This window comes from Phytoactinopolyspora alkaliphila, assembly GCF_010550695.1.
Taxonomy (GTDB): Bacteria; Actinomycetota; Actinomycetes; order Jiangellales; family Jiangellaceae; genus Phytoactinopolyspora; species Phytoactinopolyspora alkaliphila.
In genome coordinates this window covers 1-57,671 of record NZ_JAAGOB010000017.1, presented here as the reverse complement: position 1 = coordinate 57,671, position 57,671 = coordinate 1, and the positions used below count along the sequence as shown (strand labels likewise).

Genomic DNA, 57,671 nt, shown 5'->3' with positions numbered 1-57,671 from the left:
GCGCGCGGAGTGGGGCGCTGGACACTGAGCGCAGCCGGGATGCCCGGGCACGCGAGCCCGGCGACTCCCATTCTGCGCGGCCTCTCACACCCGCCGGGATGCGCCAGCGAGCTGAAACGAGATCGCCCGATGCGCTAACCTGTTGACTGTGCGAGGTCTGTTGCTCCTTATCAGGCCGCGCTGACGAAAGAAACGGACGCTGTCGAGGCGTCCGTGTCGGCGCGGCTAGCCCCTCCCTGCGGTGAGGGGCTTTGCTATGTCCACCGCGGGCAGTCAGGCATGGGGCCGATGGGGCCGGGCGACGACGGAAGACGAGGAAACGACCGATGAGTGAGACAGATCCGAGCACAATGACGCCTGCCGCCGACGGCGATGTGCCGTATCGGTACACCAGTGCCGTCGCGGGCGAGATCGAACGCCGCTGGCAGGACCACTGGGAGTTCAAGGGCACCTTCGCCACGCCGAACCCCACGGGCACGCTGGCCGAGCCGGGCGCCGACGTCGCCGGGCGCAACAAGTTCTTCCTGATGGACATGTTCCCGTATCCGTCGGGTGCGGGGCTGCACGTCGGGCATCCGCTGGGCTATATCGCCACCGACGTCACCGGCAGGTACCGCCGGATGTGCGGCGACAATGTGCTGCACGCCCTGGCCTACGATGCGTTCGGTCTGCCGGCCGAGCAGTATGCGGTGCAGACCGGCCAGCATCCGCGCAAGACCACCGAAGAGAACATCACCAATATGCGGCGCCAGCTGCGCCGCCTGGGGCTGGCGCATGATCCGCGGCGGTCCTTCGCCACCATCGACCCCGGCTACGTGCGGTGGACCCAGTGGATCTTCCTGCGGATCTTCAACTCCTGGTATGACACCGAGGCCGATGGCGGCCGCGGCCGTGCCCGGCCCATCGACGAGCTGGTCGCCGCCTACGAGGCGGGGGAGCGGCAGACACCGGACGGACGCGCGTGGGCGGAGCTGTCCGATGTGGAGCGGCGCCGGATCATCGACGAGCAGCGGCTGGCCTTCGTCTCGGAGTCCCCGGTGAACTGGTGTCCCGGCCTGGGCACCGTGCTGGCGAACGAGGAGGTCACCGCTGACGGACGCAGCGAGCGGGGTAACTACCCCGTCTTCAAGCGGAACCTGCGGCAGTGGATGATGCGCATCACCGCGTACGCGGATCGCCTGGTGGATGACCTGGATCGCATCGACTGGCCGGAGAAGGTCAAGACGATGCAGCGGAACTGGATCGGCCGATCGGCGGGCGCCTCCGTGCGGTTCAGCACCAGTGCCGGAGATGTGGAGGTGTTCACCACCAGGCCGGACACGCTGTTCGGCGCCACGTTCATGGTGGTCGCCCCGGAGCATCCGCTGGTCGAGGCGCTGACGCCGTCCGCGTGGCCGGAAAGCGCCAAGGATGCCTGGACGGGCGGATACGCAACGCCTGGCGAGGCCATCGCCGGCTATCGTGCGCAAGCCGCCGCGAAGACCGAATTGGAGCGGCAGGCCGACGAGCGGGAGAAGACCGGCGTCTTCACCGGTTCGTTCGCAACGAACCCGGTCAACGGCGAGCGTATCCCGGTCTTCGTCGCCGACTATGTGCTGATGGGCTACGGCACCGGCGCCATCATGGCGGTGCCCGGTCAGGACCAGCGCGACTGGGAGTTCGCCGAGCGTTTCGACCTGCCGATCATCAGAACCGTGCAGCCGCCCGACGGGTTCGACGGCAAGGCTTTCACCGCCGATGGTCCGGCCATCAACTCCGCCAACGACGAGATCTCCCTGGACGGGATGGCCGTCGACGATGCCAAGACGGCGATCATCGGCTGGCTGGAGTCGAAGGGCACAGGCGAGGGCACGGTGACCTACCGGCTGCGTGACTGGCTGTTCAGCCGGCAGCGGTACTGGGGCGAGCCGTTCCCCATCGTCTACGACGAGAACGATCTGCCGGTCGCCATCCCGGACGAGATGCTGCCGGTCGACCTGCCGGACGTCCCGGACTACTCGCCGAAGACGTACGAGCCCGACGCCGCGGACACCACACCGGAACCTCCCCTGGCGCGCGTGCCGGAGTGGGTCTACGTCGAACTGGACCTGGGCGACGGCCCGAAACGGTACCGGCGGGACACCAACACCATGCCGAACTGGGCCGGCTCCTGCTGGTATCACCTGCGATACCTGGATCCGGACAACGACGAGCAGGTGGTCGACCCGGAGATCGAGCGGTACTGGATGGGGCCGCAGCCGCAGCGCGGGGAGAACGACCCCGGCGGCGTCGACCTGTACGTCGGGGGCGTCGAGCATGCCGTGCTGCACCTGCTGTACGCCCGGTTCTGGCACAAGGTCCTGTTCGACCTGGGATACGTGTCCAGCGAGGAGCCCTATCACCGGCTGTTCAACCAGGGCTACATCCAGGCGTTCGCCTACACCGACGCCCGCGGGCAGTACGTCCCGGCCGAGGCGGTCGTCGAGAAGGTCGACGACGCCGAGACGACGTACGTGTACGACGGCCAGCCGGTCCATCGCGAGTACGGCAAGATGGGCAAGAGCCTGAAGAATGTCGTCACGCCCGACGAGATGTACGAGGCCTACGGCGCCGATACGTTCCGCGTGTACGAGATGTCGATGGGCCCGCTGGACGTCTCCCGGCCGTGGGACACTCGCGCCGTGGTGGGCTCGCTGCGGTTCCTGCAGCGGCTGTGGCGCAACGTGATCTCGGAGAGTACCGGTGAGGTCATCGTGGCCGACGAGCCCGCCGGCGACGAGACGCGGCGCGTCGTGCACCGCACCATCGACGCGGTGCGCGCCGACATGGACGCCCTGCGGTTCAACACGGCCATCTCCCGGCTGATCGAGCTGAACAACCACCTGACCAAGCTGGACACCGTGCCCCGGGAGGCCGCGGAGGTGCTGGTGCTGATGACCGCTCCGGTGGCGCCGCACATCGCCGAGGAGCTGTGGTCCAGGCTGGGTCACTCCGGTTCCCTGGCGCACGAGGCGTTCCCCGTGGCGGATCCGGCGCTGCTGGCCGCGGAGACGGTCACCTGCGTGGTCCAGGTGGCCGGCAAGGTGCGGGACCGGCTGGAGGTGCCGCCGTCGGTGGACGAGGACACGCTGCGAGAGCTGGCCCTGGCCTCCGAGGCGGTCACCAGGGCTCTGGACGGACGAGCCGTGCGCAAGGTCATCGTGCGGGCGCCGAAGCTGGTCAACGTCGTTCCCGGCTGATCGGGCACGCGGGATGGCACACCGGATCCGCGTCGTCACCGACTCCACGGCGTACCTGTCCGAGGAGATGCTCGCCGAGCACGGTATCGACGTGGTTCCGCTGCATGTGGTCATCGGCGGCCAGGCGTTGGTCGAGGGGACGCAGATCGGCCCACGGGCGGTGGCCGAGGCGCTGCGCCGGCACGATCAGGTCAGCACGTCGCGGCCGAGCCCGCAGGCGTTCCTGGAGGTGTACGAGGCCGCCGCCGATCGTGGCGACACCCACGTCGTCTCGGTACATTTGTCCGCGAGCCTCTCCGGTACGGTCGACGCGGCTCGGCTGGCGGCGCGGAACGCGCCGATCCCGGTCGAGGTGGTGGATTCCCGGTCCCTCGGCATGGGCCTCGGCTTCGCCGTCCTGGCGGCAGCGGAGACGGCGTCGGCGGGCAAGCCGGCCGAGCGGGTCGCGGCCGTCGCGTCCAGGCGGGCCGCACGGACGTCTGCCTTCTTCTATGTGGACACCCTCGACTACTTGCGTCGCGGTGGCCGGATCGGGGCCGCGTCGGCGATGCTGGGCACCGCGCTGGCGATCAAGCCGCTGCTGCATCTCGACGACGGCGTCATCAAGCCCTTGGAAAAGGTCCGCACGGCGGCGCGCGCGGTCGCCAGGCTGGAGGATCTCACCGTGGGCCGGGCGGGGCCCGTACCGGTGGATGTCGCCGTGCACCACCTGGACGACTCCAAGCGCGCCGCGGAGCTGGCGGGCCGGCTGCCGGCGCGGCTGCCGGGCCTGAATCAGCTCGTCGTCGCGGAGGTCGGTGCCGTGATCGGTGCACACGTGGGGCCGGGAATGCTGGCCGTCGTCGTCGCGCCCCGCTGAGTGGAGTTATCCACAGGCCCCGATGACACTCTTTTGCCTGTACTGACTCCGGGTTAGCGTCATATGCATGCGTTTACCCTTTAATGGCCGTGGCGACGCCGAAACGGCTCAGCTCGTCCGGCTTCGGATGGCCAGCGTGGCTGCGCAGGACAGTCCGCGAGCGCGGGTAACGGCGAAGGCCGGCGGAGAGCGGGACGCAGGGAAGGCCGAGGGAGAACGGGACGCGGCGAAGATCGGGGGGTGGGTGCCGCGAGTCCCGTCCGGAGTCCTCCGCGTCGTGCCGTCCGCCGAGAATGAGCTCAAGCTCGACGGGGACACCACCTCGGCAGTGGTGGAGTACGCGGGCGATGCTGACACACCGGCGACGCGCGCCGAGCATGCCGGAGGGCGGCACGCACGCCGGCCTCCGGGCCTTCTGGATGAGGCGTCCGCGGTGACGGCTTCCAGGGTGGTGGGGGATCGAGGGACGCCCCCTGGGGCGACGGCCTCTCCCGCGATGGCGGACCGGTTGCCGCTTGTGGTGCGCGGTGCCTGGGCCAGGTGCGCGCCGCTGCTCGCCCGATGCCGGCTGGAGCTTGGCCGTAGCCACGTGATCGTGGTGGTGATCGTCCTGGTGATGGGTCTCACGGCGGCTGCCGTCGTCTACGGCGTCGGCCGGCCGCGAGTGGTTCCCGTGGGAGCGGAGATGGATGACGCCGGCCCCGCGGAGGACCACGGCTCCGACCAAGGAGGCACGGGAGACCACACAAGCGCTGAGCGGCCGGATGCGGGGACCGGCGAGTCCGGCTCCGGCCCCGATGCCGGCGGTGAACCTGGAGGAGACGGATCGGGGCCTGGCGGCGCGTCCGGTGGCGCGATGCTCATGGTGCATGTCGCAGGGAAAGTGGCGAACCCGGGCGTCATCAGCCTGCCGTCCGGCTCCCGAGTGGTCGACGCCATCGAAGCAGCCGGCGGCGCGGAGGCCGGTGTCGACCTGACACCGCTCAATCTGGCCCGGGTGGTGTCCGACGGCGAGCAGGTGCTGGTCGGCGTGGACCCGCCGCCGGGCCATGCCGATGCCGGTCAGCCCGATCACCCGCCAGGTCCCGAGGCCGGCGGGAGGGTGAGCCTCAACACCGCTACCGTCCAGCAGCTGGAGACTCTGCCCGGCATCGGCCCCGCCCTGGCTCAGCGCATCGTCGAGTGGCGCGAGAACAACGGCCGGTTCACTAGCATCGAAGAGCTGCACGAGGTGTCGGGCATCGGGCCGAGCAAGTACGCGGACATCGCACCGCTGGTGGTGTTGTGACGCGACCGGGGCCGAGGGGCGCTCAGCCGCGCGACGGCGTTCACGACGACGGATCCCGCGACGACGGATCCCGCGACGACGGATCCCGCGACAGCTGCCAGCAGATCGATCTCCGCCTCGTGCCGGTCGCCGTGGCGCTCTGGGCAGGCGCACTGCTCGGACTGGGAATGAGCCTGCGCGCGGCGCTGATGATCTGCGCGGCCACAGCGCTGGGCCTGGTTCCGCTGTGCCGCGGACGGCGCCGCCGGGTGAGAGCGGTGGCCGGACTGGCCGTGTTGTGCCTGACCGCGGGGGTGGTCGTGGGTGCGTCGCGGGCGGCGTCGGTCCGTGACGGGCCGGTGGCGATGCTTGCCGAACAGCACGCCCACGTGCAAGTGGACGCCGTCGTCGTCGACGATCCGCGGTTGCGTGGGAGCACGTCGGGAGGGGACGAGGCCGGCCCGGACCGGCCGTACGTTCTCACCCGGTTGCGTATCGACGAGATGTCCGGGCGCGGGTCCACATACCGGCTGCGCACCCCTGTCTTCGCGGTCTCATCCGATCTGTCCTGGGTCGATCTGCGGCCAGGCCAGCGATTGCGGGTCTCGGGAGGACTCTCTCCAGCGGACGGCGGCGACGTCGCGGCGTTCTTCCGGGTCCGTGGCGACCCGGAGCTGGTCGGGCGGCCCGGTCTGGTCGCCAGGATGACCGAACCGGTGCGCGAGGGCCTGCGGGGGGCGGTCGCCGTGGTGCCGGGGGCGCACCGGGCGCTCATTCCCGGAATGGTCGTCGGCGATGAGTCGATGATGGACTCCGAGTTGCGGGAGGCGATGCGAGTCACCGGTCTCACCCACCTCACGGCGGTGTCGGGAACGCACGTGGGCATCGTCCTTCTGGCTGTGCTCGGCGTGGCCCGTCTCGTGGGCCTGCGCGGCTACGTCCTTCCCGTCGTGGCGCTGGTGAGCCTGATCGGGTTCGTGCTTCTCGTACGCCCGGCACCGAGCGTGCTGCGAGCGGCGGTCATGGGATCGGTCGCGGTGGCGGGTGTGCTCCTGGCCGGACGCCGCCGGGCGGTGCCGGCGCTGGCCGCGGCGGTGAGCGTGCTCGTGCTGGTCGACCCCTGGCTGGCGCGCTCGCTGGGATTCGCCCTGTCCGTGTCGGCGACGGCCGGCATCGTGATCCTGGTACCGGTGTGGGAACGGTCCATGGCGTGGCTGCCGCGCCCGCTGGCGCTGGCCGTGACGGTACCGGTCGCCGCCCAGCTTGCTTGCACACCCGTCCTGCTCGCGGCCTTCGGGCAGTTCAGCGTCGCATCGGTGCCGGCCAACCTGCTCGTGGCTCCCGCGGTGGCGCCGGCTATGGTCCTGGGCCTGGCAGCCGCCGTCGTCAGCCCCCTCTGGGCTATGGCGGCCAGCGTGCTGGCCTGGCTCGCTGGTATCCCGGCGTGGTGGATCGCGCGGGTGGCCACCTGGCTCGCCAGTCAGCCCGGAGCGGAGTTCAGCTGGCCGGAGGGCGCGTCCGGTGCCCTCATCGGCGTGGCGATGGCGCTTGCGGGGATGGCGGTCATGCCACTCGTGCTGCGGCGGCCGAAGCTGTCCGTCGCCACGGCGGTGGTGCTCGTCGTGGTGCTTCTCCGCGCGTTCCCCACGCCCGGGTGGCCGCCGCCGGGCTGGATCATCGCGGTGTGTGACGTGGGCCAGGGGGATGCGATCGTCTTGCGGGCCGGCGAACGTTCCGCGGTGGTCGTGGACGCCGGCCCGGACGCCCTGGCGATGCGGCGATGCCTGGATTCCCTGCGGATCGTGGATGTGCCGGTCTTGGTCCTGACACACTTCCATGCCGATCATGTGAACGGGGTCCCGGGTGTGCTCGCTGGGCGGGCCGTCGGCACGGCGATGGTGTCCGCGCTCGGCGAGCCGGCAGCGAACGCCCGCCAGGTGTCGCGATGGCTGGCCGAGGCCGAGGTTCCGGTTCACACCCCGGGTGTAGGTGAGCGCTGGCGGGTCGGTGAGTCCATCCGTTTCGAGGTCCTGTGGCCGCGCCGCGTGATCGTCTCCGCGGAGTCCGACGCCAACAACGCCAGCGTGGTGATCGCGGCTCAGGTGTCGGGCGTCGAGATCCTGCTCACCGGGGACGTCGAGCCGCTGGCGCAACAAGCCATCCTCGCCGCGGAGCCGGACCTGAGCACGCGGATCATCAAGGTGGCCCATCACGGCTCGCGTCATCAGGACGAGCGGTTCCTCGCCGGCCTGGGGGCCGAGCTCGCCCTCATCGGCGTAGGCGACAACACCCACGGGCATCCGTCGGACGATGTCCTCGACGCCTTCCGTGCCGCGGGCATCGAGGTGCGCCGGACCGACCTGCACGGAACGTTCGCGGTGGTTCTGACGCCCGATCACACTCTCGCCACCGTCACCGAGCGCCGGTAGCTTGTCGTCCCCGCATGGCATGCTGTCCTCATCATGTCTCGCAGAACCGTTGACCCATTGGTCCCCGTCACTCTCGTGGTCGGTCCCGAAGCCCTGTTGTCCGAGCGTGCCATGGGTGCGGTGGTGAAGGCCGCGCGCGCGGCCGACCCCGCCGCCGACGTCTCGGACGTCCCGGGAGCCGATCTGACGCCGGGAGGGCTGGCCGAGCACGCCAGCCCGTCACTGTTCGCCACCACGCGGGTGGTGCTGATCCGGGACGTGCAAGACGTCAGCGACGGCGTGGCCGATGCCTTGGTGGCCCACGCGCAGGCCCCGGTCGAGGGAATTCACCTGGTGCTCGTGCACCCCGGGGGAGTCAAGGGCAAAAAGCTGCTGGAGCGGCTGCGCAAGGCGGGCGCCCACGAGGTGAAGGCCGAGCGCGTAACCAAGCCAGACGATCTGGTGGCGTTCGTGCGGGCCGAGGTCCGGCACGCGGGCGGGCGAATCGACGAGGCCGGGGCGCGTCAGCTCGTCGACGCGGTCGGCGGGGATCTGCGTGGCCTGGCGTCGTCCGCCTCGCAGCTGGCGTCCGACGCGGTGGACGGGACCGTGGATTCCCAGCTGGTGTCCACGTATTTCGAGGGGCGGGCCGAGGTCAAGGGCTGGGTCGTCGCCGACCGCGCGGTGGAGGGACGTACCGCCGACGCCGTAGAGCAGCTGCGCTGGGCCCTGCAGACCGGAACCGACCCGGTGCTGGTCATCGGCTCCCTCGCCACGGCACTGCGTGCCCTCGCCCGGCTGGCCGGAGCGCCGCGCGGGGTGCGCGACGCCGACCTCGCACGCGACATCGGCGTGCCGCCGTGGAAGGTACGAGTCCTGCGCGGCCAACTGCGCGGCTGGACGCCTGCCGGACTGTCCACGGCCATCCGTGCGGTGGCCGCCGCCGATCTCGCGGTCAAAGGTGGCGCCAATGACTCCACGCTCGCCTTGACCACCGCGTTGGTGCAGATCGGCCAGGCTCGTTCCACCTAGCTTCGCTTGTGCCCTGCGTGGGTGCCTGAGCCGGAACCGGGGGAGGACCCTGAGGCGTGGCCCACGCCGGCGCAGACGTTTGGCCCGGTAGCGATGCTCCGTGCCGGTCCACGTGGACGTTTGGCTGTCGTGGCTGCACCAGGAGAGCCGCTCGTAGGTGATCCGGGCACGATATGGAGAATTCCGGCCGGACAGCGCAGCATAAGAGGAGATCGCCCGAGCGGCGATGTCACGGCTTCGCTGGTGCCGAAGAGTCGGAAGGTGAGCGCGGATGATCAAGAGTTCGGGTGACCTGGAGACCATGCGGCAGCCGATCCATCTGCTGCCCTCGCCGTCACCGGTCCGGTTCGTGGATCCGGAGGGACGGCCCGCTCCACTCGAGGAACACGGCGACTACGAGGCTCCGCCGCTTGCCCTGGCCAAGCAAGCGTACCGGCAGATGGTGCTCGGCCGGCGATTCGACGAGGAAGCGACAGCTCTCACCCGCCAGGGCCGCCTCGCCGTGTATCCGTCCTCGCGTGGCCAGGAGGCCTGCCAGGTGGGCGGCGTGCTGGCCCTGCGGCCCGAAGACTGGTTGTTTCCCACGTACCGGGACACCATGGCCGTGATCACCAGGGGCGTCGACGCCGTTCAGGCGCTTGGGCTGTTGCGCGGCGACTGGCACTGCGGCTACGACCCGATGACGACGCGGGTGGCGCCGCAATGCACTCCGCTGGCCACCCATGCTCCGCACGCCGCGGGTCTGGCCTACGGCGCCCGGCGCCGCGGCAAGGACACCGTGGCCATGGTCTTCATTGGCGACGGCGGCACCAGTGAGGGCGACTTTCACGAAGCATTGAACTTCGCCGCGGTCTTCGCCGCACCGGTCGTGTTCGTGGTCCAGAACAACCGGTACGCCATTTCGGTGCCGCTGGCCCGGCAGAGCGCGGCGCCGGCCTTGGCCTACAAGGGGGTCGGCTACGGGGTGCGCAGTGAGCAGGTGGACGGCAACGACGCCATCGCGGTGCTCGCCGTCCTGGCCGACGCTGTCGCACATGCCCGGTCGGGTCACGGCCCGGTGCTGGTAGAGGCGCATACCTACCGGATCGAGGCACATACCAATGCCGACGATGCGGGCCGATACCGGGACGCGAGCGAGGTCGACGCGTGGCTGCGGCGCGACCCGGTGGCCCGCCTGGAGGCCTACCTTCGCGGTGCGGATTCGCTGACCGACGCCGAGATCGACGATGCCCGCCGGGAGGCGGAGGACTTCGCCGTCCGCACCCGGGAACGCATGGCTGCCGAGCCGGTGTGCGAGCCGAGTGAGTTGTTCGAGCACGTCTTCGCAAGCCCCACCCGGCAGCTGCACACGGAGCGAGACCGGCTTCTCGGGGAGAGAGGCTGATCGGGGTGGCCGTGTCGATGGTCCAGGCCCTCAACGCAGCGATGCGAGACGCCATGGCGGCCGACGAGTCCGTGCTGGTGTTCGGCGAGGACGTCGGTGCCCTCGGCGGCGTCTTCCGGGTCACCGACGGCCTGACGAGAGACTTCGGGGAGGACCGCTGCTTCGACACGCCGCTGGCGGAGAGCGGCATCGTGGGCTTCGCCCTCGGGATGGCCATGGAGGGCTTCCGTCCGGTGGTGGAGATGCAGTTCGACGCCTTCGCCTATCCGGCGTTCGAGCAGATCGCGTCACACGTGGCCAAGATGCGTAACCGTACCCGCGGCTCGGTGACCGTGCCGATGGTGATCAGGATTCCCTACGGCGGCGGCATCGGTGGGGTGGAGCACCACAGCGACTCGTCGGAATCGCACTACACGCACATTCCGGGGCTCAAGGTGGTCACGCCGGCCACCGTGGCCGACGCCTACTCGTTGCTGCGGGAAGCCATCGATGATCCGGACCCCGTTGTGTTCATGGAGCCGAAGAAGCTCTACTGGTCCAAGGCAGAGGTGACCTTGCCCGTCCGTACCGAACGGTTCGGGCAGGCGGCGCTGCGCCGGCAGGGTACGGACCTGACGCTGCTCGCGTACGGCCCGACCGTCCCGGTTGCTCTGGAGGCGGCCGAGGCGGCCGGTGAGGCCGGCCTGGACGTCGAAGTCCTGGATCTACGCAGCCTCGTCCCCCTGGATGACGAGACGATCGCGGCGTCGGTACGGCGGACCGGACGGTGCGTCGTGGTCGCTGAGGCCACGAGCTACGCCGGCGCCGCGGCGGAGATCGCGGCGAGGGTGCAGCAAGAGTGCTTCTACTCTCTCGATGCGCCTGTTCTGCGGGTCACCGGAGCGGGTATTCCCTACCCGCCGCCGATCCTTGAGGATCACTACCTGCCAGGCGTCGACCGGATCCTGGATGCCATCGCTCAACTCGAGTGGGACGAGCCCGTTCGGCTTTAGTGCGCTCAGCCTGTGGACGATGGCACGAGGGCGGTGCGAATCCACTGCTCCACCCCGGCGATGTGCACGGTGGCCGCGGCCGCAGCCACGTCGGGCTGCCGGCCGCGGACCGCGTCGTAGATGGCGTGATGCTCGGCGAGAGTGCGGCGGGTGGCGTCGCCCTGGGTCAGGCCGCGCCACATCCGGGCGCGTTGCGTGGGCACGGCGAGACTCTCCATAAGGGAGCAGAGCACGGCGTTGCCCGAGCCTTCCGCGATCAGCCGGTGGAACTCGATGTCATTGCTGACGAGTTCGTCGACGCTGGGCTCCTCGCCGATCCGCTCCAGATGCCGGCCGAGCGCGCTCACGGCGTCGTCGGACATCCGCAGGGCTGCCATCGCCGTCGCAGCGGGCTCGATGACGCGTCGGACCTCGAGGTACTCCAGCACGGAGTCGTCACGGTGCAGGTCGACGAGGAAGGTCATCGTCTCGAGCAGCAACCTGGGGGAGAGGCTGGTGACATAGGTTCCGTCTCCCTGGCGCACGTCGAGGACGTGAATGAGGGAGAGCGCCCGCACCGCCTCGCGCAAGGAGTTTCTCGACAGCCCGAGACGTACCGCGAGCTCGGCTTCCTTCGGCAGCCGATCGCCCGGCTGGATCTCGCCGGAGACGATCATCTGCTTGATGCCCTCGATCGCCGTGTCTGTGACGGCCAACTGGTCTCCCGAATCCCGGTGTGGCTCGCGGGCTAGTCCTGCCCGACGATCACGCCCCAGCTGGCCATCTTCTCTCGCAGCTCGGTGGGGGACCAGCCGTACACCGACGACACCATCCACACGTCGTTCCCGCGGATGGTGAGCACGCTGCCGCCGAAGTCCCCGCGCTTCTCCTGCACTCCCGCGACGAACTTGACCAGGTGCTTGGCTTCGTCCGGAGCCGCGCGCAAAGCGTCGAGGTCGAGGACCACCTTGCCGTCGTCGTTCGCGTCCGAGGACGGCACGTGGTCCCTGCTTGAGACCAGAGAGTCGACGGGCACACCGTAGAAATCCGCGATCTCGGCGAGCTTGCGCACGGTAGCCGCCCGGTCGCCACGCTCGTAGGAGCCGATCACCGCAGCCCGAAGCGCGCCGCCGGACTTCTCCTCGACGGCCTGCAACGACAGGCGCTTTCGTTTGCGCACCTTGCGCAGCCGTTCGCCCACGATCTTCTGGAAATCGTTGTCGTTCGAATCAGTCTTTTCGTCGTTCATCCCAGAGCTCCCGAGGCCGCCCAACCTGATCGCTCCCCCGCAGGCGTGGTTCCAGCATATCGCCGCGCCCCGGGCCACGTTGACCGGAGGATCGGCAGACGGACAAACCCAGAGTACCGGCTCCGCCGTGAAAAGGCGGTCTCAACGCGGCACCTGGGTTTATGCATCGTTCACTTGCTACCCAAGTAGTCACCTGGATTGTCCAGCCAGGTGGCGATGTCTGCGGCCGAGAGTGGCTCGGACATGAGGAATCCCTGGGCCCGGTGGCAACCCAGGCCGAGCAGGGCCGCCACGGCGGACGGATCCTCGACGCCCTCGGCGACGGTGGTGAGGTTGAAAGCCTCCGCGAGCCGCACTATGGCCGAGACGATCGCCCGGTCGCCGCTGTCGTCGGCCAGCGTGGAGACGAAGCTGCGGTCGATCTTGAGGATGTCGACCGGCAGCTGCTTCAGATGCGAGAGAGAGCTGTATCCGGTGCCGAAGTCGTCGATGGCGATGGTGACGCCGAGGCGTCGCAACCCCATCAAGGTGGCCAGCACATCGTCGACGTCGCGCATCACCGTGCTCTCGGTGATCTCGATGCCCAGCTCCGCCGGGGCGTGCCCGTACCGGCTGAGCAACGTCCCCACGAAGCCCACGAAGTCGGCGCTGATCAGTTCACCGGCCGAGATGTTCACCCGGACGGACGGCGGCGTCGCCGCCGACGCGGTGCGCTTCCATTCCGCCAGCTGACGGCAGGCTTCCTCGAGCACCCACCGGCCGAGTTCGGCGGACAGGTTGATCTCCTCGATCACTGAGACGAACGCACTGGCGGAGAGCAGGCCGCGTTCGGGATGCTGCCACCGCACCAGGGCCTCGACGGCGGTCATCTGGCCGCTGCGGAGGTCGAACTCCGGCTGATAGTGCAGCCGCATCTCACCGTCACCGATCGCGGAGCGTAACCGGAACTCGAGGTCGGCGCGATCCAGCAGCTGCCAGCGCAGCTCGTCGTTGAAGGAAACCACGGTATTGCCGCCGCGCTTCTTGGCCTCGAGGAGTGCGACGTCGGCGTTTCCCAGCAGGTCGTCGACGCCGTTGGAGGCTGGGCCATTGATGGAGATGCCCACACACGCGCTCCGGCTGACGACGTGGCCGCCGACGTCGAGCGGTTCGGTCAGCTGGTTCAGTAACCGGCGTGCCACTCGCTCGGCGCGTTCGGAGCTGGAGATGCCACGCAGCGCAATGACGAACTCGTCGCCGGCCAGCCGGGCGATGATGTCGTCCGGACGGACAGACTCGCGCAGCCGCTTGGCGACGGCCTTGATGAACATGTCACCGATGGCGTGGCCCAGGACGTCGTTCACCGTCTTCAGCCGGTCCATGTCCGCGAACATCAAGGCCAGCGGAACTTCCGGTTCCTTGTCCAGGATGGCCGAGAGCTCCTCGACGAAGGCGCGCCGGTTCGGCAGTCCGGTCAGCTCGTCGTGATACGCCTGGTAGTGCAGGCGCTCTTCGGCGGAGACCCGTCCGTAGAGCTGAGTGAGCAGGGAGGCGATGGCGTTGAGCGCATGGACCTCCTGGCGGGACCACATGCGGTCGCCGAAGTGCACGAAGCCCAGCACGCCGAAGGTCACATCACCGCGGAGCAGCGGGACGGTGGCGGCGGAGACGTCCTGCACGCCGGCCGCGGACGCCACCCGCTCCTGGTACTCGTCCCGGTGGTCGCCGGGCCGGACGAAGTAGGGCTCCTTCAGGTCGCGAACACGCGCGAAGATCGGATCGTCGGTGTCCCACGGCACGATGCCCAGCGGGTCGGGATCGGGCACGTCCGGGCGCCGGGGCCATTCGTCGACCAGCACGCTCGCCTTGAGCCCCGGGTCGTTGCGCCGGAGAAAGCACGTGTCGACGTCGAAGAAGCGGCCGAGCTCGCCGAGAATCCGGTAGGTGGTCTCCGGGAGCTCGACGGCCGAGATGCCCATGAGCTCGGCCGCCACGTAGGACACGAGCGCGTCGAGGCGGCGTCCGTGCTCGCTGGTGACGTTCCCCGCCTGCATGACCGATTCGCACATGTCGGCGGCCATGGCGAGCACGGTGCGGTCGTTGTCTTCCCATGGCTGATCGTCACCGCGGACCACGCAGACTCCGCCGACGAACTCGGCATGCCTGACGGCGTGGGCGAGCAGCCCGAAACCGGGCACGCTGGACTCTTGCACACCGCCGCGGCCGTTGTTGGACGCAGCCTTGGCGGTGAGGTCACGGATCGCCTGACGCATCTCCGACAACGACTCTCCGCGCACGCCGGCCTCGGATGCACTGCCCCACGCGACGAGCGGCACTCCACCGTCGACCGCGAGCACATCCGCGGAGATGGCGTTGGTCGCCTCCCCCAGCGACTTCAACAGTGGCTGGATCGTTTCCGCGTCCATACCTTGGTTCAGGCTCCGTGTTCTTCAGCGACTCGCACCGTGCGCCCTGCAGGCAGCCGACGGCTTCGGGCAGTGACTTCTGGAGCGTATCCGATGCGCATCGTTAATGCGATGCGCCGGCCACCGATATCGGTCATGCCGGCGAAGTCGTGGTGCAGCTGACGAAGACGGTCACCGTAGCGGGAGGAGAGCTGGTCGTAGTCGCCCGGATCCACCGCGTAGAGGAATACCGGGGACATCGCCTGCACGCTCAGCCCGAGGCGCTGGACCTCGATCCACGTCCGCTCGACGGCCTGCCCTCCCCGGACGTAGTCGGATGCTTCCGCACCGTCGACGGTCACCACGATCAGTGCCGACGCAGCCTGGATCCGATCCCGGCTGATATCGCCGAGCGCCCTGCCGACGTCCTGCTCGGCGAGCAGCCGCATGATGTCCGAACGACGAGCCACCGCGAGCTTCGCCAGATCCGAGCGGTCAAGCTCGAGGGTGCGCACGTCCAGCCCCCAGTCCAGGCTGTCGACGCCCGGCCATCGCAGCTCGCGCATCATCTCGGCGTGCAGGTGAGGAGTGAGGAACCGGATCCGATCGGACTCGCCGAAAAGCTCGGACAGCTCGGTGAGCCGGTCGCGGTCGGTGACGACGGCGAGGTCCGCCCCTTCGGCACGCGCAGCCTCGATCAGGGCCGGCGCGGCGCCATCCGGCAATGGCCTGGGCTCGCCGAGGTGCCGGTTGGAGACCCGCCGCAGCATCGGCTCGTAGAGCGCGGACAGGGTGGGATCATGTTCGCGATCCAGGTGCAGCACAGCGGCGGGGGACTGGCCGGTACCGGCTGGGAACGTCTCGGCCGGCCCGAGGATGCCGTGGCGCGCCGCGGCCACCCGGGCGTTGAACAGTGCCGCACCGATCGCGACATAACTGCCCCGGAAGGCGACGTCCAGCGTCGACGTCTGCTCCCCGTCCAGGTGGATCTGCACGTGGGACCGCCCGATCACGAACCGCCAGGGCTGAGTGTTCCCGCCCGACGGAGCGTGCCGGGCCGCGTGGACGACGGCCTCCGGGCCGCCGGCCGGTGGGGGTTCGATGTCGGTGCCCGCTTCCCCGAGACCGTGGGTCATGGCCGGGACGGGTGGCTCGGAAAGCTGCCCGAGTGTGTCGGTGAGGTCGACGCGGGCACGCCCGGACGGCACGGGTAAACCCAGCCCGATGTGACGGACCGCGGTGGCCACGGTGGCCGCGCCCAGCTGGATGTCGCCGCCGAGCTGGGGCCATGTGTTCAGCGTCTGGTCGACCTCGGTCATGGAGGCGGCCATCCGTGCGGACAACTGCTCGGGTTCCAGCACGCGCAGGACATACGGAACCTTGTCATGGGTGGAGAGGCCCATCAGTTCGCTGGGCTTGGCCTCGCCCAGCAGCCCGTGGAAGAGTGCCCGGTCCGGTTCGAGGTCATAGCGCTCGACGTCCAGCAGGCCGCGGTCGCCCGTCTCCATGACCAGCGGTATCCGGTGCCGGCGTGCGGCATCGCGAACAGCCAGCTTGACGTCGAAGGAGTCGCACTCCTCGATGACCACGTCCAGTCCGGACATGAACTCCTCGGTGGAGTCCAGACTGATGCCGCGCGGGTCGATCTCGACGTCGATGTAGGGATCCAGTTCGGCGATGCGACGGGCAGCGACCACGGCCTTGTTCAGGCCAAGGTCGAAGACGGTGGCCGGGATCCGGTTGAGGTTCGACAACTCGATCTCGTCGAAGTCCGCCAGCCGGATCCTTCCGCAGATGCCTTCCAGGGCGAGCGTGTGCGCGATGGCGTGGCCGACGCTGAGCCCCACCACGCCAATGGTGAGTTGCCGCAGTCGTCGCTGCTCGTCGATGGTGAGCTTGTTCCGGTTGCGGTCGGAGCGCAGCGCCTGGAAGGCCGCCGGCCCGAGGACGTGCACGACGCTGCGCCGCCACGGATAGTGGTACCAGCGGGTCGGCTCGTCCAGGTGCGCCGGGTCCGGGGCCGGCCGTGTCCGCTCGAGGTCGCGGCGCTGCTGATCGATCCGGTCGATCACGTCGACCGAGGGATCGTTGCGCCACGCGTTCAGCTGGTCGGGATCTTCGACGAGGACGGGGCGCCATGCGGACGGGCGAAGGTCGTGCGATGTGCTCACGCGGCGACCCCGTGGAGGGCCTCGGCGGCCGGGACGGGCTGCGTGTGCTGGAGGTCGCCGATGAACAGGCGGCGCTGCTCCGGCGTGGAGTACCGGAAGGCGGACTTCACGTCCCAATGATAGAACGACGTGAGGTAACGCTCGTCGGGGTAGGCGGTGGGCGGTATGCCGGGGAGCGGCCGGGCGCCCGCGCCGCTCCACCGGCGCGCGGCATGCTGGGCGACCGTGCCGAACGCATACCGGACGCCGAAGAAATGCAGGCCATGAACGAATGAGCGGGCGACCAGGTTCGCCAGCGCGCCCTTCTGCTGGGCCTCACTGTCGACCCACCCGGCCTTCAACTCGATCGCGCCGTCGGGGAGGACGTGATTCACCCACTCGGCGATCATGGTGGCCGAAACCGGGTCGGCGGCGAACTCGCTCGGCGCGAAGGCCTGGTTCACCGCCTTGAGCGGGCCGTTGGCGTACCAGCCGGCGATGACCTTGCCGTCGTCGTCCCTGACAACGGCGAAGACAGGCGTCGCCGACTCCGGGTCTGCCGGGAGCAGGGTGAGCGCGTGCTCGGCCCCGTACTGGCGGTACGTGCGCCGTGCTCCCTCGGCGTAGGCTTCCCACAGGTCGTAGCGGTCGGCCGGCCGGTAGAAGCCGATCCACATGCCTGACGCGCTGTCACGGAAACCAAAGACTTCGTCTCTGATAGTGAGTGTCAATCTTGTCCTGGTTAACGGCACTTGGCCCATCTGCACCATATGCCTATGGTGCCCGAAAAACCGGAGATGATCACGCAGTGACTTGGCGGGCCGGAAACGCTTGGTTCATTCAGAGGCCCAAGACAGAACGTTCTGTCTACGTGGAGGCAGGGTACGCGGCCGATTGCCGGGTCATGGGAAAGCAGAAGAAACAGCGGTGGCAGGATCCGCCCCCCGTTGGATCCTGCCACCGCTTATTCGGGGCGCGGCGCGCTCATCCCCGGACGAGCAGCACCGCGCCCCTTATCTCGGTGCGGGGTGGGTAGGGCGGAGCCGCACCGGGCCTTGGGTCACGAACGAAGTTCGTGGATTCACAGGATCCGAATGAATGTCATAAGAAGAGCCAAGTGCCTTCTAGCATGGCCGATCGGTTATGACAGTTCTTCCGGTTCGAGTCATCGAGTAGAGCCTCGAATTCCTGCGAACGTGGTGAAACAATAACCGAGAATCGGACCTTTGGCAACAAACTACTCTCAGTAAGGATATGTCACAGACTGTGAGAGCGCAAGTCCTCTATGCGCTATTTAACTCTACGTAGTCAGAGAATAACGGAGCGTTATATTGTGCACTCGCAGCGTCATCATTTCGCGCATTGTTACGAAAAAGCGCAACGTCGTTCAATAGAGAGTGTACGGTGCAGGACACGGGTCTTTCGCATCGCCGAGCCGGACCGCGAAGCCCTGCCCGGCGTCGTCAGGTGAGCGGCAGCGCGTAGCGACGGATGGCGGTACCGCCGAACACCGCGGAGATCTGCCCGGGGGCGAACTCCTCCGTCAGCCGGCGGGCGGTCGTGACGACGCGACCATGATCGGCGGCGAGTTCGCACACCGGCCAGTCGGTCCCGAACATCACCCGATCGGCTCCGAACGAGCGGAACATCGTTTCGGCGTACGGGCGCAGGCCGTCGATGCTCCACGTCTTCCAGCCGGCCTCGGTGACCAGTCCTGACAGCTTGCAGCACACACCGGGGTGCTGGGCGAGCTCCTCGAGATGCGCGGCCCACGGGCGGATCGTCCCCGCGGCGATAGGCGGCTTGCCTGCATGATCCAGCACGAAACGGCCCGCAGGGAGCCGGCGTACCGCGGAGATCGCCGCCGGCAGTTGCTCGGCGGAAATCAGGAGATCGAAGACGAGTCCGGCCTCGTTCACGGCGCGAAGCCCGTCGAGGACGTCGTGACGGATCAGCCAGTCCGGGTCGCGCTCGCCCTGCACGGCATGCCGGATTCCGACCAGGCGGTCACCTCCGGGCAGAGCGCGTAGTGCGGCGATGGCGTCGGCGACGGCAGGGCCTGTCAGGTCCACCCAGCCGACCACGCCGGCGATCAGCCCCTCGGACCCGGCGGCGACGCGGAGAAACTCGGCCGTCTCCTCGACGGTGGCGACGGTCTGGACGAGGATGGTGTGGTCGATGCCGGCCGCCGCGCACACTCGCCGGAGGTCATCGAGCTGGTACGGGCGGCGGATCGACTCCATCGCCGCCCGCTCGAGAAAGGAATACCGTCGCGCGGCTGGGTCCCACAGGTGGTGATGTGCGTCGATGACCGTCATATGGATTCGTCCCGCGAGACGGACGCTCCCGCACGGATCAGGCCGGCGCGGGAGAGATCCTGCCAGAGGGCCTCCGGGATGTCCTGTGCGAGCAGGCCGGCGTTGCGCTCGACCTGGCGGGGCGTGCGCATGCCCACGGTGACACTCCTCACCGCGGGATGAAGGAGCGGATAGCGCAAAGCCGCGGCCGGCAGGGTGACACCGTGCGACTCGCAGACATCGGCGATCCGGTGGGCACGCTCCACCAGCGCGGCAGGTGCGTCCGCGTAGTTGTACTTCGCATCCGGGCAGGGGCGATCCAGCGCTAGAAGGCCGGAGTTGAAGACGGCAGCCGCCACCACGGTGACGCCACGCTCGAGCGCGGCGGGGAGCAGGTCGTCGAGGGCACCCTGCTCGAGCAGCGTGTAGCGGCCGGCGACGAGCACCACGTCGACGTCGGTCTCCCGGACGAAGCGGGTGAGCATGGCGGATTGGTTCATCCCGGCTCCGATAGCGCGGACCACGCCCTGTGCGCGAAGGTCGGCGAGGGTCGCGTAGCCCTCGCCGGCCGCCTGAGGCCAGTAGTCGTCCGGGTCGTGGAGGAAGACGATGTCGATCCGGTCGGTACCGAGTCGCCGCAGGCTGTCCTCGAGTGTGCGAAGGATCCCGTCCCGGCTGAAGTCCCAGATCCGGCGGTGGGTGGCAGGCACCACGAAACTGGCGTCTCGCTGACCGGCGCCGTCGGAACGGGGCTCGAGCCGGCGGCCCACTTTGGTGGAGAGCACGTATTCGTCCCGCGGATGAGCTGCCAGGGCGGCGCCAAGTCGTCGTTCGGACAGCCCAAGGCCGTAGTGGGGTGCGGTGTCGAAGAACCGCACGCCGGCCTGCCACGCCGCCTCGACGGCGCTCGCGGCGTCGTCGTCGCTGACCTCCTCGTACAGGTTGCCTAGAGGTGCGGCGCCGAACGACAATTCGGTGAGTGCGGGCGTCCGGCCCGTGCGGTGCAACGGCGTCATCCCGCATCGCCTCCGCTCATCCAGACCGGGCCGTCCGGATACGCGTGCCTGGTGCGTGTCCCGGCGTGGATCTCGGCGGAGAATCCCGGCTCCTGTGGTGCGGCGTAGCGGCCATTGTGCACGTCCACCGGGTGGACGAAGTGTTCGTGCAGGTGGTCGACATACTCGATCACCCGGTCGTCCATGGTTCCGGATACGGCGACGTAGTCGAACATGGACAGGTGCTGGACGAGCTCGCAGAGGCCTACGCCGCCGGCGTGTGGACACACCGGCACGCCGAACTTGGCAGCCAGAAGGAGGTTGGCCACGTTCTCGTTGACGCCGCCCACCCGGGCGGCGTCGATCTGCATGACGTCGATAGCCCCTGCCTGGAGCAGTTGCTTGAACACGATCCTGTTCTGCACGTGCTCGCCCGTGGCGACCTTGACCGGCGCCACGGCCGCACGAATGGCGGCGTGCCCCAGAATGTCGTCGGGGCTGGTCGGCTCCTCGATCCACCAGGGGTCGTAGGGCAGGAACGCCGACATCCATTCGATCGCCGGCCCGACATCCCATCGCTGGTTCGCGTCGAGCGCGATCCGCACGTCGGGGCCCACCACTTCGCGGGCGAGCCGTAGCCGGCGCAGGTCGTCGTCGAGGTCGGCGCCGACCTTGAGCTTGATGAGGGTGAAGCCGTCGCCGACGGCCTCGGAGGCCAGCCGTGTCAGCTTCTCGTCCGAGTAGCCGAGCCAGCCCGCGGACGTCGTGTACGCCGGATAGCCGTGAGAGAGGAGGTGCTTCGTACGCTCCGCCCGGCCCGGTTCGGCTCGACGAAGGATCTCGAGGGCCTCGCCGGGGGTCAGCGCATCCGTGAGGTAACGGAAGTCGACCAGGTCGACCAGTTGTTCCGGTGTCATCTCGGCGAGCAACCGCCAGAGCGGCAAGCCCGCGCGCTTGGCTTTGAGATCCCAGAGCGCATTGACGACGGCGGAGACGGCCATGTGAACCACGCCCTTCTCCGGCCCGAGCCAGCGCAGCTGTGAGTCGTGGACGAGCTCACGCCAGATGCCGCCCAGGTCGCCGAGTATCGCCTCAACTGGACGGCCGATCAGGAACGGTTCGAGCGCTCGGATGGCGGCGGCCTGGATGTCGTTGCCGCGCCCGATGGTGAAGGCGAAGCCGTGGCCCTCGTGTGCGTCGGGGGCGTCCGTGTGGATGACGACGTACGCGGCGGAGTAGTCCGGGTCGGGGTTCATCGCGTCCGAGCCGTCGAGCTCACGGGAGGTGGGAAACCGGATGTCGTGTGTCGACAGGCGGGTGATCTGGTGACTTGTCACGGCGATGGGCTCCCGGATGGATGTCGAGGCGGTCGACGGTGAGCCTAACAAAACATCCGATGTTTAGCTTTGACCATGAAGCGTTGGTGCCATCCATATGGTTCTTTGGCCGGTGACGATGCAAGACATCGGAGGTGTGTTGCTGGTTAGTGGCCAGCTCAATGCAGCTTAGCCGCCACAGTAGGGTGTGAACGGTGAGCCTGCTCCTGCTCGACCTCGACGACACCGTCTTGGACAGGTCCGCAGTTGTCCGGAGGTGGGCGCGCCGGTTCTTCGGTGCCGAGATCTCGCCGCCCGATCTCGGCCGGCTGCTCGATATGGACGCGGGCGCGAAGATCGAGCACGACGAGATGGCCCGGCAGCTGAAGGAGCGCTATCCCGTGGCGTCGTCGGTCGATGACGTGTCGGTTGCACTCGGTGAAGCCCTGCGCGGTGGCCTGGAGATTGATGCCACGGTGTGGACGTCGTTGACGACGGCCCGGGAGCGCGGCTGGTCAACCGTGATTGTGACGAACGGAGCAGTCGATACCCAGGAGCGCAAGATCCGGGCCAGTGGCCTGGATCGCGTGGTCGACGCCTGGGTCGTGTCCGAGGCGGCGGGCGTATGGAAGCCGGACCCGGTGATCTTCCAGGAAGCTGCGGAGCGGGCCGGCCAGCCGCTGACGCGCGGGTGGATGGTGGGGGACAACCCCCATTCCGACATCGCCGGTGCCTGCAATGCCGGTATTCCCAGCGTCTGGCTGCACCATGGCCGGACCTGGCCGGCTGAGCTGGACTTCGCCCCGACCGGCACGGCCGGTCATTGCGCTGAGGCGATCATGGCGATCGTGGGGGAGCGGCCGGCGAGCGGAACCGGGTGAGCACATGCGAACGGCGCCGCCCCCCGAATGAGGAACAGCGCCGTTCGTAGCCAGCCGAGATGCGATCGTGAGGCTTGCGCCTACTGCAGAGCCGCCGCCTTCTTCGCGATGGACGACTTGCGGTTGGCCGCCTGGTTCTTGTGAATGACGCCCTTGGACGCCGCCTTGTCAAGCTTGCGGCTCGCCTCGCGGGCGGCTGCCACCGCGGCGTCCTTGTCGCCGGAGTCGGCGGCCTCCTTGAACTGCCGGACGGCCGTCTTCAGCGACGAGCGGACCGCCTTGTTGCGCTGCCGCGCCTTCTCGTTGGTGAGAATGCGCTTCTTCTGGGACTTGATATTCGCCACGAAACGTAAGCCTTTACGTCGATCGGATAGGTCTAGAGGGCGTTCGGCCATCCTCGGGACACACAACGGTGGGGAACCGGCGTGGGCGGCTTGAAGAAGACCGGTGCGTCCACGACCTGGGCGGACACACAAGCGACGATCCTAGCAGGACGCGGGCTTCCCGGCCAACTCGTGCCGTGGCCTACCACGTCGCACGTTCGACGTCCGGAAGGTCCAGGTGGTGCGGCTTGATGATGTAGACGACACCGCCGGAGCCGGACCCCAGCTCGCCGTCGGCGAGCGGCCGGACGGTGCGCAGCCAGACCTTCTCGAACTGCTCCCGGTCGTAGACGCGGCGCACCGAAACATTGGAGCGCGCTGCGGGATCGTTGACGATCACGTCGCCGTTCTCGGTGAAGCCCGTGACGACCATCAGGTGCCCGGATGTCGCGTAGCCGGCGCCGTCGAGCTCCCCTTCGCGGAACGACTGGGACGTCACCACCGGTATGCCGGCATCGATGAGGCGTTCGACGTCGTCGAGCGAATGCAGGCGCGTCACGAACGCCTCCAGCTCGGGGAAGGACGACGCGTAGGCGGTGTTGAACGACCAGTTGCCGGTACCGCGGAAGGCGTGGTCCCACGTCATCTTCGCGGCGTGTGCCACCTGCGGATCGGTGTAGCCGGGCTCGATCCACGCCATGTCGGCGCGTGCCGGCACCACGCCGAAGTACTCCAGGACCATAGTGACGGCCGCTGGGCTGGACCAGTCCGGCCCGCCTCCGAACTCCTCCAACTCGGCGGGATGAATGTTCTTGGAGCGTTGCGGCACGGCCAGTTGCTCGCCCCACGCGATGCCGCCCGCGCTGGGTTCGACCTCCGTGCGGGCGGGCACCCGCGACGCCATGGCCCCGATCATCCACACGCGCGGCATGACCAGGCTTCCTGGTTGCCGGTAGGTGGTGGCGCGTAGCCGGTACCCAGTCAGCCGAGAGTCGTCCGCGTCTGCGGCGTCGTCGGTGTCCGCGGTGGAATCCCCGGTGCCCGGGGCGGTGACGACCAGCGTGTCGGTCAGGATCTCGCTGCGGCCGTCCGTTTGGCCCTCGACGCTGCTCCGCGGGACGGCGTCGTCGTCGGACCACTGACCGAGAACGTACCAGGGCGTGGTGGTGCCGTCGGTGTAATGTCCCTGCACCTCTACGGACACCCAGGAGCGCCCGGGCGTGGAAGCCGCCCACGAAGCCACCAGCTCCGTGGCACCGAAGTCCAGCTCGGCCACCGGCGAGGTCCAGGTGGCGTACTCCCAGGAGGCGGTCTCACCGGCCGCGTCGGTGACGTCCCTGGTGCCCGCACGGTGGGTCATGATCATGCCGGTGTGACGTCCGGGAAGGACGGTGAGGCCGGTTGCGGCGCCGGAGTTCCAGTCTGCCGGACCTTGCCAGCTGGTGAAGTCGATGTGGGCGCCGGTGCCGTGCGCCGTGCCGGTGCCCCCGCGAGCGTCGTTGTCGGCGGTGGAGGCCGCACCCGCCGGGGCGATTCCCAGTAGCAGGAGCATCGCCACGGACAAGCCTGTCAGCGTCGCGCGGACGGGCCACCTGAGCCTTGGGCGAGCCACACCCACTCCCTTGTTCTCACCGAACGCGGAAAACTCCGCGGACAACGAGGCGGGATCTTTCCTCACCAGCCTCCAATCGACCACTATGGCTCGTTGGCCGACCGGATTCAAGTCAACGTGCGGGACCAGGGACGGGCTCGACGTGCGCGGGGCGTGCCGTCCCGCCGCCGTGGCCCTCCCGGGTGCGGATCGGGAGCCGTGGCGGCGAATACGCCGGCGCCATGGTTCATGGGATGATAGGGGGCGACCGACCTACCGGTAAGAAACCCCTAGGACACTGCGTGCCACGGATTCCAGACGCCCCCGCCCCGGCGGCGACCCCGCCCGAGCTGATCCGCAATTTCTGCATCATCGCCCACATCGACCACGGCAAGTCGACGCTGGCGGATCGGATGTTGCAGATCACCGGCGTCGTCGATGACCGCGCCATGCGTGCCCAGTACCTCGACCGGATGGACATCGAGCGCGAGCGTGGCATCACCATCAAGAGCCAGGCCGTGCGGCTGCCGTACACGCCCACGGATGGCCCGCAAGCCGGCCGGACTCATGTGCTGAACCTGATCGACACGCCCGGTCACGTGGACTTCTCCTACGAGGTCAGTCGCAGCCTCGCCGCCTGTGAGGGCGCGGTTCTGCTGGTCGACGCCGCGCAGGGCATCGAGGCGCAGACACTGGCAAATCTGTACATGGCGATGGAGAACGACCTCCAGGTCATCCCGGTCCTGAACAAGATCGACCTGCCGGCGGCACAGCCGGAGAAGTACGCCGAAGAACTGGCCAACCTCATCGGCTGCGAGCCGGGCGACGTGCTGCGGGTCAGCGGCAAGACGGGTGAAGGCGTACAGGAGCTGCTCCAGCGCGTCGTCGCCGACGTGCCGCCGCCCGTAGGAGATGCCGGCGCGCCCGCCCGGGCGATGATCTTCGACAGCGTCTACGACTCCTACCGGGGTGTGGTCACGTATATCCGGGTGATCGACGGCCGGCTGACGCCGCGTCAGCGGATCGTGATGATCTCGACGAAAGCTACGCACGAGCTGCTCGAGATCGGCGTCATCTCACCGGAGATGAACCCCAGCCAGGGCCTCGGCGTGGGTGAGGTGGGGTACCTGATCACCGGCGTGAAGGATGTGCGGCAGTCGAAGGTCGGCGACACCGTCACCGACGCCGCGAAGCCGGCCGTCAAGGCACTCGAGGGTTACCGCGAGCCGAAGCCGATGGTGTTCTCCGGGCTGTACCCGCTGGACGGCTCCGACTATCCGGATCTGCGGGAGGCGCTGGACAAGCTCAAGCTCAACGACGCCGCGCTGGTCTACGAGCCGGAGACGTCCGGCGCTCTGGGGTTCGGGTTCCGCTGCGGGTTCCTGGGCCTGCTGCACCTGGAGATCGTCCGGGAACGGCTCGAGCGCGAGTTCGGGCTCGACCTCATCTCGACGGCGCCGAACGTCGTGTACGAGGTGACCCTAGACGACGCTGTGGACGGGTCCGACACCATTATCGTCACCAACCCCAGCGAGTTTCCCACCGGCAAGATCGCCTCCGTGCGCGAGCCGATGGTGCGTGCCACGCTGCTGGCGCCGAGCGAGTTCGTCGGCGCCATCATGGAGCTGTGCCAGGCGCGTCGCGGCGCGCTGCTCGGCATGGACTACCTGTCCGAAGACCGGGTGGAGTTGCGATACACGCTGCCACTGGCGGAGATCGTCTTCGACTTCTTCGACGCGCTCAAGTCACGCACCCGCGGCTATGCGAGCCTCGACTACGAGACCACCGAACAGGCCGAGGCCGACCTGGTCAAGGTCGACATCCTGCTGCACGGCGAACCTGTCGACGCGTTCAGCGCCATCGTCCACAAGGAGAAGGCCTACACGTACGGCGTCGCGATGGCCTCGAAGCTGAAGGAGCTGATCCCGCGGCAGCAGTTCGAGGTCCCGATCCAGGCGGCCATCGGCGCGCGCGTGATCGCCCGTGAGAACATCCGGGCCATCCGCAAGGACGTGCTGGCCAAGTGCTACGGCGGTGACATCACCCGGAAGCGCAAGCTGCTGGAGCGGCAGAAGGAAGGCAAGAAGCGGATGAAGATGGTCGGCCGGGTGGAGGTGCCGCAGGAGGCCTTCATCGCGGCGCTCTCCTCCGACGCCGGCGGCGGCAAGGCCCCCGCCAAGAAGTGACTTCGTCACCTGATCGTCGATATGTCGTCTGATCGCTTCCGCGGTGATGATCAGGTGACTGACACTGCGGTGTGAGCCGGGTTGTGTCAGCTGATCGCGTCTCAGAGCGTGGACGCTTGGTGATCAGGTGACCGAAACCCCGGTCTGCGGCCGACTACGTCATCTGATCCACCGCGAGGTAGAGTCGCGCACTCGTAGAAACCGGTCTCCCGCGGCAACTGTTGGCAACCGCTTGCCAGCCGTCCACGGGATGTGAGGGCATGAACGGGAAGCAGCGTGCCCGTGGGCGGAGGATGTGGAAAATGCGTTGGGGAATCATCGGATGTGGCGTAATCTCGACGGCTCATGCAGTGGCCGTCCGCTCGCTGGGTGAGTCGTCGTCGCTGGTCGCTGCCTATGACATCGAACGTGCGAAGACCAAGGCGTTCGCCGCACGCGAGGGGTGCGCCGCCGAGGAGACGCTGGACGCCCTGCTCGGTCGCGACGACGTCGATTCCGTTGCGGTGTGCGTGCCCAGCGGCCTGCACGCAGAGATCGCGGTCGCGGCTCTCGAGGCCGGAAAGCACGTCGTCGTCGAGAAGCCTCTGGACATCACGCTCGAAGCGGCGGACCGGATCATCGAGGCGGAACGCAGCACCGGCAAGGTCGTCACGACCATCAGCCAGCGTCGGTTCGAACCCGCCTCGGAGTTCATTCACCGAGCCGTGCACGAGGGCGCTCTCGGCAAGATCACATCCGGAACCGCCGAATGCACGTGGTGGCGCTCGCAGCAGTACTACGCGTCGGCCGGGTGGCGGGGCACCTGGTCCATGGACGGCGGCGGTGCCCTGATGAACCAGGGCGTGCACCAAGCCGACATGCTGCTGTGGATGCTGGGCACGCCGGTGGAGGTCACGGCCTATGCCGACACTCTCGCCCATGACGGCTTGGCGGTGGAGGACACCGTCGCCGCGGTGGTGCGCTTCGAGAGCGGCGCCATCGCGACCCTGAGCGCCACGACCTCGGCCAACCCTGGCCTACCGCTGCGGCTGTCCGTGCACGGCGACGGCGGTATCGCGGTGCTCGACGGCAACGAACTCGGCACCTTCACGCTGGCCGACCCGAACGCCGCGGACGGCAGTACGCTCGTCGACCCCGGGCGCTCGGCCGAACCGGCGTTCGGGGGCGGCGTCGACGACTGGCGAGCGCGATACGAGCGGGAGGCGGCGGCACTGCGCAGCCGGCGCCGGGCCGCGGGGGAACCAGACCCGGGCGGCATGAACCATCCGGCCCAGTACGCGGACTTCGTGGACGCGGTGCAGACCGGCCGCGCGCCGGCCGTCACCACCGCCGATGGGCGCAGGGCGCTGGAACTCGTGCTGGGCGTGTACGAGTCCGCCAGAAGCGGCAAGCCGGTCACGCTCGGCCCGGGCCGCTGATCCCGGCATGCTCGTGGGGGCACTGATGCCACGTCCGGGGTAATCCTCCCTGCTCGGTCACCTTCACTCGCTGCCGATCATCGCACCATCACCGCACGAAGGAGTCTGTGAATATGTGGACACTGTCGGGCTTCGCCGACGAGATCTCGCCCGACCTGGACGAGCAGTGCCGCGTGCTGAACGAGCTGGGCATCGGCCACATCGAGTTCCGCAGCGCCTGGGATACCAATGTGCTCGATCTCGACGACGACCAGCTCAAGGCGGTGGCGATGACGTTGGCCACACACGGCATCCGGACGTCGTCGATCGGCTCGCCCATCGGCAAGATCGGCATCCGAGACGCGTTCGACGCGCACCTCGCCCGGTTCGAGCGTGCCCTGCACGTCGCCGAGTTCCTGGAAGCTCCGTTCGTCCGGATCTTCTCGTTCTTCGTCCCGGAGAACGACACTCCGGACGCGTACCGCGACGAGGTGTTGAGGCGCATGTCCGCGCTGGCGAAGCGGGCTCAGGGTCACCCGGTGACGCTTCTGCACGAGAACGAGAAGGAGATCTACGGCGACATCCCGTCGCGGTGCCTCGACATCGTCGAATCGGTCGGCTCCCCGCAGCTGAGACTGGCGTGGGACGCCGCGAACTTCGTGCAGTGCGGCGTACGCCCGCACACGGAGGGGTACCAGATGTTGCGGCCCTACGTCGACTACATCCAGATCAAGGACGCCAAGCTCGCCGACGGCACGGTGGTTCCCGCCGGCGAGGGCGACGGCGAAGTGACGGCGACCGTTGCCGCGCTGCGGGAGGACGGCTTCGACGGCTTCTTCTCCATGGAGCCGCACCTGTCGGCGGTCGGGCAGTTCGGCGGGTTCAGTGGGCCGGATCTGTTCGCCAAGGCCACCCACGCGTTCACGGCCATCCTCGAGGATCAGGGCATCGATTACCGCTGACCGCCACAACCCCATGCCAGGGTTTGTGGCAGTGAACTAGCGCCGGCTGGCCGGAAAACACGACCACAAAGCCTGGCATGTGCCGAGTCGAGACGTGGGCGCGTTGTTCACCGGGCCTTCACGCCGTTGTCGCGAGTAACTCGGTTGGCCGCGCGACCGTAGGGGTGTGCGCATTCTGCAGGCCGCGAACTTCGTCGCCCCGCACTCCGGCGGCATCAAGACCATGCTGACCCATCTCGCCGGCGGTTATGCCGAGGCCGGACACGAGGTGGTGATGCTGGTCCCCGGCCCGGAGAACGCCACCGTGGCCGAGCCGTACGGCCGCCGTATCGAGATCGCCGCGCCCGAGATGCCGCTCACCGGCGGGTACCGCGTCATCACCCGGTGGAACGCGGTGGAGGACGTCCTGGCCGCCGTCGCTCCCGACCGCGTCGAGGTGTCCGACCGGTTCACGCTGGCCAGGATCGGCCCGTGGGCCCGTGATCGCGGAGTGGGCTCCGTGGTCTTCTCGCACGAACGCATCGACGCTCTTCTCCGCTTCCACCTGGGCCGGGCCGTGCCGACCAGGCGTCTGGCCGATCGCTTGAACCGCCGGCTGGCGTCGTCGTTCGACAGCGTCGTCTGCACCACCAGCTGGGCGGCGGGGGAGTTCGTCCGGATCGGCGCCCGGAACCTCGTCCAGGTGCCGCTGGGCATCGACCTGGACGCCTTCCACCCGTCCCGACGGGATCCGGTGGTGCGCGACGAGCTGGCCAGGGGTGCCGACGTGGTGATCGTGGCGGCTGTCCGGTTGTCCCCGGAGAAGCGTCCCGACCTGCTGATACCGATGGTCGACGAGCTCCTGCGCCGGGAGGTGAACGCCCGCTTGGTGGTGTGCGGGGACGGCTCGGTGCGCGACCTTGTGGACGAGCAGGCGCAGGGCCGCCCCGTCACGATGGCCGGTTTCGTCTCCGACCGTGACCGGTTGGCCACCATCCTCGCCAGTGCGGACGTCGTCGTCGCTCCTGGTCCGTACGAGACGTTCGGGCTGGCGGCTCTGGAGGCGCTGGCCAGTGGGACGCCCGTCGTCGCCAGCTCGTCAGGCGCCCTGCCGGAGCTGATTCGAGACGGTGCCGGGCGGACCGCGCCCGCCGATCCGGCGCGGATGGCGGAGGCGGTGATCGGGGTGATCCGCGAAGGTGGGGCGGCGCGCGCCGCGGCCCGGATCCGGGCGGAACAGTTCTCCTGGTCTTCGACTGTCGCGGAGATGCTGCGGATCCACGGGCGCGAATCCCTGTCTCGGGGGGACACGCGTTCGAGTAGGTTCACGAGTTCCGGGCGAATTGGCTACAAGTCGGCGACATAGACTGTTCTTGGGACGCGATGGCATCGTAAGGTTCCACCACCGGGCCGAAGACGATCTGGCCATCCCTGGTGGCCTTGGAGGACGCATGACCGCCGGCACAACGGAGTCCGCAGAACTCGTCAAGGACCGTCCGCCGTCCATCGGCCGGATGTTCCTCGACCGAGTGGAGTCGACACCTGATCGGGAGGCGTATCGATATCCCGACGGTTCGGGTTGGACGTCGCTCACCTGGCGGCAGACCAAGGACCGTGTCTGGAAGATCGGCGCCGGACTGCTGGCCCTCGGTGTTGAAGCCGAGGACCGGGTGTCCATTGCCGCGTCGACGCGCGTGGAATGGATCCTTTCCGACCTCGCGATCAACTCCATCGGCGCGGCCACCACCACGGTCTATCCGTCCACCAATCTCGAGGATGTCGCGTACATCCTGTCCGACGCCGGCGTCAAGGTCGCCTTTGCCGAGGACGACGAGCAGGTCAAGAAGATCCTGGAGCACCGGTCCCAGCTCGCTGAGCTGACCAAGGTGGTGGTGTTCGACGGCGACGGCGACGGCGACTTCGTCATCACGCTGGCCCGGCTGGAGGAGCTAGGCCGGGAGTTGCTCGAGGAGAAGCCCACAGCGGTGGACGACGCGCTCGAGCCCGTGGGACCGGAGACGCTGGCCACCTTGGTGTACACGTCCGGAACCACCGGCCGGCCGAAAGGGGTGCGCCTGGTCAACGACAACTGGGTGTATGAGGGCGTGGCCGCAGACGCGCTGGACATCTTGAACATCAACGACCTCCAGTACTTGTGGCTGCCGCTGTCCCACGTGTTCGGTAAGACGCTGGAGGCCATCCAGCTGCGGGCCGGCTTCGCCACCGCTGTCGACGGCAACCTCGACCGGATCGTGGAGAACCTCGGCGTCGTCAAGCCCACCTTCATGGCCGGTGCGCCGAGAATCTTCGAGAAGGTGCGCGCCAAGGTCATCATGGGCGTCGAGGAAGAAGGCGGCGCGAAGAAGAAGATCTTCGACTGGGCGTTCGGGGTCGGCTTCAAAGTGTCGGCGCTGGAGCAGGCCGGCAAGAAGCCCGGACCACTGCTCGCGTTCCAGCACGGCCTCGCGGACCGGCTGGTGTTCTCCAAGATCAAGAATCGGCTCGGTGGCCGCATCCGCTTCTTCATCAGCGGCTCGGCCAAACTGTCCCAGGACGTCGCGGAGTGGTTCCACGCCGCCGGGATGACCATCCTCGAGGGGTACGGACTCACCGAGACCAGCGCGGCCATCTTCGTCAATCTGCCGCAGGACTGCCGCTTCGGCACGGTCGGGCCGCCACTTCCCGGTACCGAGGTGACGATCGCCGATGACGGCGAGGTCCTGACCCGCGGGCCAGCGGTCATGCGTGGCTACCACAACCTGCCGGACCTCACCGCGGAGACGCTTGACGAGGACGGCTGGTACCACACCGGTGACATCGGCGAGCTGGACAACGGCTATCTGCGCATCACCGACCGGAAGAAAGACTTCATCAAGACCTCCGGCGGTAAGTACGTGGCGCCGCAGAAGATCGAGGTGATCTTCAAGGCGGTCAGCCCGCAGTCGAGCCAGATCGTCGTTCACGGCGACGGCCGGAACTACTGCACGGCGCTGATCACCTTGGATCCCGACGCGATCACGGAATGGGCCAAGCATCACGATCTCGGCAGCATGTCCTACGAGGAGCTGACTCGCTCACCGAGGGTCCGCGAACTCGTCCAAGGACATGTCGACGAGCTCAACGCGCGCCTGGACCGGTGGGAGACGATCAAGAAGTTCGAGATCCTGCCGAACGACCTCACCATCGAGAGCGGCGATATGACGCCGAGCATGAAGGTCAAGCGCAAGTCGGTCGAGAAGCGCTACATGGACGTCCTGGACCGCATGTACACGTGAGCTTGTTCCTGCTGTTGGTCACCTGATCATCGAAGTGCCGTCTGATCACCGGCGTGGAAACGATCAGGTGACCGAACTGCGTAACAGGGGGACGCGTCGTCGTCCGATCTGGTCTCACGATCCGGACGTAAACGGATCAGGTGACGCAACCGCCGCCGTAGCCCGCGGTCGGTCATCTGATCGTCATAGGATTCCCGCCCGACCCCCGACGACGTCTCATGGGGGACAATGAGCTGTGCCCTCGACTCTTCCCGACGGCGACCCGCCTCCAATCGACGGCTCGCTGCCATCGTCGTCGCTGGTCACGGTGGGGGGCCAGCACCGGCCCTTCGGCGTCTACCTCCATGTGCCGTTCTGCACCACCCGGTGCGGATACTGCGACTTCAACACGTACACGGCCGACGAACTCGGGACTGCTCCCGGTGCTTCCCGAGCGACGTGGGCCGATGGCGCTGTCGCGGAATTGCGGCTGGCCCGCAGGGTGCTGGGTGACGCCGACATCCCCGTCTCCACGGTGTTCGTCGGCGGCGGCACACCTACGCTGTTGCCCCCCGCCGACCTCGGCCGCGTGCTGAAGGCGATCGACAACGAGTTCGGCCTGGAAGCAGGCGCCGAGGTCACCACCGAGGCGAACCCCGAGACGGTATCGCCCGACGGTCTGGTCGCCCTCCGCGAGGCGGGATTCACCCGGCTGTCGATCGGCATGCAAAGCGCGCGCCCGCACGTACTGAAAGTTCTGGACAGGGAGCACACACCCGGCCGCTCGGAGCAGGTGGTCGCCGAGGCGAAAGAGGCGGGCTTCGAGCATGTCAGCCTCGACCTCATATATGGCACGCCAGGGGAGAGCCTCGACGACTGGCGGATCAGCCTCGACTCGGCCGTCCAGGCCGGCCCGGACCACGTCAGCGCCTATGCGCTGATCGTGGAGGAGGGCACCCGGCTGGCGGCTCGCATCGAGCGGGGAGAACTGCCCCGGCCCGACGACGACGACCTGGCCGACAAGTACGAACTCGCCGACGACACCCTCGGCGCGGCGGGCTTCTCCTGGTACGAGGTGTCCAACTGGGCGACGTCCGACGCCGCTCGCTGCGCCCACAATCGGCTGTACTGGACCGGCGCCGACTGGTGGGGCGTCGGGCCGGGCGCGCACAGCCACGTTGGCGGGACCCGGTGGTGGAACGTCAAGCATCCAGCGGCGTGGGCCGGCAGGCTGGCTGACTCCCGTAGTCCAGCGCACGCGCGAGAGGTCCTGGACGCCGAGACGCGGCGGGTCGAGCGGGTCTTGCTCGAAGTCCGGCTGGCCGAGGGGCTCGATGTCGCCGTGCTCGACGACGACGGCCGGCGCGCGGCCCGCGAGGCCGTCGACGAGGTTTTGGCCGAGCCCACGGCCTGGTCGCAGGGCCGCGTCACGCTTACTCGCCGGGGGAGGCTGCTCGCCGACGCCGTGGTGCGGAACCTGCTGGGCTGACCGAGCCCTGCGTCATGCCCGGGAACGCCAGAGGAGCCACACGAAATAGGGCGTGCCGACCATGGCGGTGAGCAGCCCCGCGGGAATCTGCGCGGGCGAGATGACGGTGCGGCCGATGGTGTCGGCAAGGCTGACCAGGATCGCCCCGAGCAGCAATGCGACCGGGATCACCCGGGCATGGCGCGCGCCGACCAGGGCACGTGCGGCATGTGGCGCGACGAGCCCGACGAAGCCGATCACCCCGACGGCGGACACCGCGGTCGAGGCGAGCAGGGCGGCACCAACCAGGATCACCAGCCGGGTGCCCTCGAGACGGACACCGAGTACCCGAGGCGTGTCGTCGTCGAGTGAGAGCAGGTCCAGTTCCCGGCGGGCGAGCACCACCACGGGAATCAGTACAGCCAGCGCGATGACCAGCGGCATCACCTGTGGGAGCGTTCTGCCGTAGGTGGAGCCCGACATCCAGGTCAGAGCCTTGGCGACATTCCACGGGTCGGAGTACACGATGATGAAGGTGATGATCGCCGAGCCACCGGACCATACGCCGATGCCGATCAGGACGAGCCGGTCCGAGTTCAGCCCCCCGCGCCAGGCCAGCGCGTAGACGAGACCGAAGGTGAGCAGAGCCGCCGCTCCTGCGACGGACGACAGCATCAGCACGCCCGCGGTGGGGACGAAGGTCAGCAGCGAGACGGCACCGATCCCAGCGCCTGCGGTGATGCCCAGCAGTCCGGGCTCGGCCAGTGGGTTGCGGCACACCGCCTGGACCGCGACTCCGGAGAGGGCGAGCGCCGCACCGGCAAGGAGCGCCGCGGCGACACGGGGGAAGCGGGCATCGAGCACGAAGGTGATCGCGCGGCCGGACTCGCCGTTGATCCAGTTGACGACGTCGCCGGTGAGCAGGACGGTGTCGCCGAGCAGCAGGGCCGCCACCGAGGCCGCGCTCAGCACCGCCACGCAGGACGCGAGAACCAGCCAGAAACGACGCCGTGAGCGGGACTGCCCTGTCCGGGCGGCCGGAGGGCGGCGGGTGGGGCCGGAGTCCCGCTGTCTCCGGGCAAGTGTGACGAGGACGGCGGCACCGAAGACGGTCGTGACCACGCCGGTGGGAATGTCGACGCCGGCCTGCGCATTGACGACCGCCCGGACGAGCACGTCGGCGCCCAGCACGATGACGATCCCGGCCAGGCCCGAAGCGGGCAGAAGGACGCGGTGCCGGAATAGCCCCGGGACGCGTGGGGCGAGCAGGCGGACGATCGCGGGTGCGCACAGCCCGACGAAGCCGATGGGGCCGGCGATCGTGACCGCGGCCGCGGCGAGGACGACGGCCAGCAGCGTCACCGTGAGACGGGTGCGCCGGACCGCGACGCCGAGGGTCGCTGCGGTGTCGTCGCCCAGGGCGAGGATGTCGAGCCGATGCCCGATCGCGATCGCCGCGGCCGCCGCGACGACGATCACCAGACTCATCTGGCGTACGGCGTCGAGATTCGACTGGACCAGCGATCCGCTGCCCCAGGCGAACAGGCCTGTGGTCTCCTGCTCGAAGAGCAGGAGCAGGACCATGGTGAGTGCGTGCAGCGCCAGCGTCGTCGCCGAGCCCGCCAGAATCAGCCGGGTCGGCCCTGACGCGCCGCCCGCGGAGAGCACGAGCACCAGCCCCACCGCGGTGAGACCGCCGATCGTGGCCAGCGCTCCGGCGAAGAGTGTCGGTAAGGCCAGGCCGATGACGGCCGCGAGAACAACGGCGAAGTGGGCGCCGGCGTTGACAGCGAGCGTGTCCGGCGAGGCGAGCGAGTTGCGCGCCAGGGACTGGAGCAGCGCTCCGGCGATACCGAGGGCGAAGCCCACCGTCAGCCCGGCCAGCACGCGCGGGAGACGCGAAGCCGTCAGGATGTTCGCGGCAGCCTGGTCGTCGCTGCCGAACAGCAGGCCCAGCACGTCGAACGCGTTCACCGCGGCGGTGCCCTGAGTGACGTGCACGGCGGCGAGCAGCACGCACGCCACTACGCCGCTGGTGAGCAGTGTCGCCACCCGAAGCCGGCGCACCGGGCCGGTGAGCACCGGCTCCGGCGCGCCGGCCGAGGACGGCGGACCGGCGTCGTGGGTTATGCGCAGATCCGACGACGGTGCTGGGCTACCGCGCTCCTTGCGGGACCCCGTGTGGGGAGTCGGAGCTGATCCCCTGCGCATAACCCACCTCCGGAATAGGCCCGCTGGGTCACGCGGTCAGCGCGTCGACGAACTGCTCGACGATGAACATGCACGAGGCGGGACCGCCGAAGGTCCAGGTGCCGGGCGCGAGCTTGTGGATCTGGCCGCTCTCGACGAACGGCAAACTCTCCCAAATGGCGTTCCCGGACAGGCCGTCGGCGAAGACGTCGTCGGCGTCCGACGCGCTGTAGAAGAAGTGCAGGTCAGGTAGGTCGGCGAGGCCTTCGACGTCGGTCTGGCCGAGCCCCCATTCCGCGTCGACCCCCTCGGTCCAGGCGTTCTCCAGGCCCAACTCCTCACCCAGGTCGGAGACCAGGGAGCCTTCGCCGAACATCCGGATCGAGACTGCGCTGCCCTCCATCCAGCCGTCGGCCATGAGGAACTTCTCGCCCTCGTGTCCGGCGTCGGCGATCTGCTGCCGGCCGTCGTCCAGTGCCGCGTCGAAGTCGCTGAGCACCTGCTCGGCCTCGGCCTCCTTGCCCACGGCAGTGGCGATGGTGGTGAAGTTCTCCTTCATCTGCTCGATGTTCCGGGACGCGTCGGCTCCCTGGATCACGATCACCGGGACGTACTCCTCGAGCTGCTCGGCCACCGGGTTGCCCCGGTCCTCCATGATCACCAGATCCGGATCGAGCGCGACGATGGAGTCGACGCTGGGCTCCTGGCGGGTGCCGACGTCGGTGACGTCGTCGCCCAGCGGGGCCGAGGCGCCCACCCACGTGGAGTAGCCGTCGACGTCGGCGACACCGGACGGCATCACGCCGAGGGTGACCAGAGCCTCGGTCTCGGCCCATTCGAGTGCGACGACGTTCTCCGCGGGGGCGTCGAGTGTGACCTCCTCACCGCGGGCGTCGGTGACGGTGATGGGCTCGGAGGCTTGCGCCTGGGGAGTGGTCTCGTCGTCGTCCGCGGGCTCCTCCGAGCTGCCGCAGGCACTGAGGGCCAGCATGGCGGCCGCGAGGGCAGGCATGATCGCGTGGCGGAGTCGCATAGGTGATTCCTCGAGGGTGAGTTGGGTGACGGAGCCGGCTAGGCGATGTCGCGTAGCCGGTGAGTGTGCTTGCCGACGGGCCGCGTGTGCAGGTGTCCGGTGTCAGGGTCGGGCTGGACGTCGATCCGCAGGCCGTAGACCTCGCTCAGCAACGGAGCCTGGAGGACGTCGCCGGGCGTCCCGGCGGCCCGGACCTCGCCGTGGTGGAGCAGGGCGATGTGATCGGCGACGGAGGCAGCCTGGTTGAGGTCGTGCAGGACCACACCCACGGCCACGCCGTGCTCGTCGGCGAGGTCACGGATCAGGTCGAGGATCTCGATCTGATAGCGCAGATCCAGGAACGTGGTGGGCTCGTCGAGCAGGAGGACATCGGTGCGCTGGGCCAGGCACGTCGCCAGCCACACCCGCTGCAGTTCCCCGCCGGAGAGCTCGTCGACGCCGCGGTGCGCCATCCCGCCGACGCCGGTGACACCCATCGCCCATTCGATCGCAGCGGCTCCGTCCGGGTCTTCTCGCCGCCAGCGGCCGCGGTGCGGATGCCGGCCGTACTCGACGACGTCACGGACGCACACGCCGTTGGGCGTGGGGCGGCTCTGCGCCAGCAGCGTGACCCGCTGGGCGAACTCCTTGGCCGTCAGGTCGAGTGCGGAGGAGTCGTCGTCGAGGAGGACCTGCCCGCTCTCCGGTCGATGCAGACGGGCGAGAGCACGCAACACGGTAGACTTGCCACTGCCGTTGGGACCCAGCAGAGCGGTGACCTGCCCGCTCAGAAGCCTGATCGATGCCTCTGCCACCACGGGAGTGCCGTGATAGCCGAGGCAGAGGTTCACACCGCGTAGTCCTGCGGTGATCGGCTCCGCGAGCGGATGTATGGTCGTCGCCATGGAGGCCAGGATAGCCTCACCTTAGTGCGCTTGGTCAACTCCTGGCTGTGTGACGAAGTCGATGAGCTCCTCGACGCGGCCCAGGAACGCCGGCTCGAGGTCGGTGTATGTGCGCACGGAGGCGAGAATGCGCCGCCACGCCGCGGGCGGTTCCTCGCTCCAGCCGATCGCCTCCAGGACCCCTTCTTTCCACGGCACGCCACGGGGAACGTCCGGCCAGGCTTCAATGCCGAGGACCGACGGCCGGACCGCCTGCCAGACGTCGACGTAGGGGTGCCCCACGATCAGCACGTGCTGCGCACCCGTGCCAGCGCCGGACCGGGCCTGCTGCGCGATGCGCGTCTCCTTCGACCCGTCCACCAGGTGGTCGAGCAGGACTCCGAGCCTGCGGCCGGGGCCGGGGGAGAACTCCCGGATGATGTCGGCGAGATCGTCCGCGCCGCCGAGCCCTTCGACGACGACCCCCTCCACCCGCAGATCGTCGCCCCAGATCCTCTCCACGAGCTCGGCGTCGTGCTTGCCCTCGACGTAGATCCGGCTCTCCCGGGCCACGCGTGCCCGGTGACCGTCGACCGTGCGGGAACCCGACGCGGTGCGGGACGGCTTCACCGGAGCGGCCTGGGCGGGACGCACCAGCGCGACGGGCTTGCCGTCGACCCAGAAACCAGCGCCCAAGGGGAAAGCCCGGCGAGCCCCGTGCCGGTCCTCGAGGGTGACGCCGTGCTTGTCGCAGTCGACCACAGCGCCACAGAACCCGGTCTGAACATCTTCGACGACGAGTCCCGGCACCGCCGCCGTCTCCACGCTCTTGGGCCGCTGAGGATGGGGCGAGTTCTGCAGGACGTCGCGCCCATAACGATCAGAGAACTTCCGCACCCGAGTGACGCTACTACGCGCCGACGTGCCAGGCCCGCACCGTGTCGAGGTGGCGCGGACGTGGCGAATACGGCTGCCCGGCCGGTGGATGGGTGCCTGGCCTGCGAGTTGGACGGTCGGTAGGTGGGGGAGGTAGACGCGTGCAGCGGTGGCGCGCCGGCCGCGTGGAAGCTTGTGGTCGCCATGGTGCCGCGTGGAAGCTTATGGTCATCGTGGTGATCGCCGTGTGAATTCTGGCCGGCCGACGCTTCTCCGGCGTGGTCGTGTGGCGAGCCGAGTGAGAAACACCCGCCCTGAGCGGCGGGAATCACCACAGCTGTTCCCACACCGATCGTGAAGCCGCCTTCGGAAGACACGGGTTCGTAGACAACGCCGGTAGAATTGGCACTTGGCAGGTTTGAGTGCCAGTCTGACTCTTGGCGATTTCCTGGGAGGTGCCACGTGCCGATCGATGACCGCAAGCTGGAGGTACTCCGAGCCATCGTCGAGGACTACGTCGCCACGCAGGAGCCGGTGGGGTCGAAAGCGCTGGTAGACCGGCATCAGTTGGGCGTTTCGTCGGCGACCATCCGCAACGACATGGCCACCCTCGAGGACGAGGGGTACATCACTCAGCCACACACGAGTGCCGGTCGGGTGCCTACGGACAAGGGCTACCGGCTTTTCGTGGACCGGCTCTCGAAGGTGAAGCCGCTCTCGGCGGCCGAGCGCCGGGCCATCAGGTCGTTCCTGGAGGGCGCGGTCGATCTCGACGATGTGATCTCCCGCACGGTGCGGCTGCTCGCTCAGCTCACGCGGCAAGCGGCCGTGGTGCAGTATCCGTCGCTCACCCGGTCAACGGTTCGGCACGTGGAGCTCGTCGGCCTGGGACAAGCTCGCCTGCTCGTGGTGCTCATCACCGACACCGGGCGTGTCGAGCAGCGTGTCGTCGAGCTTCCCGCGGAACCGGAGGACTCCTTGCTGGGCGACCTCCGAGCCCGCCTCAACGCGCTGGTGGCCGGACTGGACTTCGCCTCCGTGGCGAGCAAGGTGGTCGACCTGCCGTCGCAGTTCGCGCACGAGGACCGGCACGTCGTGTCGGGAGTCGCCGTGACGTTGCTGGAGTCGCTCGTCGAACGAGGCGAGGAGCGGGTCGCCGTCGCCGGGACCGCCAACCTGGCCCGATACGGGCACGAGTTCGACACCGAACTCGAGCCGCTGCTGTCCGCCCTGGAGGAGCACGTCGTCTTGCTGCGCCTGCTCGGCCAGGCGTCGCACGCTTCGCCGGTGACCGTCCGGATCGGACAGGAGAACGCGACCTCGGGGCTGTCCGCCACGTCGATCGTCACTACGGCCTACGGCCCAGGCGATCAGGCGCTGGGAAGCTTGGGTGTACTCGGCCCAACCCGGATGGACTATCCGGGAACGATGGCCGCCGTCGGCGCTGTTGCACGTTATGTCAGTCAAATACTTGATGCGAACTAGAGCATGGGGATAGATGGTGCCGACCACTGATTACTACGAGGTTCTTGGCGTATCCAGGGATGCCTCGACGGACGAGATCAAGAAGGCGTATCGCAAGCTCGCGCGACAGCTGCATCCCGACGTCAATCCGGACCCGGAGACGCAGGAACGCTTCAAGCAGGTCACCGGCGCCTACGAGGTCCTCGCCGACCCGAAGAAGCGGGAGATGTACGACCTCGGCGGCGATCCGCTGGCAGCCGGCGGAGGAGCGGGCGGCGGGTTCGGTCCCGGCTTCTCGTTCACCGACATCATGGACGCGTTCTTTGGTGGGACGGCCACCCGCGGCCCGCGCAGCCGGGTCCGCCGCGGTCAGGACGCCCTGGTCCGGCTGAAGGTCGATCTCGCCGAGGCGGTCTTCGGCGCCACCAAGGAGCTGCAGGTCGACACCGCGGTGGTATGTACCGTGTGTTCTGGTGCAGGGACGTCCGCGGGTGCGCAGCTTGCCACCTGTGACACCTGTGGTGGCCAGGGTGAGATCAAGCAGGTGCAGCGCTCGTTCATGGGCCAGGTCATGACCAGCCGCCCGTGCCCGCAATGCCAGGGATTCGGCTCGGTCAACCCGAACCCGTGCGTGGAGTGCGGGGGCGACGGGCGGGTGCGCAGCCGCCGCACGCTGACGATCAAGATCCCGGCCGGCGTCGACAGCGGCACGCGAATCCAGCTGGCCGGGCACGGTGAGGTCGGTCCCGGCGGGGGGCCGGCGGGTGACCTTTACGTCGAGATCGCCATCACTGCGCACCCGGTGTTCACCCGCGAGGACGACAATCTGCACTGCACCCTGAAGCTGCCGATGACGGCGGCTGCGCTCGGCACCAACGTCGAGCTGGAGACGCTGGACGGTAAGGAGATCATCGAGGTCCGGCCGGGTGCTCAGCACGGTGAACGGATTCGCCTGGCAGCGCGGGGAGTGCCGCGGTTGCGCGGCACCGGTCGAGGTGATCTCTTCGTCCACATCGAGGTGCAGACACCCACCAAGCTCGACGCCCGGCAGGAGGAACTGCTGCGGGAGCTGGCCAAGCTCCGCGGCGAGGAGTACGTTGCGGGTCCCGGCACGGTAGCGCAGCAGGGCAACCTGTTCAGCCGTATCCGGGAGGCATTCAAGGACGGCCTGAGCTGAGCGTCCCGGTCTTCATCGCCGACCCCGAGGCCCTGCGGGCCGGAGACCGGGTGCGGCTCGACGGCGACGAGGGCCGGCATGCGGCCGTGGTGCGCAGGATCGGTGTGGGCGAGCGGGTGGACCTCACCGACGGTGCCGGGCACGTTGCCCAGTGTGTCGTGTCGGCGGCCGACCGTACGGGGATCACGTGCGACGTCGAGTCCAGGGCCGACGTCGCGCCCCCAGCGCCTCGGATCGTCGTCGTTCAGGCGCTGCCGAAGGGCGAGCGAGGCGAGACGGCGGTGGAGACCCTCACCGAGGTCGGTGTCGACGAGATCGTGCCGTGGTCGGCCGCTCGGTGTGTCACGCGCTGGAAGGGTGAGCGTGGCGAGAAGGCGCTGCGCCGCTGGCGATCGACGTCGCGCGAGGCGGCGAAGCAGTCGCGGCGGGCATGGCTGCCCCGCGTCGGCGAGCTGGCGTCATCCGATGCGGTGGCGGCGCGCTTCGAGACGGCGGCGCTCGGGGTCGTCCTGCACGAGGAGGCGTCCGTGCCTCTGACCTCGGTCGAGCTTCCCGCTGCCGGGGACGTCGTCGTTGCTGTCGGCCCCGAAGGGGGCGTCTCGCCGGAGGAACTGGAGAGCTTCACGTCGGCCGGTGCGGTGGCCGCGCGGCTGGGTCCCACGGTGCTGCGGACGTCCACGGCGGGGACCGTGGCCGCCGGTGTCCTGCTGTCCCGCACGCCGCGCTGGCCCTAGATCGCCCCGGTTCCGAATGATCATGTAAACCATGTTTTCTCGTGCTTCACCAGGGCTGCAGACCTGGTGAAGCACGAGAAAACATGGTTTACATGATCATTTAGCGGGGGCCCATAAAAGCGGGTTCAGGGGGCGACGACGGTGAACTCCTTGGTCTCGAAGCGTGGCTCGGGGCCTTCGCCGTCGGACACGTCGTCCTCCATGACGGTGATCTCGTAGGTGCCTGGTTCGAGGTCGCCGAGCTCGATGCTGAACGGCGAGAACGTGAACGCTTCCTCCGTCTGCGTGATGCCGGAGTCGACCACCTCGCCGTCCCGGCGCAGCTCCCACAGCGCGTTCCCCTCGAAGACGGCGGCCACCCCGGAGACCGTCACCGGGCTGCTGACGTCCGCTCCGTATGCTGGGCTGTCGATGTCGATCAGGTAGCGCACGTCGATCTGATCGGCACGAGTGACCGGCTCGCTCACGTCGACGCTGCCGAACAGATCATCCGCCGGTGCGCCATCCACCAGGATCCGCACGGGCACGGCGCCGTCGACCTCCGGAACCAGCGGCATCGCGGCCGTCGCCGTCACGGTGTAGACGAGCTGCTGGACAGCTTCATCGGCCAGCTCCGGATCCGCGTCGAGCTCCACCGGCGAGCGCAGATCCACCTCGATGACGCCGTCCACCACCTCGGCCGAGATCACCTCGACCGGGGACCAGAGGCTCTCGTAGCGCGGATCGAACGACGTGCCGTTGAGCGACGCGTCGGCGGCGGCCAGTAGGGGATCGGTACCGGTGACGCTCTGCCATTCGCGGTTCACCTGGCCGTCCACCGTGAAGTAGACCGGCAGCGCCATGCGCTCGGCTGTCGCGGGCGGTTCGGTCTCGTCCGGCTCCTCGGCGGGATCAATGGGCTCAGATTCCGGGTCATCACCCGGGTCGTCGTCCGGGTCGCGGGTGGGATCAGCATCGGTCGGATCGACCGGCCCGGTTGTCGGCTCCTGTGAGGGCACGCTGGTCTGGCTGCTGGTCGGCGAGTCGGCCGGGCTCACCGACAGGTCGTCGGCGCCCGTACCCAGGGTGTTGACGGCGATGACGACGGCCGCCGCGGCGGTGGCGACGCCGGCCGCCACGCCGTAGAAGACCGGGTTGCGCCACCAGGGCGATTCGGCTGTGCGGCGCCGGATGCGGGCGAGTCCGTCGGGGCCGGGGGACACATTCTGGGCTGCGGCGTGAAGCGCCGCTTGCAGCTTCTCCTCCTCGGAGGACCATCTCTCGTTCACGGCGTTCACCTCCTCCACGATTCGAGTACGGGCCGCAGCGCGGCCATTCCGCGCGACGCGTGGCTTTTCACGGCCCCGTTGCTGATCTTCATTGCGCTGGCTATCTCCGACTCCGACAGGCCTCCGTAGTAGCGCAGGACGAGAGCCTCGCGCTGCCGTGCCGGGAGTTCCCGCAGCGCGTCGACGACGGCGTTGCCCACTTCGGCCGTCAAGGCGGTCTGCTCCGCGCTGGGCTCGTCCGGTGGAAGATCCTGCGGGTGCCGCTTGGCCACCTGGCGTCGTCGTTGCATGGAGCGGGTCCCATGAACCACTGACGTGCGCAGGTAGCCGGCCGCCTTCTGTGGATCCTTGAGGCGGCGCCATCGGCGGTGCAGCGCGACGAAGGCGTCCTGGACGATCTCCTCGGCGACGGACTCGTCACGCATCAGCAGAGCCGCCAGCCTGACCAGCCCGGCATAGTGCGCTGCGTAGAGTTCGGTGATCGCCGAATCCGCGTCCTGTGCGCCTTCGGCGTCACGCGTGCTGTCTTCCACCACATACTCCTACCGACGCGTTGCAGGCATGATCGGTTTACACGCTCCCCATCCCAGGCACAAGCTGATCGGCATTCCCTGGCAACGGTGGCGGATCGGTGCCCGGGGCGGGTCCTCGTCGTGCGAACTCGTCCGCCCGGCGGGAGGGTGATGATCGCGGAACAGCCGTCCGGGGTTCTACGATGCACGGATGAGTAGCCAAGTCGACTGCCTGTTCTGCAAGATCGTGGCGGGTGAGGTCCCGGCGTCGGTGGTCCGCGAGTCGGAGCGCACGCTGGCGTTCCGGGACGTCTCGCCGCAGGCCCCGACGCACGTGCTGGTGGTGCCCAAGGAGCACTACCAGGACGCCCCGGCGCTGGCCGCAGGCGATCCGCTGGCCATGGCCGAGGTGATCAGTGCGGGGGCAGCCGTGGCCGAGCAGGACGGCATCGAGGCGTTCCGGCTGGTCTTCAACACCGGCGCGGAAGCGGGCCAGTCGGTCTTCCACGCGCATCTCCACGTGCTCGGCGGGCGTGCGCTGTCGTGGCCGCCCGGCTGACACGTGCGGATCCACCTACGCGCAGACCACACCGGTGAAGCACAGTCTCCTCACGCCTGCACGGCACGATGGAAATACCCTGCTGGTTTCGCGCGTTCCTGGGTACCATGGTGTCTGCGTCGACAAGGACGGTGCCAGAAGCCAGAGCAGGCGAGTGGCCGAGACCGGAGGGTAGTGTGAGCGTGGCCCGTCAGGGCTGACCCATGACCGAGTTAGAACGGGCTCCAGAGGGAGCCCAACACACCATCGTCGTCCCATCGAGTATCTCGATGGTGAGCCTGCTCGGCTCCGCGGACGAACTCATCCGAGTCGTCGAGTCGTCGTATCCGGGCGTCGACATCCATGTGCGTGGCAACGAGATCACCATGACCGGCCAGCCGGGAGACATCGCGGAGGCCGAACGCGCCATCGACGAGCTGGTCGCCGTCGTACGGACCGGCCAGGGACTGACGCCCGAGGCCGTCGAGCGCACCGTGGCCATGCTCAGGGCTCGCACCACGGAACGGCCCGCCGACATCCTGACGGCCAACATCCTGTCCAACCGCGGCCGCACCATCCGGGCCAAGACGCTGAACCAGAAGCGCTACGTCGACGCGATCGACAAGCACACGGTCGTCTTCGGCATCGGCCCGGCCGGCACGGGAAAGACGTATCTCGCGGTGGCGAAGGCCGTGCAGGCGCTGCAGGCCAAGCAGGTCACGAGGATCGTCCTGACCAGGCCGGCCGTCGAAGCCGGCGAACGCCTGGGCTACCTGCCGGGCACGCTCAGCGAGAAGATCGACCCCTATCTGCGGCCGCTGTACGACGCGCTGCACGACATGATGGATCCCGCGTCCATCCCCCGGCTGATGACCGAGGGCACCATCGAGGTGGCGCCGCTCGCGTACATGCGGGGGCGCACCCTCAACGACGCGTTCGTCATCCTCGACGAGGCCCAGAACACCTCGCCGGAGCAGATGAAGATGTTTCTCACCCGGCTCGGCTTCGGCTCGAAGATGGTGGTGACCGGGGACGTCACCCAGGTGGACCTCCCGTCCGGCACGTCCAGCGGGCTCCGGGTGGTCGAAGGTATCCTCCACGGCATCGAGGACGTGCACTTCTGCCGGCTGAGCAGTCACGACGTCGTCCGCCACCGGCTGGTGAGCGAGATCGTCGACGCCTACGCCAAGTTCGACGCCGAGCCCGACGGCCGGGCAGGCGGGCACGCCGGCTCGCGCGGCCGCGACCGCCAGCGCTCCTCGGGGAGACGTTCGTGACCATCGAGGTCAACAACGAGACCACCACGGAGATCGACGTCAAGGCCCTGTCCGACCTCGCCAGGTTCGTGCTCGGCCAGCTACGGATCCATCCCCAGGCGGAGCTCGCCATCATGCTCGTCGACCCCGAGCCGATGGAAGAGCTGCACATGCAGTGGATGGACGAGCCCGGCCCCACCGATGTCCTGTCTTTCCCGATGGACGAGCTGCGGCCTCCGGCCGAGGGTGCCGAACCGGCGGAGGGGCTCCTGGGCGACGTCGTCCTGTGTCCCCAGGTCGCGGCGGCGCAGGCTCGGGGAGCCGGCCACAGTATGGAAGACGAGCTTCACCTGCTCACCACCCATGGCATTCTGCACTTGCTCGGTTACGACCATGCCGAGCCGGATGAGGAAAAAGAGATGTTCGGACTGCAGAACTCATTGCTGGGCGAGTGGCGCGCGGCCCGGAAGAGCCGGGCGTGAGCGCGGCGACCAAGGGGTGCAGACCGTGAACGGTTCAGCGTGGCTGCTCATCTCAGCGGTCATTCTGGTGGTTGTCGCTGGTCTCTTCGCCATGGCGGACGCGGCATTGACGAGCTTCTCCCGAGCTCGGGCCGAATCGCTGGTGAAGGCGAACCGGCGGGGAGCGCTACCGCTTCAGCGCCTGCTGGCTGATCCCGCGCCGGCCCTGAACACCGCTTTGCTGCTGAGGATCGCCGCGGAGATCACGGCCGTGGTGATCGTGACCGTGGTGAGCCTGGCCGCCTTCGACACTCGATGGCAGAGCGTGCTGGCCGCGGCCGGCGCGATGCTCGTCGTGTCGTTCGTCGCGATCGGTGTGGCGCCGCGAACCATCGGCCGCCAGCACTCGGAGGGCGTGGCGCTGGCGCTCGGCGGGCCGCTACTGACCCTCACCAGGGTCCTGGGGCCGATCCCCAAGCTGCTCATCCTGCTCGGGAACGCGCTGACACCGGGCAAGGGCTTCCGCGAAGGCCCCTTTGCGACGGAGGCCGATCTGAGGGAAATGGTGGACCTGGCGGAAGCCGGGAAGATCATCGAGTCCGGTGAGCGAGAGATGATCCACTCCGTCTTCGAACTGGGAGACACAGTGGTGCGGGAGGTCATGGTCCCACGCACCGACATGGTGTTCATCGAGGCGAACAAGACTCTGCGCCAGCTTCAGTCCCTGGCGCTGCGCAGCGGCTTCAGCCGTATTCCGGTGGTCGGCGCGGGTGGCCTGGACGACGTCATGGGGATCGCGTACCTGAAGGACGCCGCGAAACGCGTGCACGACGACCGCGCCGCCGAGACACGTGAGCTGGTGGAGTCGGTGACCCGGCCCGCCCTGTTCGTTCCCGATTCCAAGCCGGTCGACGACCTGCTCCGGGAGATGCAGGCACAACGGACGCACGTGGCGATCGTCGTCGACGAGTACGGGGGGACCGCGGGGCTGGTCACCATCGAGGACATCATCGAGGAGATCGTCGGTGAGATCGCCGACGAGTACGACACCACCGAGGAACAGGTTCAAGTGCTCGACGACGACATGGTGCGGGTCAGCGCCCGCCTCCACGTCGACGAACTGGGCGAGCTGTTCGGTCTCGAGCTGGAGGACGACGACGTGGACACCGTCGGCGGCCTGCTCGCCAAGCATCTGGGACGGGTGCCGATCTCGGGCGCGCAGGTCCAGGTCGGCGAGCTCTTCCTCGAGGCGGAGGACACCACTGGCCGCAGAAACCGGGTGAGTACGGTGAAGGTCCGCCGGGCGCCCGTGGAACGGGCAGAGGAGGAAGTGTGAGCCAGGAAGACACCGCGCTCGACCCCGAGGACGCGAAGATCGTGACCTTGGCGCGCAGCCTGCGCGGCCGCAACCGGTCCGCCGAGGGCGCTGCCGTGCGAGACCTCGACGGCCGGACCTATGTCGCGTCCTCCGTTACGCTGCCGTCGCTGACGTTGTCCGCGCTGCAGGCCGCCGTCGTCGTCGCCTCCGCCAGCGGCGCGCGCGGACTGGAGGCGGCGGCCGTCGTCAGCGGCGCCGAGCCCGGCGAGATCGACGTGACCGCCGTCACCGATCTGGGTGGTTCGGGGACTCCGGTGCACGTGGCGGGTACCGACGGTACATTGATCACTACGCGCCTAGCATGAACGACGAACCGTCGCGAAGCGTTTGACCGGCCCCCGGCGGGGGCACTGTTCATGGTGGCGTCAGTACGTTAACGTGCGGGCCGTGCCCTCCGCTTCGGTCGAACAGGTAGCGAGGGCAACCGACGGGACTGGAGACTAGAGAATGAACTTCTGCGGCAATTGCGGGGCGCGTGCTACCGGCACCGCGTTCTGCACCAACTGCGGCCAGCCACTGGCCCCAACGGCTCAGGGGAGCACGCCGGCTCCGGAGAGCGGGGGCCAGCCGGGCGTCTCTCAGGGGGTAGCCGCGCAGCCGGGAACCGCGTCGTTACCGGGAACTCAGCCCGGACAACCTGCCGCGACCCGGTCGAATCCATTCTCGGCCATTGCCGTGGGGGACTACGTCCGCGACGTCCTCGCCGTGCTGCTCCTGCTGCTTCCGCTCGGTATGGCCTGGGACTTCGAGGACAACGCCACCGGCAAGGTGTACGTCATCCTGGCCACCCTGCTGTCCGTCGCGTCGCTGTCGCTGCCCTATCTCAAGGCTGCCGGGGTGCTGCCGCCCACTCTCGCTCCGGCGCAGTTGCGTCTGGTGCGGTTGGTTGCGAACGCACCGTATTTCATCGTGGTGCTGGTCACTCTGGCCCTCGGCTACCTCGGCGACACCGGCGCGGGCGGCGTCGACATCGGCGACGGCGTCGGTGTCGGTGTCGTGATCGGCCTGGTAGGCGCGGTGCTCGCGGCTCAAGGCCGCTCGTCCGAGCAGGCGACGGGGGCCAGCGACGGTGCCCTCTGGCGGCTGATAGCGCTGGGGCTGGCCGGCCTCGGCGTGGTGCTCGGCGTGCTCAGCGTTGTCATCTTCATGATCGACGTAGGGGACTCGCTGGAGTGGAGCCAGCTGATCGCGCTCCTCGTCGCGATGATCCTCTTCGTCGGTGTGCCCGCGCTGGCTGCTGCCGGCTTCTACCGTGGTGAGGTCGCCTGGCGCGATACCGCCGTGGTGCTCGGCGTCGTCGGCTTGATGTCGGCCTTCTGGGCGCTCGGCGCCGACGAGACGGTCCACGACGTCTGGTCGTTGCGCCTGGACGGTCCGCGGATCCTGTTCTGGCCCGCCATCGGTGCGGCCGTGGTGGCCACGGGCGTCGTCCTGGCTATGCGCGCGGCTCCAGGTGCGCGTCGCTGGATCGGCCTGGTGGGCCGGTTGTTCGACACGACCGTCGTGATCGCGACGCTCGCGGTGCTCTACTACGGATTCTCGCTGATCGAGGACGAGGCGGGACGTGGGCCGCTCATCACCGTGCTTGTGCTGTCCCTGATCGCGGTCGCCGCTGCCTTCGTCGGCCGTAACGCCATTGCCGGCGATGCCGCGGCCGGGCGACCGGTGGCGATGGGCGTAGCCGGCGCGATGGTGATCATCGGCATCGTCCAGGCAGCTGTTCTCGGAACCTCCGAGTCGTCCGTGGTCGACGTCGTGTCCGCCACGGTCATCAGTGCGTGGTTCGTCTTCGCGATCACCATCGCGATCGCCTTGACCGCTCCTGCGACGGTCCGGCAGGAGCTGGGGCAGTTCACGCTTGGGCAGGGCGCCCAGGGTGCGGCGTCCCCGGCTGGCGCGACAGCAGGAGCGACAGCAGGAGCGACAGCAGGGACGGCCGCCTCGGCCGCTCGGCCGGCCTCCGCACGGACGGCGCCTGCTGACGCGTCTAAGGCATCGTCGCGGCACGTGGAGAACGACCGGGCTGCCAAGCCGGATGCCAGTACGTCCCGCAGTGGCACCCCAGAGACCGGGAAGCCGGAGCCCGAGCGGGCGAGCGCCTCCCCGGACGACGGGGCTACCCAGGTGTTGCCGGCGACCGCTCCGGCGGGCCAGGTGGACCCGGCGGCGGCCGAAGAGCCGGCCGATGTGCCGGTCACCGATGACAAGGCCGCTCCGCGCTCCGGTGCGCACGACGCCGGACGCGGCACCGATGACGCCACTCAGGTGATGGGCACTACGGACGACGCTACCCAGGTGATGAGCACACGGGAGCCCGCAGCTCCCGCCGCGCCGGAACCCGAAGCGCCGTCGGCGTCCGGCTACACAGCCGCCATCGCCTCGGACCCGAGCACTCCGTTGCAGACCCTGGCCGACATCGCCGCCAAGGAGCCGTCGCTGCGGCCGAACATCGCGCTGAATCCGTCCACCTATCCTGAGCTTCTCGACTGGCTGGGACAGCTCGGCGATCCGGCCGTGGACGATGCTCTTGGACGCCGATCGTCCCGGTGAATCGTGTCTGCGAGTGATGCCGCGGCCGGCCGACAGCCTGGTCGCGGCATCGCCGTTTCTGCCGGTTTCCGGGGCGGCCACGCCCATGCAGAAGAGAGGATCGGCATGTGATTCCCGTTGGTGACTACGTACGCGATGCGCTGGCCGTACTGTTCCTCCTCTTGCCGTTGGGCATGGCGTGGGACCTGCACCACCAGGGGACCGGCCACGGTTACCTCATTCCGGTCACGCTGCTGTCGATCATCTCCCTGGCGTTGCCATACCTGAGATCGGCGTCGGTGTTGCCCAGGGGTCTCGCGCTGGCTCCCGAGCGCCTCCGCGTGGTCCGGCTGCTCGCCAACGCCCCGTATATCGCCGTCGTCGTGATGGCCCTGGTGTCGGGTTATGTGGGTGACACCACGGTGGGTGACCTCCGATACGGTGACGGTGTCGGCGTGGGCCTGGCCGTCGGGATGGTCGGGGCTCTGCTGGCCGCGCAGGGGCGTGCTTCGGAGCAGCACGAAAGTACCGCCGACGGGCGGTTGTGGCAGGGCATCACCGTCGCCATCGCCGCGCTGGGCGTGTTGATGGGCCTGGTGAGCACCGTGCTCTTCCTGGCGGAGTCGGGTGGTGACAGGGGCTGGGGTGACGTCGCCGTTGATATCCTCGCAACGGTCTTCTTCGTCGGAGTTCCCCTGATCGCGGTGCGTGGCCTCGCCGTCGGCGACAGCGTCTGGCGCGACGTCACCATCGTGCTGGGTGGCGTAGGTCTTCTGGCGGCGCTGTGGGCGTCGGCAGCCGGTGACACCATGGGTGACGAGTGGTCGTTGCGGCTGGCCGGACCGCAATTCCTGCTCTGGCCCGCCCTCGGAGCCGCCGCCGCGGCGGCCGGTCTCGCCGTCGCTCATCCACCGCCCGCCGGAGCCGCTCGGTGGGTGCGGCTGCCGGTGCGGCTGTTTCAGACCATCACGCTGGTAGCGGTGCTGGCGGTCTTGATCTTCGGCTTCCGGATCGTCGACGACGTGGCTGCCCGCGGCCAGTACATCACCGCACTCGTCCTGTCGCTGATCGTCATGGTGGTCGCCGCCATAGGGCGCAACGCCCTGGTGAAGGACGCCAACGCCGGCCGTCCCGCAGCTCTTGGCGCAGCGCTCGGCCTGTTCCTGCTGGCACTGGTCACCATGGCGGTTCTCGGTGTGTCGGATTCCACCGTGGTCACTGTCGATGCCGCGACCACGATGAGTATGTCGTTCGTGTTCGCAGCCGTGATCGTCGTCGTGTTGACCGTGCCTCGATCAGTTCAGGACGAACTCGGCGAGGTGGATGTCGAAGGTGCCGTGGTCGACTCGGTCGCCTATCCGACGGGTCCTCACTCGAGTTCCTCACCACCCCCGCCTCCGCCAGTACACAGCGCACCGGCTGCCGGGAGAACGACGTCCGTCAGCGGACGCTCCTCGTCCGGGGACACGTCCGCGGATGCGGCGGCGGCCGATGCCGTGCCTGGGCAAGCTGGGCCCGGGAAAGCTGTGTCTGGAGATGCCGAATCCGGGAAAGCGGCGCCGGGGGATGCCGAATCCGGGAACGCTGAATCCGCGGTCGTTGAGCCGGGCGATACGGCGCCGGGCCACGCCGAATCCGGAGCAGCGGTGCCGGGCGATACGGTGCCAGGGGATGCGCGGGCACACGCCCAGCCACGGTCCCCCGAGGTCGATGTGCAGGTGGAGGACGAGTCCATCTGGGACGTGCATCCTGACACGTCCGGCGATGCACGCAGCGCAGATGGCGCACACAACGCTGACAGCGGAGACGGTGCGGACGCCGCGGGCTCGCCGGAGCAGTCCAGCGGGCGCTGGAGCGCACAGACGGCGTCGGACCCGGAGACTCCGCAGTCGACGCTCGCGAGAATCACGGCGGAGGAGCCGGCCCTCCGCCCGTACGTCGCCGCCAACCCCGCGGCCTATCCCGCGTTGCTGGAGTGGCTCGGCAAGCTGGGCGATCCCGCCGTCGATGACGCGCTCCGCCGGCGTTCCAGTCAATGAGAGACTCGTGGCGTGACTTCTCTCGATGACGGCACCAGCCCGCCGGAGTATCGCTCCGGCTTCGCCTGCTTCGTGGGCCGCCCCAACGCGGGCAAGTCCACGCTGACCAACGCGCTGGTCGGGCAGAAGGTGGCCATCACGTCGAGCCGGCCACAGACCACGCGGCATGCCATCCGCGGGATCGTCCATCGCGACGACGGCCAGCTGGTCCTCGTGGACACCCCGGGGCTGCACCGCCCTCGCACTCTGCTGGGCCAGCGCCTCAACGATCTCGTTCGCACCACGTGGGCCGAGGTCGACGTGGTGGGCCTGTGCATCCCGGCGGACGAGAGACTCGGCCCCGGTGACCGGTACATCGCCTCCGAGATCGCTCGCATCGCCCGTACGCCGAAGATCGCGGTGGTCACCAAGACCGACCGGGTGTCCGACGACCGGCTGGCCGAACAGCTGGTGGCGGTGGCGGAGCTCGGAACCGAGCTGGACCTGGACTGGGCCGAAATCGTCCCGGTGTCGGCGGTCGCAGGTCAGCAGGTGGACCTCCTTGCAGGGCTGCTGCTCGCGCAGATGCCCCCCGGCCCGCCCCTGTACCCGGAGGGGGACCTGACCGACGAGCCGGAGGAGACGCTCGTCGCGGAGCTGATCCGGGAGGCGGCGCTGGAGGGAGTCCGGGACGAGCTGCCGCACTCCATCGCGGTGGTCGTCGAGGAGATGATCCCGCGGGAGGACCGCCCCGCTGATCGGCCGCTTCTCGATGTGCACGTCAACATCTATGTCGAGCGGGACAGCCAGAAGTCGATCGTCATCGGGAAGAAAGGTGCCCGGCTGCGTGACGTCGGTACCCGGGCACGCCAGCACATCGAGCGGTTGCTCGGCACGCCCGTGTACCTCGACCTGCACGTCAAGGTGGCGAAGGACTGGCAACGCGATCCCAAGCAACTCGGCCGCCTCGGCTTCTGAGGCGGTCCCTGGGTGGAGCCTCGTCGTCGTTCCGCGGCAGCAAGCCTGGGACGTGCCGTCACCGGGCGCCGGGGTCGCGCGTCGGGAAGCCGATGGCGTAGAGTCGTCTTTCGTGCGGCGCTTCGGCCTCCTTCTTAGCTGCCGCGGTGAGGTTCGCTAGACCGGCTCCCTCCCCGCGGTGAGTTCGCGCTGCCGGTCGCGCTTATGTCGACCGCATATCAGGAGCCTTTCGCATGAATCCCGCTGATGCCACCGTGGCGTGGCCGCCCGTACAGAAGCCTTCCCGCATGCCGGCCCGCCGGTACCGTCCGTTCCACGAGCAGATCGCGGTCGATCTCCCCGACCGCACCTGGCCTACCCGCCGAATCGAGGCCGCGCCGGATTGGTGCGCTGTCGATCTGCGTGACGGGAACCAGGCACTGATCGACCCCATGAACGCCGAGCGCAAGAAGCGCATGTTCGATCTGCTCGTCCGGATGGGTTACAAGCAGATCGAGGTCGGCTTTCCGGCGGCCAGCCAGACGGATTTCGATTTCGTCCGCGAGCTGATCGAGGGCGGGCATATTCCCGACGACGTCGCAATCCAGGTGCTGACCCAATGCCGTGACGCGCTGATCGAGCGCACCTTCCAGTCTCTGCGCGGGGCCAAGCAGGCCATCGTCCACATCTACAACTCCACATCCATCCTGCAGCGCCGGGTGGTCTTCGGGCTGGATCGGGACGGCATCACCGACATCGCCACCAACGGAGCGCGAACCGCGCTCAAGTACGCCGAGGCGATCACCCCGGACACGCAGATCTACTGGGAGTACTCCCCGGAGTCCTACACCGGTACGGAGCTGGACTATGCGGCGGAGATCTGTGGCGCTGTCGCCGATGTGCTGGAGCCGACGCCGGACCGCAAAATGATCGTCAACTTGCCGGCCACCGTCGAGATGGCCACGCCCAACGTCTACGCGGACTCCATCGAGTGGATGAACCGCAACCTCCCGCACCGCGAATCGATGATCCTGTCGCTGCATCCGCACAACGATCGCGGAACCGGTGTGGCGGCAGCCGAGCTGGGCCTGTTGGCGGGTGCCGACCGGGTGGAGGGCTGCCTGTTCGGCAATGGGGAGCGCACGGGCAATGTCTGCCTGGTCACGCTGGGAATGAATCTGTTCACGCAGGGCATCGACCCACAGATCGACTTCGGCGACATCGACGAGATCCGGCGCACGGTCGAGTACTGCAACCAGCTACGGGTTCCCGAGCGGCACCCGTGGGGCGGCGATCTGGTGTACACGGCGTTCTCCGGCAGCCATCAGGACGCGATCAACAAGGGATTCGCCGCCTTGGAACGTGACGCCAAGGACGCCGGCACCGCGGTCGACGACTTCGCCTGGGAGGTCCCGTACCTACCGGTGGACCCGAAGGACGTCGGGCGCACCTACGAGGCCGTGATCCGGGTCAACTCGCAGTCCGGGAAGGGGGGCGTCGCCTACGTGATGAAGTCCGAGCACCAGCTTGACCTGCCCCGCCGGCTGCAGGTCGAGTTCTCCGGCGTCATCCAGGCCGTCACCGACGGTGAGGGCGGGGAAGTAGACCCGGCCAGGATGGGCGCCATCTTCAATGCGGAGTACCTAGAGCGCACCACGCCCCTGGCGTTGAATTCCGTGCACACCTCTTCGGCCGCGGGCGAGCGCGACGTGCTCGAGGTCGGCGTCTACGTGAACGGCGAGCGTCGCACTCTCCACGGGTCCGGCGACGGTCCGATCGACGCGTTCGTCAACGCGCTGGCCGACACCGGCTACGAGGTGCGCGTCCTCGACTACGCCGAGCACGCGTTGAGCTCGGGTGCCGACGCCAAGGCCGCCGCGTACCTGGAGTGCTCCGTAGACGGTGACGTGTACTGGGGTGTCGGGGTCGACCCGAACATCGTCACCGCGTCGCTCAAGGCGATCGTCAGCGCCGTCAATCGCTCCGCGAGGTAGCTGACCATCCTCCCGCGTCGGTCACGGGCGAGTGCCCCGGGTATGCCAGTTCAGGGAAATATTCGTCGGTGACCGATGACGACGTAACTCGTGACAGTGGTTGTCAGGGTTTGGTGCCAAGCTCACCAACATGAGGAATACATTGGAAGGCAAGGTCGCGCTGGTGGCCGGTGCGACGCGCGGCGCGGGACGGGGTATCGCCGTCGAACTCGGCGCGGCTGGCGCCACGGTCTATGTGACGGGCAGGAGTACGCGCGAACGGCGCTCGGAAATGGACCGCCCAGAGACTATCGAGGAAACGGCGGAACTGGTGACCGCTGCCGGCGGGCATGGTATTCCGGTGGCGGTGGACCACCTGGAGCATAGCCAGGTGCAGGCGCTGGTGGAGCGCATCGACCGGGATCATGGCCGGCTGGACGTGCTCGTCAACGACATCTGGGGCGGCGAACTGCTGTTCAGCTGGGATGACAAACTCTGGGAGCACTCGCTGGACAAGGGATTGCGCATTCTCCGGCTGGCTATCGACACGCACATCATCACCAGCCATCTCGCTCTGCCGCTGCTGATCAGGCGGCCGGGAGGATTGGTGGTCGAGGTCACCGACGGCACCGCCGAGTACAACTCCACCAATTACCGGGTCTCCTTCTTCTATGACTTGGCCAAGACCTCGGTGATCCGGATGGGTTTCGCGCAGGCGAAGGAGCTCGCTCCCTTTGGGGCCACCGCGGTGTCCCTGACCCCAGGCTGGCTGCGTTCGGAAATCATGCTGGAGGCATTCGGCGTTCGCGAGGAGAACTGGCGAGATGCGCTGAGCGACCAGCCGCATTTCGCTATCTCGGAGACGCCCCGGTATGTGGGGCGAGCCGTGGCCGCGCTGGCCGGAGATCCCGATGTGTCGCGCTGGAACGGAGAGTCCCTGTCCAGCGGGCAACTGGCGCAGGTCTACGGTTTCACCGATCTGGACGGCAGCCGGCCCGACGCGTGGCGGTATCTCGTCGAGGTGCAAGATGCCGGCAAGTCTGCGGACGTCACCGGCTACCGCTGATGGTTCATCTGCGGCTCGGCGGCATTCGGTGGCGGCACGTCGGTCGGTGGTGCGCGGACGCGGGATGCATGACTAGTTCCTCCTGAGCATTAGGCGCCCCGGTAGCGGTCTCTAATCTCCGGGCGCTGCCGAAAGCCGGCTGCCGTGTAGGTGGCGACGGCGCCGATGTTGGAGCTGGGGGTGTAAACGATCGCGCTCGAGGAGCCCACTTCCTGGAGTGCTGCCGCCGCGGCGATGGTGATCGCCTTGCCGTAGCCGTGACCGCGGTGTTCCCGGTGTACGCCCATCGGTTCTATCAACCCGGGCTTACCGGGACCTGCTGACCACGTGGTCACCGCCGCTACCGGGTTTCCCTGGTCGTCGTACGCGACCAGACACCGGGCATCGGTGTACGGCAGTCCGGCTGCCATCGCGTGCCAGCGCTCATCTGTGAACAGCGACCCGTCGAAAGCTGCCCGATGAACGGCGGTCCGCACGTGCGCCTGCGCGGGCCTGGTCACCTCGATCCGCACACCCGGTTCCTTCACCGGCTCCGTGAGGTCGCGGTGCAGCGGCGTCCACGGCTCGTCGGTGTTCCAGCCGTGCTTGGCCAGCAGATCTTGGAGGAGTGCGTCCATCGGCGCTTCGACGTTCGCCCTCCCCTCGGACAGTACGCCGCGCCGCGGTTCGGTGATGTCCTCAACCAGCTGTTGCGCTAGTTCCTCGTTCCGCCGGGCGTCTGGCGCCATCGTCAGCCGCAGAAGCTTGGGGCCGTCGAGCAGCCCAACTGCGAGGATCTGTCTGTCCCGGCTCCAGGTGCGGACCGCCGCGGCCGTCGCCTCTGCACCGAACTGCCAGAACCAGCCCAAATCCCCCGGATGCAGTTGCCACGGCGCGCCGTCGTCCTGCCATTCCCGCAGCACGCCCACAGCTTCGCTCAGCCCGTCGACTCCCGGCATGCCCAACGCAATCACCATACGACTATCAAATACCACCGCGTCGTCAGTCCGCATCTGGGTTTTGAGCGGCTCGGGTTCGGTCACTGGTTTGTGGCCGCCTCTGATGTCTATGCTCCTCGACCAGGAGCCTCACCTCTCGTACCCGTATTCCACGCCCGGGTGGCGCATCAGGCGGCCGTTGCCGACGGAGATGCTGCCCCTTAGGCAGGTCGCTTCTTGGTGATGGAGATTCACCGGCTGGGCCTGTGTTCGAGGCTCGTTGGCTCTAGTGAGTCAAGGTCACCCTTGCCAGGTTGGGTAATCACGTGTTCGAGGCGGCACTCCGCGGGTTCACCGCGTTGATGCCCGGGACCTTGTCGGTGGCTGCCGGTATGCTCGAACACATGTTTGAGGATGGCGGTTACAGCAGCGGTGGGGGTGGGGTGCACCCGGTGGTGGGTGTGCTCGACGCTGCGGACGCTGTGCTCGCGGACGGCCGGGAGGTGCACGCGCGGGGGCTGGGCGATGAGGACCTGGCTGAGGTGCTGGTGCGTGCGCACGCGCTGGCGGCGAAGCAGGCCGAGCTGTTCCTGCGGTTTCTCGCCGAGGCCGACACCCGCGATCTCGGCCGCCGCCTCGGCGCGTCGTCCACCACGGCGTGGCTGCGTGATGCGCTACGCATGCGCCCCGGCACCGCCAAAACGAACGTGGATCTGGCGCACCGGCTCACTCCACCCGCTCCGGTCGAGGACTACGCCGCCAACCCCGCCGCCGGGCCACGCACATCACGGTCGATGCCGGCCACCCACACCGCCCTGACCGCGGGGGAGATCTCCACCGATCACGCCACCGTGATCTCGAAGACGATGGCCCGCCTGCCGCCCGATGTG

General features: G+C 68.4%; 45 protein-coding genes. 28 read left to right on the top strand and 17 right to left on the bottom strand.

Features of this window, described 5'->3' with window-relative positions:
* The first annotated feature begins 326 nt into the window (after nucleotides 1–326).
* From leuS to G1H11_RS23080, 7 genes are all read left to right on the top strand, one after another.
* A complete protein-coding gene (leuS, locus tag G1H11_RS23110) occupies nucleotides 327–3,218 on the top strand; it encodes a leucine--tRNA ligase (RefSeq protein ID WP_163820982.1) in 2,892 nt (963 codons plus the stop codon).
* A 13-nt stretch (nucleotides 3,219–3,231) separates the two neighbouring features.
* Entirely contained in the window at nucleotides 3,232–4,077 is an 846-nt protein-coding gene (locus G1H11_RS23105; protein ID WP_163820981.1) for a DegV family protein, read from the top strand.
* 67 nt (nucleotides 4,078–4,144) lie between these two features.
* A complete protein-coding gene (locus G1H11_RS23100) occupies nucleotides 4,145–5,365 on the top strand; it encodes a ComEA family DNA-binding protein (protein WP_163820980.1) in 1,221 nt (406 codons plus the stop codon).
* On the top strand, nucleotides 5,362–7,773 hold the full coding sequence (locus tag G1H11_RS23095; protein ID WP_163820979.1) for a ComEC/Rec2 family competence protein: 2,412 nt from the start codon (nucleotides 5,362–5,364) through the stop codon (nucleotides 7,771–7,773). Before G1H11_RS23100 ends, G1H11_RS23095 begins: the two co-directional genes overlap by 4 nt.
* Before the next feature lie 33 nt (nucleotides 7,774–7,806).
* Nucleotides 7,807–8,784: a DNA polymerase III subunit delta gene (gene holA / locus G1H11_RS23090; protein ID WP_163820978.1), complete on the top strand. Its 978-nt coding sequence runs from the start codon at nucleotides 7,807–7,809 to the stop codon at nucleotides 8,782–8,784.
* A gap of 271 nt (nucleotides 8,785–9,055) precedes the next feature.
* The gene (gene pdhA / locus G1H11_RS23085) at nucleotides 9,056–10,168 is read left to right on the top strand and encodes a pyruvate dehydrogenase (acetyl-transferring) E1 component subunit alpha (RefSeq protein WP_163820977.1); all 1,113 of its coding nucleotides are present in this window, start codon (nucleotides 9,056–9,058) and stop codon (nucleotides 10,166–10,168) included.
* A 17-nt stretch (nucleotides 10,169–10,185) separates the two neighbouring features.
* On the top strand, nucleotides 10,186–11,160 hold the full coding sequence (locus G1H11_RS23080) for an alpha-ketoacid dehydrogenase subunit beta (RefSeq protein WP_163821021.1): 975 nt from the start codon (nucleotides 10,186–10,188) through the stop codon (nucleotides 11,158–11,160).
* Between the two features lie 5 nt (nucleotides 11,161–11,165).
* Here G1H11_RS23080 and G1H11_RS23075 read toward each other — a convergent pair whose 3' ends face one another.
* The 8 genes from G1H11_RS23075 to G1H11_RS23040 all read right to left on the bottom strand — a co-directional run bounded on the left by G1H11_RS23075 (nucleotide 11,166) and on the right by G1H11_RS23040 (nucleotide 21,551).
* The gene (locus tag G1H11_RS23075) at nucleotides 11,166–11,855 is read right to left on the bottom strand and encodes a FadR/GntR family transcriptional regulator (protein WP_163820976.1); all 690 of its coding nucleotides are present in this window, start codon (nucleotides 11,853–11,855) and stop codon (nucleotides 11,166–11,168) included.
* Between the two features lie 32 nt (nucleotides 11,856–11,887).
* The gene (locus G1H11_RS23070) at nucleotides 11,888–12,388 is read right to left on the bottom strand and encodes a transcriptional regulator (RefSeq protein WP_163820975.1); all 501 of its coding nucleotides are present in this window, start codon (nucleotides 12,386–12,388) and stop codon (nucleotides 11,888–11,890) included.
* A 170-nt stretch (nucleotides 12,389–12,558) separates the two neighbouring features.
* The gene (locus tag G1H11_RS23065) at nucleotides 12,559–14,793 is read right to left on the bottom strand and encodes a putative bifunctional diguanylate cyclase/phosphodiesterase (protein ID WP_163820974.1); all 2,235 of its coding nucleotides are present in this window, start codon (nucleotides 14,791–14,793) and stop codon (nucleotides 12,559–12,561) included.
* A gap of 8 nt (nucleotides 14,794–14,801) precedes the next feature.
* On the bottom strand, nucleotides 14,802–16,943 hold the full coding sequence (locus tag G1H11_RS23060; protein ID WP_163820973.1) for an Rv1355c family protein: 2,142 nt from the start codon (nucleotides 16,941–16,943) through the stop codon (nucleotides 14,802–14,804).
* Nucleotides 16,940–17,599 carry a hypothetical protein gene (locus G1H11_RS23055; protein WP_163820972.1) on the bottom strand — a complete coding sequence of 220 codons (660 nt, stop codon included), beginning with the start codon at nucleotides 17,597–17,599 and terminating at the stop codon, nucleotides 16,940–16,942. The genes G1H11_RS23060 and G1H11_RS23055 overlap by 4 nt, the downstream gene beginning before the upstream one ends.
* Before the next feature lie 786 nt (nucleotides 17,600–18,385).
* Entirely contained in the window at nucleotides 18,386–19,240 is an 855-nt protein-coding gene (locus tag G1H11_RS23050; protein ID WP_163820971.1) for an amidohydrolase family protein, read from the bottom strand.
* Nucleotides 19,237–20,235, bottom strand: coding sequence for an aldo/keto reductase (locus tag G1H11_RS23045; RefSeq protein WP_163820970.1), 999 nt, complete (start codon nucleotides 20,233–20,235; stop codon nucleotides 19,237–19,239). Before G1H11_RS23045 ends, G1H11_RS23050 begins: the two co-directional genes overlap by 4 nt.
* Nucleotides 20,232–21,551, bottom strand: coding sequence for an L-fuconate dehydratase (locus tag G1H11_RS23040; protein ID WP_216844060.1), 1,320 nt, complete (start codon nucleotides 21,549–21,551; stop codon nucleotides 20,232–20,234). The genes G1H11_RS23045 and G1H11_RS23040 overlap by 4 nt, the downstream gene beginning before the upstream one ends.
* Nucleotides 21,552–21,745: 194 nt before the next feature.
* On the opposite strand from G1H11_RS23040, the gene G1H11_RS23035 reads away from it, so the two are divergent.
* On the top strand, nucleotides 21,746–22,411 hold the full coding sequence (locus G1H11_RS23035; RefSeq protein ID WP_163820969.1) for an HAD family hydrolase: 666 nt from the start codon (nucleotides 21,746–21,748) through the stop codon (nucleotides 22,409–22,411).
* 80 nt (nucleotides 22,412–22,491) lie between these two features.
* Here G1H11_RS23035 and rpsT read toward each other — a convergent pair whose 3' ends face one another.
* Nucleotides 22,492–22,755 carry a 30S ribosomal protein S20 gene (gene rpsT, locus G1H11_RS23030; protein WP_163820968.1) on the bottom strand — a complete coding sequence of 88 codons (264 nt, stop codon included), beginning with the start codon at nucleotides 22,753–22,755 and terminating at the stop codon, nucleotides 22,492–22,494.
* A 181-nt stretch (nucleotides 22,756–22,936) separates the two neighbouring features.
* Nucleotides 22,937–24,412, bottom strand: coding sequence for a peptidase C39 family protein (locus G1H11_RS27290; protein ID WP_216844059.1), 1,476 nt, complete (start codon nucleotides 24,410–24,412; stop codon nucleotides 22,937–22,939).
* A gap of 215 nt (nucleotides 24,413–24,627) precedes the next feature.
* Between G1H11_RS27290 and lepA the strand changes: the two genes are divergently transcribed.
* The 6 genes from lepA (at nucleotide 24,628) to hemW (ending at nucleotide 33,592) form a co-directional block, all read left to right on the top strand.
* Nucleotides 24,628–26,511: a translation elongation factor 4 gene (lepA, locus tag G1H11_RS23020; protein ID WP_343074910.1), complete on the top strand. Its 1,884-nt coding sequence runs from the start codon at nucleotides 24,628–24,630 to the stop codon at nucleotides 26,509–26,511.
* 260 nt (nucleotides 26,512–26,771) lie between these two features.
* Nucleotides 26,772–27,929 (top strand): Gfo/Idh/MocA family protein, encoded by a 1,158-nt coding sequence (locus tag G1H11_RS23015; protein WP_343074909.1) that lies wholly within the window; start codon nucleotides 26,772–26,774, stop codon nucleotides 27,927–27,929.
* Between the two features lie 113 nt (nucleotides 27,930–28,042).
* Entirely contained in the window at nucleotides 28,043–28,870 is an 828-nt protein-coding gene (locus G1H11_RS23010; RefSeq protein ID WP_163820965.1) for a sugar phosphate isomerase/epimerase family protein, read from the top strand.
* Nucleotides 28,871–29,036: 166 nt separating this feature from the next.
* A complete protein-coding gene (locus tag G1H11_RS23005) occupies nucleotides 29,037–30,215 on the top strand; it encodes a glycosyltransferase (RefSeq protein WP_163820964.1) in 1,179 nt (392 codons plus the stop codon).
* 85 nt (nucleotides 30,216–30,300) lie between these two features.
* Nucleotides 30,301–32,124 carry an AMP-dependent synthetase/ligase gene (locus G1H11_RS23000; protein ID WP_163820963.1) on the top strand — a complete coding sequence of 608 codons (1,824 nt, stop codon included), beginning with the start codon at nucleotides 30,301–30,303 and terminating at the stop codon, nucleotides 32,122–32,124.
* A gap of 235 nt (nucleotides 32,125–32,359) precedes the next feature.
* Nucleotides 32,360–33,592 (top strand): radical SAM family heme chaperone HemW, encoded by a 1,233-nt coding sequence (hemW, locus tag G1H11_RS22995; RefSeq protein ID WP_163820962.1) that lies wholly within the window; start codon nucleotides 32,360–32,362, stop codon nucleotides 33,590–33,592.
* A gap of 12 nt (nucleotides 33,593–33,604) precedes the next feature.
* On the opposite strand, the gene G1H11_RS22990 is transcribed toward hemW, so the two are convergent.
* Genes G1H11_RS22990 through G1H11_RS22975 form a run of 4 tightly spaced genes read right to left on the bottom strand, consistent with a single transcriptional unit; the run spans nucleotide 33,605 to nucleotide 38,554 of the window.
* Nucleotides 33,605–35,782 (bottom strand): iron ABC transporter permease, encoded by a 2,178-nt coding sequence (locus tag G1H11_RS22990; protein ID WP_163820961.1) that lies wholly within the window; start codon nucleotides 35,780–35,782, stop codon nucleotides 33,605–33,607.
* A 28-nt stretch (nucleotides 35,783–35,810) separates the two neighbouring features.
* Nucleotides 35,811–36,794 (bottom strand): ABC transporter substrate-binding protein, encoded by a 984-nt coding sequence (locus tag G1H11_RS22985; RefSeq protein ID WP_163820960.1) that lies wholly within the window; start codon nucleotides 36,792–36,794, stop codon nucleotides 35,811–35,813.
* Between the two features lie 38 nt (nucleotides 36,795–36,832).
* Nucleotides 36,833–37,678, bottom strand: a complete 846-nt coding sequence (locus tag G1H11_RS22980; protein ID WP_163820959.1) for an ABC transporter ATP-binding protein — start codon at nucleotides 37,676–37,678, stop codon at nucleotides 36,833–36,835.
* A gap of 21 nt (nucleotides 37,679–37,699) precedes the next feature.
* Nucleotides 37,700–38,554 carry a DUF3097 family protein gene (locus tag G1H11_RS22975; protein WP_163820958.1) on the bottom strand — a complete coding sequence of 285 codons (855 nt, stop codon included), beginning with the start codon at nucleotides 38,552–38,554 and terminating at the stop codon, nucleotides 37,700–37,702.
* Between the two features lie 447 nt (nucleotides 38,555–39,001).
* Between G1H11_RS22975 and hrcA the strand changes: the two genes are divergently transcribed.
* The 3 genes from hrcA to G1H11_RS22960 are packed head-to-tail and all read left to right on the top strand — an operon-like array spanning nucleotide 39,002 to nucleotide 41,908.
* Complete coding sequence (gene hrcA, locus G1H11_RS22970) at nucleotides 39,002–40,018, top strand: heat-inducible transcriptional repressor HrcA (protein WP_163821018.1); 1,017 nt, start codon at nucleotides 39,002–39,004, stop codon at nucleotides 40,016–40,018.
* A gap of 13 nt (nucleotides 40,019–40,031) precedes the next feature.
* Nucleotides 40,032–41,174 carry a molecular chaperone DnaJ gene (dnaJ, locus tag G1H11_RS22965; RefSeq protein WP_163820957.1) on the top strand — a complete coding sequence of 381 codons (1,143 nt, stop codon included), beginning with the start codon at nucleotides 40,032–40,034 and terminating at the stop codon, nucleotides 41,172–41,174.
* Nucleotides 41,171–41,908 (top strand): 16S rRNA (uracil(1498)-N(3))-methyltransferase, encoded by a 738-nt coding sequence (locus tag G1H11_RS22960; protein WP_163821017.1) that lies wholly within the window; start codon nucleotides 41,171–41,173, stop codon nucleotides 41,906–41,908. The genes dnaJ and G1H11_RS22960 overlap by 4 nt, the downstream gene beginning before the upstream one ends.
* A gap of 125 nt (nucleotides 41,909–42,033) precedes the next feature.
* On the opposite strand, the gene G1H11_RS27285 is transcribed toward G1H11_RS22960, so the two are convergent.
* Both G1H11_RS27285 and G1H11_RS22950 read right to left on the bottom strand, forming a co-directional pair.
* Entirely contained in the window at nucleotides 42,034–43,176 is a 1,143-nt protein-coding gene (locus G1H11_RS27285) for a Gmad2 immunoglobulin-like domain-containing protein (protein WP_163820956.1), read from the bottom strand.
* 5 nt (nucleotides 43,177–43,181) lie between these two features.
* On the bottom strand, nucleotides 43,182–43,712 hold the full coding sequence (locus G1H11_RS22950; RefSeq protein ID WP_163820955.1) for a SigE family RNA polymerase sigma factor: 531 nt from the start codon (nucleotides 43,710–43,712) through the stop codon (nucleotides 43,182–43,184).
* A gap of 187 nt (nucleotides 43,713–43,899) precedes the next feature.
* Here G1H11_RS22950 and G1H11_RS22945 point away from each other — a divergent pair, with 187 nt between their 5' ends.
* The 10 genes from G1H11_RS22945 to G1H11_RS22900 all read left to right on the top strand — a co-directional run bounded on the left by G1H11_RS22945 (nucleotide 43,900) and on the right by G1H11_RS22900 (nucleotide 55,864).
* Nucleotides 43,900–44,247 carry a histidine triad nucleotide-binding protein gene (locus G1H11_RS22945; protein ID WP_163820954.1) on the top strand — a complete coding sequence of 116 codons (348 nt, stop codon included), beginning with the start codon at nucleotides 43,900–43,902 and terminating at the stop codon, nucleotides 44,245–44,247.
* Nucleotides 44,248–44,450: 203 nt separating this feature from the next.
* Nucleotides 44,451–45,503 (top strand): PhoH family protein, encoded by a 1,053-nt coding sequence (locus tag G1H11_RS22940; RefSeq protein ID WP_174257901.1) that lies wholly within the window; start codon nucleotides 44,451–44,453, stop codon nucleotides 45,501–45,503.
* Nucleotides 45,500–45,964: an rRNA maturation RNase YbeY gene (gene ybeY / locus G1H11_RS22935; RefSeq protein ID WP_163820953.1), complete on the top strand. Its 465-nt coding sequence runs from the start codon at nucleotides 45,500–45,502 to the stop codon at nucleotides 45,962–45,964. Before G1H11_RS22940 ends, ybeY begins: the two co-directional genes overlap by 4 nt.
* A 25-nt stretch (nucleotides 45,965–45,989) precedes the next feature.
* Complete coding sequence (locus G1H11_RS22930) at nucleotides 45,990–47,279, top strand: hemolysin family protein (RefSeq protein ID WP_216844056.1); 1,290 nt, start codon at nucleotides 45,990–45,992, stop codon at nucleotides 47,277–47,279.
* Entirely contained in the window at nucleotides 47,276–47,626 is a 351-nt protein-coding gene (locus G1H11_RS22925; protein WP_163820951.1) for a cytidine deaminase, read from the top strand. The genes G1H11_RS22930 and G1H11_RS22925 overlap by 4 nt, the downstream gene beginning before the upstream one ends.
* Nucleotides 47,627–47,996: 370 nt before the next feature.
* A complete protein-coding gene (locus G1H11_RS22920) occupies nucleotides 47,997–49,871 on the top strand; it encodes a DUF7937 domain-containing protein (protein WP_163820950.1) in 1,875 nt (624 codons plus the stop codon).
* A gap of 107 nt (nucleotides 49,872–49,978) precedes the next feature.
* On the top strand, nucleotides 49,979–51,889 hold the full coding sequence (locus G1H11_RS22915) for a DUF7937 domain-containing protein (RefSeq protein WP_163820944.1): 1,911 nt from the start codon (nucleotides 49,979–49,981) through the stop codon (nucleotides 51,887–51,889).
* Between the two features lie 12 nt (nucleotides 51,890–51,901).
* Nucleotides 51,902–52,846, top strand: coding sequence for a GTPase Era (gene era / locus G1H11_RS22910; RefSeq protein WP_163820949.1), 945 nt, complete (start codon nucleotides 51,902–51,904; stop codon nucleotides 52,844–52,846).
* 233 nt (nucleotides 52,847–53,079) lie between these two features.
* Nucleotides 53,080–54,819, top strand: a complete 1,740-nt coding sequence (gene leuA / locus G1H11_RS22905; protein WP_163820948.1) for a 2-isopropylmalate synthase — start codon at nucleotides 53,080–53,082, stop codon at nucleotides 54,817–54,819.
* 130 nt (nucleotides 54,820–54,949) lie between these two features.
* Nucleotides 54,950–55,864, top strand: coding sequence for an SDR family oxidoreductase (locus G1H11_RS22900; protein ID WP_163820947.1), 915 nt, complete (start codon nucleotides 54,950–54,952; stop codon nucleotides 55,862–55,864).
* An 89-nt stretch (nucleotides 55,865–55,953) separates the two neighbouring features.
* Here the strand turns inward: G1H11_RS22900 and G1H11_RS22895 are convergent, their stop codons facing one another.
* The gene (locus G1H11_RS22895) at nucleotides 55,954–56,820 is read right to left on the bottom strand and encodes a GNAT family N-acetyltransferase (protein ID WP_163820946.1); all 867 of its coding nucleotides are present in this window, start codon (nucleotides 56,818–56,820) and stop codon (nucleotides 55,954–55,956) included.
* Between the two features lie 365 nt (nucleotides 56,821–57,185).
* Between G1H11_RS22895 and G1H11_RS22890 the strand changes: the two genes are divergently transcribed.
* On the top strand, nucleotides 57,186–57,671 hold a 486-nt coding region (locus G1H11_RS22890), incomplete at its 3' end, for a DUF222 domain-containing protein (RefSeq protein WP_163820945.1).

Coding starts and splice junctions, on each gene's coding strand:
- pdhA (WP_163820977.1), top strand. CDS start 9,056: ATGATCAAGAGTTCGGGTGACCTGGAGACCATGCGGCAGCCGATCCAT.
- G1H11_RS23105 (WP_163820981.1), top strand. CDS start 3,232: ATGGCACACCGGATCCGCGTCGTCACCGACTCCACGGCGTACCTGTCC.
- dnaJ (WP_163820957.1), top strand. CDS start 40,032: ATGGTGCCGACCACTGATTACTACGAGGTTCTTGGCGTATCCAGGGAT.
- G1H11_RS23055 (WP_163820972.1), bottom strand. CDS start 17,599: ATGTGGATCGGCTTCTACCGGCCGGCCGACCGCTACGACCTGTGGGAA.
- G1H11_RS22980 (WP_163820959.1), bottom strand. CDS start 37,678: ATGGCGACGACCATACATCCGCTCGCGGAGCCGATCACCGCAGGACTA.
- G1H11_RS23070 (WP_163820975.1), bottom strand. CDS start 12,388: ATGAACGACGAAAAGACTGATTCGAACGACAACGATTTCCAGAAGATC.
- G1H11_RS23080 (WP_163821021.1), top strand. CDS start 10,186: ATGGTCCAGGCCCTCAACGCAGCGATGCGAGACGCCATGGCGGCCGAC.
- G1H11_RS22985 (WP_163820960.1), bottom strand. CDS start 36,794: ATGCGACTCCGCCACGCGATCATGCCTGCCCTCGCGGCCGCCATGCTG.
- G1H11_RS23100 (WP_163820980.1), top strand. CDS start 4,145: ATGCGTTTACCCTTTAATGGCCGTGGCGACGCCGAAACGGCTCAGCTC.
- G1H11_RS23065 (WP_163820974.1), bottom strand. CDS start 14,793: ATGGACGCGGAAACGATCCAGCCACTGTTGAAGTCGCTGGGGGAGGCG.
- leuS (WP_163820982.1), top strand. CDS start 327: ATGAGTGAGACAGATCCGAGCACAATGACGCCTGCCGCCGACGGCGAT.
- leuA (WP_163820948.1), top strand. CDS start 53,080: ATGAATCCCGCTGATGCCACCGTGGCGTGGCCGCCCGTACAGAAGCCT.
- G1H11_RS23015 (WP_343074909.1), top strand. CDS start 26,772: ATGAACGGGAAGCAGCGTGCCCGTGGGCGGAGGATGTGGAAAATGCGT.
- G1H11_RS23000 (WP_163820963.1), top strand. CDS start 30,301: ATGACCGCCGGCACAACGGAGTCCGCAGAACTCGTCAAGGACCGTCCG.
- G1H11_RS22940 (WP_174257901.1), top strand. CDS start 44,451: ATGACCGAGTTAGAACGGGCTCCAGAGGGAGCCCAACACACCATCGTC.
- G1H11_RS22945 (WP_163820954.1), top strand. CDS start 43,900: ATGAGTAGCCAAGTCGACTGCCTGTTCTGCAAGATCGTGGCGGGTGAG.
- G1H11_RS22895 (WP_163820946.1), bottom strand. CDS start 56,820: ATGGTGATTGCGTTGGGCATGCCGGGAGTCGACGGGCTGAGCGAAGCT.
- holA (WP_163820978.1), top strand. CDS start 7,807: ATGTCTCGCAGAACCGTTGACCCATTGGTCCCCGTCACTCTCGTGGTC.
- G1H11_RS23010 (WP_163820965.1), top strand. CDS start 28,043: ATGTGGACACTGTCGGGCTTCGCCGACGAGATCTCGCCCGACCTGGAC.
- G1H11_RS23045 (WP_163820970.1), bottom strand. CDS start 20,235: ATGACGCCGTTGCACCGCACGGGCCGGACGCCCGCACTCACCGAATTG.
- G1H11_RS22990 (WP_163820961.1), bottom strand. CDS start 35,782: ATGCGCAGGGGATCAGCTCCGACTCCCCACACGGGGTCCCGCAAGGAG.
- G1H11_RS22900 (WP_163820947.1), top strand. CDS start 54,950: ATGAGGAATACATTGGAAGGCAAGGTCGCGCTGGTGGCCGGTGCGACG.
- G1H11_RS23050 (WP_163820971.1), bottom strand. CDS start 19,240: ATGACGGTCATCGACGCACATCACCACCTGTGGGACCCAGCCGCGCGA.